Source organism: Nocardioides sp. Z35_8 (assembly GCF_059621125.1).
The window spans coordinates 337915-395585 of sequence record NZ_JCAQIE010000002.1 but is presented as its reverse complement, the minus strand read 5'-3'; the positions used below and the strand labels follow the sequence as shown (position 1 = coordinate 395585).

Here is a 57671-nt window from a genome sequence, read left to right as displayed (position 1 = left end):
GCTCGTCGAGCGGATGCTGAAGTCGAGCGGGCGCCGCCTGGACATCTCCACCCCCTTCGTCGACGCGATGCTGCCCGAGGGCCACCGCCTCCACGTCGTGCTGGAGGGCATCGCGCGCGGGTTCACCTCGGTCAAGACGGCCAATGAAATACCCACTACTGTTTGACGGTGGCCCGCACCCGCATCCGCGCCGTTCCAGAGCGCCCTGCCTTTTACGCTCGGATCTCCCAGGATCGCACCGGTCTGTCCGCCGGAGTGAACGATCAAATCGCGCAAGGCAAGGAGCGCCTGACTGAAGCCGGCTGGGGTGAGCCGGTGATCTACGAGGATAACGACATCTCGGCAAGGTCAGGGAAGACGCGGCCCGGATTCGAGCGGATGCTCGCCGACATCGAGTCGGGCGCCGTGGATGGGTTGGCTGCGCGCCACCTCGATCGACTCTTGCGTCGGGTCACGGACTTGGAGCGTGTACTCGACGTGATCGAGTCGCAGCACAGGCCCATCCCCGTTCTGCTCGTCGAGAGTTCCGAGATCGACCTATCGTCCGCCTCCGGACGTCTACTCGCTCGAATCCTTGCTTCTGTGGCTGCAAATGAGTCGGAGATCAAGAGCGAGCGTGTGGTCGCGGCACGCTGGCGCGAGGCGCACGCAGGCAAAGCGCATGGCCATCTCGGGTATGGCTACGACGCCGATCAGTTCATCGTGACCAGGGAAGCGGAGATCGTCCAGGAAGTCGCGCGGCGCATCATCGACGGACAGTCGCTTCGATCCATTGCGATCGACCTGAACGCTCGTCGCGTGCCTACACCCGGTGCCGGTCGTTGGGACGCACGGCGAGTTCGGAAAGTCGTCGAGCGAGGTGAGCGCCGAGACCTCATTGACCTCGTCGAAGCTGCCCGCTCGTCGGAGGCCATGTCACCCGCCGACGTCGCGCGCGCCATCAATCGGGCAGGTGCTCCTACAAAATGGACCGCCACACGCGTGCGGGGTCATGGGTGGTCCGAACATCTGGAAGCCGAAGATCACGGTCTGGACGACGCGATGATTGCCGTACTGCTGCGTGAAGCCGGCGTTCCGGCTGACGACACGTTGTGGCGAGCAGCGAACCTCGGCCAGATGATCCAGCGCGGCAGCCTGTGCGGTTGGCGCGAGTTCTCGCCTGGTGGCCGTGGCGGGGGCGGAGAGTTGGTCGCCGAGGGTGACTGGTCGCCGATCCTGCCCAAAGAAACGATCGAGACGATCCGGAGCATCATGAACCGACCGGGGGTGCGGGGGCCGGAACCGAAGTACCTGCTGACCGGGGTCCTGCTCTGTGGGAAATGTGAGTCCCCGATGGGCGGGAGCCCGGATGGCCGCGGTGCGTGGCGGTATCAGTGCTCAAAGCAGCCGGGCCTGCGAGGACGGTGCGGCGGCCTGACAGTTGCGGGACACCCCGTGGACGTGGTGGTGACGCAGCTGGTCGTGGACACGCTCGCCGACGCGGACATTCGCGCGGGCGTGAAGCGCAAGACGCAGGCGACCGGAGATATCGCTTGGGCCGAGGAAGAACTTGGCAAGGTGAGGAGGTTGCGGGACGAGTACGCCGAGGAGGCGGGCGACGGAGCCATCACACGTGAGCAACTTCGGTCCATCAGCAAGCGCCTACTGGAACGGCAGCGGGCCGCCGAGAAGATCCTCGGCGCATGGTCACCGTCTGCCTCGCTCGTGCTTCGCAATGTGCCGACTCGAAGATCAGAGCTCGAAGCATGGTGGGGCGAGGTCGGCCTGGCTGAGCGTCGCAGAACCGTTCAAGCCCTGATCGAAAGCATCACCGTGTCGCCGTCGACGAGCGGGCGCGGCGGAAGGTTCGACGAATCGCGCTTGGGTGAACCAGTCTGGAAATTGTGACGGCTCAGGCCGCGGTGTTCGCGTTGCGGTGGGCCTGAGATCGTTCAGTGGCGGATGCCATCAGGGCGGCGAGCAGGTTACGAGACGCCGGGTCGGAGATGACCTCGGGGAGGCCCTGCTTGACGCGGGCCTTGCGTGCGCGCACGGAGAAGTCGTTCTTCATGTCGTCCAGTGTGCGTTTGGGGACCGACAGAGGGGAGGGGTTCCTGGTCATGGTCCGTCCCTGTGCCAGGGGCTTTATAGGCAGCGGCAGCCTCTGCCCCGTCAGCTCGCTCGGGACCGGTTCTTGAAGGCCGAGAACGCTACGACGGGACATTCCGCAACTGCCAAAGCATCCGGCAGTCCAGACGGTTGTTGGCTCGAGTCCAACCGGAGGAGCCAACGAAACCCCCTCTGGCCTGCAGAACAGGCTGGAGGGGCTTCTTCTTTCGCTGGGGAGTGGCGTTGGGTACGAACTGGGGCACTAGTGCGTGTGGCGGTGGCGGAGTGTCGACCAACCCGCTGGTGGGTCGTTGGCGGCGTCGCCCTGGTCGAGAAGTCTCCTTGGCGAGCGCTTGCGGCGTCGATGACGGCGGGGCGACATCCATTGGCCACGAGGCGCAGCGCCCGAGATGCGGCGCCAGTCTCGCGCTGTGGGAGCGCGCGCCGGTCAGCCTCACGGCGGCGGCGTCTGCCGCGAGTCAGCAGCGCGCTCGACATCTCGGAATGTCACTTTCCTGATACGTCGCCTGTGTAAAGTTCCTGATACACGTACAGCTGGATCGAGGAATGGGCGGGCATGGCAGAACCGACGGCAGGGACCACGACCGCCACGACGGCACGCATCGTCTGGGACACGGCAGACAAGTTCCTGCGCAATGTGGTGGACGAGGAAGACTACGGCGACTTCATCCTTCCGTTCACGGTCCTTCGTCGCCTGGAGTGCATGCTCGCCGGCACCAAGGACGAGGTCACCAAGTTCGTCGCCTCGCTGGGTGACCTGCCTCCGCACCTGATCGACATTGCGGTCAAGGACAAGTTCAAGCTCAGCTTTTACAACGTCTCGTCGCTCGACCTCAAGACCATCGCCTCGGTCGACGACAACGTCGAGAAGTCCCTGAAGGCTTACATTGACGGGTTCTCGAACAACATCGCGGACATTTGGATCGCGTTCGACTTCACCCGGCGCGCGAAGATCCTCGCCGACACCAACCGCCTGCATGCCGTGGTCAAACACTTCTCGGTGCTGGACCTGTCGCCCGGCAGCCTCGCCAACACCGCCATGGGCGACGTCTTCGAGGACGTCATGTACCGCGCCTTCAACAAGAAGGGCAAGGCGGCCGGCAACTTCTACACTCCACGCGACGCGATCAAGCTGATGGTCGACATCCTGATCACCAACGATGACGAGACCCTCGCGGGAGACAGTGCGCTGCGTTCGATCTACGACCCCACGGCGGGATCCGGTGGCATGCTGCTCGTCGCACAAGAAGCCCTGCGGCGGACGAACGAGAAGATCGATGTCACGCTCTACGGCCAGGAGCTCATGCCCTCGGCGTTCGGCCTCGGGAAGGCGGACTTGCTTATCCAGGGCGGACGGCCGGACGCCATCAAGCAAGGCAACACCCTTGACGAGGACCTCTACGAGGGCCAGACGTTCGACTACGTCCTGTCCAATCCGCCGTTTGGCACCGACTGGTCGGCAGACGAGAAGTCAGTGCGTGAACAGGCCAAAGCGCCGGATTCGCGCTTCAGTCACGGACTCCCGAGCACCGCTGACGGTCAGATGCTCTTTCTGGCGCACTGCGCCTCGAAGCTCACCCCCGCATCCAGGAACGGCCAGGGCGGCCGCGCGGCGGTTGTCTCCAACGCCTCGCCGCTCTTCGCTGCTGACAAGGGTCCCAGCTCGATCCGCCAATGGTTGCTCGAAGAGGATGTCATCGACGCGATCGTCGCCTTGCCTGCTGACATGTTTTATGGCACCGGCATCGCGACGTACGTCTGGTTCCTAGACACGAACAAGGACCGTGAGCGCAAGGGCAAGATTCAGCTCATCGACGGCTCTGGCCAGTGGGCGCTGCTTCGCAGGCCCATGGGTGAAAAGCGTCGGGAAATGCATCAGCAGCACCGCGAGACCTTGGTTAAGGCGTACGAGGCCTTCGAGCACGCTGACCCTGCGATCTCACGGGTCCTGACCCCTGAGGACTTCATGTTCCGCGATGTGCCAGTCTTCAAGCAGGCGCGACTCGCAACTAGCTTCAGCGAAGAGGCCGTCGACATTCTTCTGAGCCGCAAGGACTTCGTCGAGGGTCACGTGGCAGTGCTGAAGTCGCTCGATGGCACCCCGTGGAACGACCTGCCGAAGACCCTCCCCGCAGCAGCCAAGGCGGCGGGCCTAAAGGCCCCGATGGGCCTGATCGACGCCGTCATGGCTGCGATGGCTGCACCCGATGAATCAGCGCCTCCGGCGGTCGATCGCCGTGGAAGGCCGGTCGTCGCCGATGGTTGGAAGCTAACCGAACGGGTCCCGATGACCGAGGACGTTGCAGAGCACATGGAGCGCGAGGTGCTGCCGTTCGCTCCGGACGTCCGCTGGGACGCGACCAAGGCCAAGCAAGGCAACGAGATCCCGTTCAAGCGGTTCTTTTACACGGCCAAGGAGCCACGCGCACTTACCGAGATCGACGCAGACGTTTCGCGGATCATGGGCGAGCTCGCTGCCATGTTTGCGGAGGTACACGAGTCGTGAGCTCGGTAGCGGGTTGGAGATCGGTGCCCTTCTGGTCCCTCTATCGGCGCGACAAGAAGACGGGCTTCCCAGCCGAGGAGCTCTTGTCGGTGTACCGCGATTACGGCGTCATCAGAAAATCGGACCGGAGTGACAACTGGAACCGCGCGGGCGAGGACATGTCTGCCTATCAGCTCGTCGAACCTGGGGATCTGGTTCTGAACAAAATGAAGACGTGGCAGGGATCGCTGGGCGTCTCCTCCCTCCGGGGGATCGTCTCTCCGGCGTACTTCGTCTACAAGCCGCGAACCGACGACGATCCGCGCTTCCTGCACTACACGTTGCGGTCGATGCACCACGTCGGCTTTTACGCCAGCATCTCGAAGGGCATTCGGCCGAATCAGTGGGATCTGCAGCCCGAGATGCTCGACTCCATGCGCGTCTTCCTGCCCGACGTCGACACCCAGCGCGAGATCGCGAACAGCCTGGAGAAGGTCGACAGCATGATCGCGAGCCTCGATGAGCTGGCTGACGTTCTTCGGCAGCGGACCACGGACACCGCGGCAGTCTTCGGGCTGACCGCCGAGCACTCCAGCCACCTCGAGGACGCGCGCTCGCCGCTGAATGGGATCCCGGAGCACTGGGGGCGCACCAAGTTCGGTTACGACTTTTTCGAGAGCACGGAGCGGAACGGTGACGACCCGCCCGGTCCACTGCTCTCGATCTCGGAGTACCGAGGCGTCGAGCTGAACACCCGCACCGACGGACAGCAGGCTTCGTCGGACGTCGCGCATTACCGGGTGGTTCGACCGAGCCAGCTGGCCGCCAACATGATGTGGCTCAACCACGGTGGGCTTGGGGTGTCGTCCCTGACCGGCTACATCAGCCCGGACTACAAGGCTTTCCGGATTTCCCCGCGGTTCTATCCCCGCTACGTCCATCACCTGTTGCGCAGCCCACGCTACGTCGACTACTTCGAGACGATCGGCACCGGCGTCCGGCCGAACGCGCAGCGGGTCACGAAGACAGCGCTCGACATGACGCCAGTGCCCATGCCGCCGATGGAGGAGCAAAGGCGGATCGGAGATCACCTCGACGGGGTGTCAGCCAAAGTCAATCGCATGCAGGAGAAGTTGTTGACGCTTCGCAGGCTGCTGATCGAACGGCGAGGAGCGCTGATTACAAACATTCTGACTGACCAAGGGATAGCCGCATGAGCCACGCGCAGTTGCTGGAACTCGAGTTCGAAACGAATCTTTGCGAAGAGCTGTCTGGGCGCGGCTGGCTGTACGAAGGCGACGGCAGGCCGATCGGCTGGGACGTAAACCTGGCTCTGGTCCCGGCTGACGTCCTTCACTGGCTGAGTACCCAGTACCCCGACGAGTACGAGAAGGCGGTGCCGGCGGACCTGATCAACGGCCAGAGGACCGACGCCGAGAAGAAGTTGCTCATGCACGTGACCAAGGAGCTCGCCAAGGCCACCAAGATGGACGCCACCACAGGGCATCCCGTCGGCGGGCTGCTTGGCGTGCTGCGGAAGGGATTCAACTACGCCCAGGTGGGCCGCCCCGCAGCGAGGTTCGGCCCGATGATGGAGTTCCCGCCTGCGAACCCCAACCTCACTGAGGTGCTAGAAGCAGCCGAATCCGTGCGGCTGCGCATCATGCGCCAAGTGCGATTTGACTCCACGAGCGGCGAGACCCTCGACGTCGTGCTGACCGCCAACGGCATCCCCGTGGTGACAATGGAGTTGAAGACCGACAACACCCAGACGGTGAATCACGCAATCCGCCAGTACAAGGAAGATCGGAAGCCCGGGAAGAACCGCCCGCTGCTCGCACCGGGCCGTGCACTGGTCCACTTTGCGGTCTCGAACGACCTGGTCTACATGACGACGAAGCTCGAGGGCGGGGACTCCGTGTTCCTGCCCTTCAACCAGGGCAACGACGGCCACGAGGGCAACCCGCCGTCGGCAACAGGATCGTCAACTGACTATCTGTGGCGGGAGATCCTCGCTCGCCCCATGTTCATGCGCATCCTTAAGGATTTCGCGCTGTTCGAGCCAAGCAAGTCCGGTAGGAAGGACGAAGGCCGGCTGGTTTTTCCCCGCTTCCACCAGCTGCGGGCCGTCGAGCGCGTCGTGGCGGATATTGAGGCCAATGGCACGGGCGAGCGCTATCTGATCTGGCACTCAGCCGGCTCGGGCAAAACCAAGACAATCGCCTGGCTCAGCCACCGGCTGATTCGCCACATGAGCGCCGACTCGAAATCAACGTTCGACTCCGTCATCGTCGTCACTGACCGCACGGTCCTTGACGAGAACATCCGCGACGACATGAACCTCGTTCAGTCCAGCAAGGGGCTGGTCTTCACCGTCGGCGAGAAATCCGGGGCGAAGTCGCCACAGCTGAAGAAGGCGCTGATCGAGGGCGACCACATCATCACCTGCACCCTTCAGACCTTCCCTGAGGTGATGAAGTTGATCGAGGACACCCAGGAGTTGCGCGGGCGGTCCTGGGCCGTGGTTGCTGACGAGGCGCACTCGTCGCAGTCCGGATCCGCCGCGCGGCAGCTCAAGGAGCTACTGGCGGACGTCGAGTTCGATGAGGACGAGGACGACGTCAGCGCCGATGATCTGCTCCAGGCGAAGGACTCTGCCATCGCGGCGTCCAGCAACATCACGTTCGTGGCGTTGACGGCGACCCCGAAGGGGAAGACGATCCGGCTGTTCGGCACCGAGAATGACGGCCGTTGGGAGGCCTTCGACACCTACACGATGGCCCAGGCGATCGAGGAGGGCTTCATCCTCGACGTGCTCACCAACTATTCGACCTACGACATGTTCCTGCGCGTGAAGAACGCGATCGAGGCCGACGACGACGGTACCGAGATTCAGGTCAACACCGGTGAAGCCGTCTCCAAAATCGTCCGGTATGCGCGCCTGCACCCAACGGCGATCGCGCAGAAAGTCCGGGTTGTCGTCGAACACTTCCGCCGGAATGTTATGCACACGCTTGGCGGTGAGGCGAAGGCGATGGTCGTCACCAGCTCCCGTATGGAGGCGCTCAACTGGTCGAAGAAGATGGACGATTACATCGCTTCGCAGGGCTACGACGACATGAGCACGCTCGTCGCGTTCTCCGGCTCCCTTACCGACGAGACCGGTGACAGCGTCACCGAGGTCTCACACAACGGTCGCAGTGACGTCGCCACGGCGTTCCGCGAAGAGGGCGTTTACAAGGTCCTCATCGTCGCCAACAAGTTCCAGACTGGATTCGATGAACCGCGCCTTGTGGCGATGTACGTCGACAAGAAGCTCACTGGCGTTGCCACCGTCCAGACCCTTTCAAGGCTGAATCGGATCTATCCGGGCAAGACTGCGCCGATGGTCGTCGACTTCCGCAACACGCCGGCGGGCGTACAGAAGGACTTCAAGCTCTACTACTCGGACGCGCACGTGGACGGAGACGTTGACCCGAACGCGTTGTACACCCTGGGCGAGCGGTTGGACACGGCAGGGCTCTACACGCAGGACCAGATGGACGCGGTGGCTGACGCCTTCCTAGCCGATGCCGGGGGAGAGGCGATCGCCAAGGCCCTCGCCCCCATCAAGAACAGCTGGACCGGCCAGTGGAGGCAGGCGAGGCTGTCGAAGGACAAGGCCCAGCGTGAAGCTCTGAGGCAGTTCCGTGCCGACGTGCTGGGCTACCGAAACGCCTGGCAGTTCCTGAGCCAGATCGTCGACTACCAGGACGCCGAACTGCATCGCCGCGCGATCCTCACGACGCTGCTTGCTCGCAACCTTCGCGTCGACGGCAACGACTACGACGACAGCTACCTTGAGGGGGTCCAACTCTCGGGCGTGAAACTGGTGCCGTCGGCCATCAACGAGGACCACTCGCTCAGCGAAGGGAGCAGCGCCGGGATCGACCTCCCTGAGTTCGAGGGTGAACGCCGTTCGGGGGCCACTCCCGCGCGCGGCCCGCTGGACGAGGCCATCGACCGCGTCAACGAGATGTTCAAGGCCAAGGGCATCGACGTGAACCCTGGCAGTGTGTCCGGCTTCATCACGACCTTCTGGGGCTTCCTCGACGCGAACGACGAAGCCGTGGCCATGGCGAAGAACAACACCGTCGCCCAACTCAAGGCGTCCGAGGGATTCAGTAGCGCGGTGGGACTGGCTGTCCTGAAGACCTGTCAGGAGTCGCAGGAGATCCAGTCATACATGACCGACCCTGCCTTCATCGCCGAGATCTCGAACATCGCTGCGGACGCGTTGCATTCCCGGCACAGCGGGGCCTCAACGGAGGCGTCGGGCTCATGAGCGCGGAGGATCCTGGGCGTCCGTTATTCGGCGAGATCATCCGCGAAGCCCGCAAGAAGCGGGGGTGGTCGCAGGAGGAGCTCGGTCAGAAGTCGGGATTGTCTCGCCCGACGATCGCGCGGGTCGAAGCGGACAGCGACGTCACGACCGCGACTATCGGTAAGGTGGCCCGAGCACTGGGCCTTACACTCAAACTTACCGAGCCCGGTTAGGCACCTGCTCGTCACCTCAGCCTTCGCATCACCGCCGTGGTCGTCTGGTTCGGGCATCTTCCCGGTCAGGCATCTGCGCATCGTCCGCGCCGGGCCTCTTGGGCGACTCGTCCTCCCTGATGTCGCAACGGAGGCAGGGTGCACACCGGGAAGTTGCCTTTTCTGCCCGCGATGCCCCCAGCTACGTGGTCTGATCACTTCGCGTTGATCTCATATGCATCGTTCAGTCAAGCATCGAAGGCGACAGGCACCCAGGGAGTGATCAGTGACGGTTTTTGATATCCACGACGAAGGTGGATTCGGCTCCGCCGAGGCATTCCTGTCGGGATGGCTGCCGTGTGCGCTTCTGGAGATGGAAGGGATCCTTGGTCTGCCGGCGTTGCCGGAGCTAGTTCATGTTTTCCTATCCAATCGGACAGCCCATGAGAAGCGTTTCCCACCAAGTGAAGATGAGGGGGCACTGAACGCGGGCGGAGAGAGCGGCTCCGAGCGTGAGGGGGCAAGGTCCGAAACTTATGCGCATGGGGTTGCCACGTTGACCGACGCGAGGTTGAACCTGCCGGCTCAAGTTGCCGATGGCGAGCCCGCGATCTTTCTCGACTGCGAGACTATCGAAGAGCTGGCCCGGGATGTCGGCTTGGAATCCGAGTCCCTTCTTGGCCGAACTGCTATCCACGAGCTTTCCCACGTGGTCCGCGGGCACGCGACCGCTGATGGCGCCCGCACACATGGTTTTGCTCGTGAGGGTGATGCGCAGCGTGACGCCTGGGCCGTTCTGGGAGCTATGCTCCCCAACCCGTCCCGGCGAACGCAGGCACGTGCCGGTCGTGCAGCTCAGGTCAGACTGGCGGCAACACAGCCGCGCGCGTATGCGATGTTCGGTCACGACTCCGCGGATCGGCACCACTGGCTGCATGCAAGCCCGGAAAGCGGCCTCCACCTCGTGCGCACTCCACGCAACATCCTCGCCATAGTCAAGGAACCCATCGTCGAAGTTCCGGTCCGACCTGTGATGAGCCCGTTGCCGCAAGTGGGTGACTTGGTCTGCCTGGCCGAGCAACGTGAAGATGGCGACTTCTTTGTCGCGGGGCCGTGGGTCGTTTTGAACCGAACCGACCACGCGGCCGCGTTGACCCGGAAGGACCGTGACGCAGTCGCCAAGGTTGCCCGCGACAGCACTTCGGCACGGGGCACGCGAAGCACTCTGGAGTATCTCGTCTTGCGCCGATCTCTCGACATGCGAGCAGCCCGCGCGGTCGGGCCTAGTGATCTCCCGCCAATCGGGATCCCGTTCGTGGTTGGCGACTTTGAAGATGGCTTCGCGCGCCTCAAACACCCTGCCGAGATGGTCTTCGAGCAGGTCCGGAGTGAACGTCGGGCTAGCTACGATAGGTGGATCCGAGGTCTCGTTGCAGACTTCCCTGGCCTTGAACCCCCCGACGACGCGTTTGACCCCGACGCGGAGTGATGAACCGCGGCGACCAGCGCCACGTGCTAGCGCCTAGCAGCGACGTCAGGCTGCCTGAAGGACCACGGAGGCGTGTGGATCGCGTGACCTCGTTCGGACTTGGAGGCGTGGCATCACGGCCGTCTGTCAAGGAAGCTGCGGCTGCTTGTTATCCCCAAGGCGATCTCGACCTCGGCCGACGCGGCAAGTGCATGCTTGTTGGGGACGCCGAAGATTTCCCTAAGCACGCGCACGACTGTGCCCGCTACCTCGCCTGAGCGGTCCTGCCAGTCATGCAGGTACCAGTTCCCGTTGGGTTCCAGTTGCCAGTTCATGCGCCGCATCACGAAGTCGTTCCCCTCATCCATCCAGAACTCTTCTGCCATGTGCGCGTTACTGGAGATCTCTGCCCTGATCCAACCCGGGCCGAATTCTGCAAACTGCACATACGGCGACCTAAGTTGGAGCAGAGCATCCTCCACTGCCACCTCAAACCTCGTTGTCGAGCCCGGCGCCAATCGCAGCAGGTGGTTTTCGAGCCGACGTGCGAAAGTCTTCCAGCCAATGTCGGCTCGTCGCTCCGGAGACATGGGCGTTGCCTCCCCTTCAAAGGGATCGTACGAATCACTCTCGTCGTCCACCTACTCCTACCTTCCCGTCCTCGCCAACAGTGGTCTGGTTAGCCAGTCCACTGGCGCCCTAAAGCCCAGGTCAGGCGCGACACTAAGCCCAGTGGGTCGACAGCTCGTAACGCTCGGCCAACCCTCATCGGGCCGCACGCGACAGCGATCAACCAGGAGAGAAGGACGACGTGGGGCAGCTGGCGGGTGATATGCCGTCATCCAGTGACGGAATCGGCCGCGAGGGCCGCGAGGCGCCGACGCACCGTGGCCTCCGGGATCCCCATGAGCCGACCAATCTCTCGGAGCGGCTTGCCGCCATCTCGCAGCTCTTTGGCGAACGAGATCTGGTCAGCGTTCATGACGCGGGGTCTCCCGCCGACGCGACCGCGCGCACGAGCCGCTGCCAGGCCGGAGACGACTCGCTCCTTCAAGAGGCTGTGCTCGAGTTCGGCCATCGCAGCCATCATGGTCAGGACGAGTTGCCCAGCCGGAGTCCGAGTGTCGATTCCGAGGGTGAGGATCTTCAGTCCGATGTCGCGGCGATGCAGGTCCTCAACAAAGCCGAGGAGCTCAGTGGTGCGGCGCCCGAGTCGGTCGAGTTCGCGGACCACCAGGATGTCGCTTGGCCTCAGGTAGGCCAGCGCCTCTTCGAGCGCGGGACGATGCTTGACGGAGGAGACGCCGTGGTCGGTGAAGATCTTGACGCAGCCGGCTTCGGTCAGCGCATCCGACTGGCGCTCATCGTTCTGCTGCTCTGTGCTGACGCGCATGTAGCCAATGAGTGCGCCAGAAACCGGGGCTAGGCCCACTTGGTTTCGCCGCGGCGTTTTGACGCGGGCCGTTCCCGTGGTGACGGCGGGTGCGTCATGAGGTGCGGCAATATCAGTCGTATTCGGCATGGGCGCAGTGTGCCGTCCAGCACCGACGGCGCGTGTGCGGATTGTGGACGACACCATCGACTATCCGTCTCCACTGCTGCTCGGCAGGGACAAGAACTCCGAGTACCGCTTCCAGGCCCGCCGTTCAATCACACGTAGCACGAGGGCGCCTTCGAGCTCACCCGGAATCCGTTCATCACTCAGGCGGCAGTTATCTACCAGGCCCAGCGCAACGTGGCCTCGTGAACGCCCGGATCGAGCTAATGCAGGATCGCGATGTTCGGCGGCTCGCCAGGTCGTCAACTCCACGCGCGTCGGGGCATGGTTGAGACCAATCGGATCTGTGAGCGGTGTAGATCCATCGCGCCTCTCGCCAGTCTGCCGAGACGGTGCCTCTGGTTTCAGACGGTGTAGCCGCAGGCCAGCGGGAGATCGGGTCGCTCGCCGGGTGTCGACAACTCACCAGGTGTGAGGACTAGGACTCGGCTTCGTCGGGGCGGGCTCAACGACAGCAGAAGGCCGGGGTGGGGTGTCCAAGTGAGTTGGGCCGGCCGCACCTCCGCCTACGTTGGCGACGGTTCGTGCTGGCGACGGGCGCGGTGCCCATAGCGATGGTTGTTCACGCGATCCTTCGTGAGGCCGTGCTCCGGATCGTGTTCGTCCAGAACTGCGACGATCGCTCCGGCAGGAGGCCCGCCTACCACGAGGGCCAGGCTCAGCGCCTTGGCCTCGGTGCGGCTTAGCGTCTCGAGGTAGGCGCAGACACTGCACAACCCTCCGCGTCCGACGTGTCGCCGCGTACGACGGAGCGCCGCGGCAAGCGACGACTTGTCCGGCAGGTGGGCCGCGGGTTCGGTCATCACGAGGCCGTCGTCAGGCGCGCCATTCGAAGAGGCTCGCTGTCGCTCGCCTTCAGTGGCGCCGGGGATTTCAGCGCTGCGTAGCGGGATGCTCGTCGCGGTTCCGGTGTGGTCCTGCATGTCGTGCTCCTCGTACTCGGGTGGTGAGGACTCGTTACTGCCTTCCTGTGCCATGTGATCGCAGGCAGCGGCTACACCACCCCTGACGGACAAATCTGTTCTCATGTTGCTCTCCGCGCCGTCTCGGCCACTGATCGGCCGAAGGCCGAAGCTACCGGGCATCAATAGGGGGTCAGACTGGGGGTTTTCTTGGTCGTTCTCGTTCAGAAAACTGGGCCCCATTTCGTCCAGAAAACCCACCCCTGCCGCACACCAATCGACCATGACCACCGCCACGTGCCCCGCATGCTCGCGCCCTGGCCAGTCCGTCGCTGTGCACGTCCTCGACACCGACCGAACCCCTATTGCTTGGCGTTGTTCTCAGTGTGAAACCGTCTGGCCGCGCTACCTCGGCGCGCATCCGCTCGCAGCCGTGAGTGCCTGGTGCGCTGCCGAGTCGCCGGTCACGCGGAGGGCCTGATCGTGGACGGCCTCACCATCCCGAGCGGCATCCACGTCGTCAGGCCAAAGTGGGTCGACGTCGAGCGCTGCTTCGAGCCCGAGGGCGACCAGGTGCTGGTCGTCATCCGTGGTTCGCAGCGTGCTGTTCACCTTGACCCGCGCCTTCATGTCGCCCGTCTTTTCGGCTGGCGAGGAGGCACTGAGTGGATTGGCAAGCCGGGCAGCAAGATCGACGGCGTCGAGGTCCCTCTCAACGGTTGCTCATGGCCGGAGGTGGGGATGCCCTGGACCGCACAACGCGGCTTCGGGCCGGAGCGAAGAGTGCTGCGCATCCCCCTCGTGCGTGAGCTCGTAGTGGTGACGTTCACGACCGGGTGCTCGTCATGATTGGACTGGTACTGTCCCGCGCCGTGGTGCGAGCGGTTGCCGTCGTTCTTTGCGGTGTACTCGGCTTCACGGTCGTCACCCCCTTGGTGTCGGGGCACCTCGGTGGCGAATTGAAGAGCGCCAACGAAGCGACAGAGGTGGGCCTGCGTCTGCCGTCGCGACTCGACCGGCTCATGGAGCGCTACCGGTACAGCCGCGGGGGCTACGGGCCAGACGGTCCCGAGCCGCTGCAAGCCATTGTCGACCGCTCGCCGGGTAGCTGCGCGTCGTCTCGTTCGAGCGCGGGTGGCAGATCTACGTCGACGGTGGCCCGGGCACGCTTGTCGCCGTCTGTGTTCGTTGTTTCCGTCTACCTCGCCGCGTGCAAACGCCGTTCTCCTCCGTCCCCTACGTGGGTGTTCGGGCCGCGGTGTTATGGAAGCGGCGCACCGCGCCCTACCACCCCTGAAGCAAGGGAATCTTTGTAGGGACGTAGGGCAAGGCCGTGCAAACAGCTCTGACCTGCGGAAACGTCCCCCTACGTGTCCTCTACCCCAGGTCGTTCCCCTACGTAGGGGTTTGGGTTTCCGGACAGGACTCGACCCCCGCTGGGCGTTCGACGGGGGTCGGGTCGTTCCCCTACGTGGTGTGGAGGATGAGTTAATCGCTCTGGACGTGCATCTTCGCGATGTTGAACCAGTCGTTCTCGGACTGGAACCGGATGCCTTGACGGACCCGCTTACCCTTCATCCGCATGGTTTGGTTCCACTTGCTGTGCCTGCAGGTGACGTCGGTCGGGTTGCCCGTCCCGAACCCCAGCGCGTTGAGGTAGGAGACGAACCTGGGCTCCGGCAACGGCTTGCGTCCGTAGAGATGACAGGTGGCGTTGTAGTAGGTAAGCCAGGCGGCCGTGTCCGCCTTACCCCTCTGCCCGTGAGCGGCCTGCAACTCGGCCTCGGTGCCGATGTGGGCGCGGTCCTCCAGCCAAGCGCTGAGCGGATTCGCGTTGGCGCCGTAGGTGGCCCTGATCTGGTCCATGTTGGCGGGGAGGCTGAGCGCGTCGCGCGCCGGATCCTTGATGGCCTCGTCCCTCTTCTCGCGGTACTCCGCGTACCAGTCGGACGCGGCGCGCAGGCACATGGCGAGCATCGAGACCCTGTTCTCCCGGTCCTTCTTGAGGCGATGCTTCAGGTGCTCATCCTTCTTGTCGGCCGGGACGGGCGTCGTGTAGTCCACAGGGATCAGTCGGAGAAGGAAGGCGAGGTCGTCGGCGGGGAACTCGAAGCCGCCGTTAGCAGCGGTGACGATCTTCAGGCGGGACTCCCATGTCCGGTTCTTGCCACCCTTCGAGGAGGTCGTCTCGAAGCCTCCCGCGCTGATGTTCTTCATCTTCTCGGTATCGAGGTAGTACCCCTGCGCCTCGTCGAGGAAGACCCAAGTGCGCTCGCTCAGACGGTCGAGCGCGTCGCTGTGGCCGGACCCGTTGCGGGTAGCCCTCTTCTCGAAGGCAGCGGGAGAGATCATCGCCCCGTAGGCGCTGGACGCGGTGCCACCGCTGGCGGCGAACAGGCACTCCCACCGGGTGCTCTTCGAGGAGCGGCTCGGGCCGGTGATGGTGAGGATGGAGGCCGCGTCGGTGATGCCGGTGAGGCACATGCCGGAGTAGCGGTTCATCATCTCGGAGACGGGCGGGCTCACCAGCTCGCCGGTCTCCACGTCCATCTGTCCCTGCCGGTTCTCGTGGTCCAGCATCCTCTGAACGTCCGGCGTGATGGGCGCGTTGATGTCGATGTCCACGGCGGTGATCCGGGTGATGTAGTCCTCGGGACGGTGCTCGCGCAGGACGCGCTTGCCGACGTGGTAGGTGCCGTTGGGCGCGTTGACGAGAAGCGTGTGGTGGTCCCAGACGTCGGGATTCTTGATGGTCTTCGTCTTCAGGTAGGCGAGCGCCTTGGTCATGTGGTCGGACCGGTCCTCGCAGCGCTGCGCGAAGTCCTCGGCCTCACGGCGGGCGGCCGCCTTCGCGGCCTTCAGCGCGGCCTCGTACTCCTTCGTGCTCAGGCCTCCGTCCCGCGCGACCTTCAACTTCCGCTGAGCCTCGATAACCGCCTCGCTCGTGGCCTCGACATATCCGACCTCGTGGCGTCCGGTGCTGCGGCAGACCTGGAACAAGAGCGCGTTCACGTGGACGCCCTCGTGGTCGATGATCCAGTGGGTGCCGGTGAAGACCCTCCAAGCCTTCAACTCGGGGTCCCAGGCAACGAGGTGGCCGATGTGCCGCACGGCCCTCTCGCCGAGCCCCAACGCGCTGTGGGCGTACATTGCGGTCTCCTTGCAGACTTCCGGATCAGGGACGTCCGCCACGTTGCCGAAAGGGAAGGTGAACCGAGCGCCCCTATCGGCCTTGGCGGCCCTCTTCGCCTTGGCGGCCTTCTTGTCGGCAGGCTTGCGGCCGGCGGTCTTCGGAGCCGTCTTGAGGAGCGCGTCGAAGGCGTCGCGGGCGCAGTTGTTCGGGTCAGTGGTCGGGGTGTTGTCGTTCACGGGATCTCCTGTGAGGTAGAGGGGATCCGTCTGTCCGGATGAATCGGCCGGGCACCGAAGAGGGGGTTCCTCGCGACGGGGACGGGGAGCTCCGTCGTCTGGCAATAGTCCACTCTCAACCCCGAGTGGCGGGGGCCGCGGTTTCGCACCGGGAGCCTGCTGGCCGTTCTGTACTTCTCACCCTGCGCCGAATGCACAAGTGCTGACCGCCTACTCGCCGGGGTCCCCGTACTGGCGAGAGAGCCAGTCGTCGAGCCCCAATTTGTCATCGTCGTAGGCGCCGCCCGTCTTCATCGCGGTCGGCAATGGCGGGTGCACAACCCTGCCGAACCCTTCGGCGACGAACACCTTCTGGAGCCGGTCGGAGGCGAGCCAGACGCTGGGGTTGGTGCGGCTGTCGGCGTCCATCACGATGGCGGCCGTGATCGCACCCGCTTCGCGCGCCGTACGGGCGACCGCGAGGAACTCGCGCGTCGCCACCTTGTCGGCGCTCCACCCCCAGCACCCAGCCCCGCCCATCACGAGGGTGCCCGGCTTGTCCCGGTAGAGCGTGACGGCGGCGAGGTGCTGCTTCGTTCCTTCGACCCAGATGATGGTGTCGAGGTTCCCGGCGGCGAGTCGCTCGGCCATCAGCGGATGGAGCATCGGCTTCTGCTCGTGGACGCTGGCAAGGTACTTCCAGCCTGCGTCTCGGAGCGTTTTGTCGTCGGTGGCGTACTGCGACCAGGCAGCCTGCCCCTTGATGTCGCCGTGGGTGTAGAGAATGCCCGGGACAAGATTCTTCTTGCAGCCGTGCTCCTTGCGGATGAGGTCGGGGAGGTCGTCGAGGCTGGTGATCGTCCGGGCGACGATCGTGTCGCCGATCGGGTACCGGGCAATGCTCGGCGCGATGTAGGAGTTCGCGCGCAGCCGGTCGGCGTGCTCACTGGTGAGGGAGGCGTCGCGTGTGGCCGCCCTCTGAGCCAAAAGGGATCCTCCCCAACGGATGAACTCGGGTGACCGCCAGCGCCGATATCGGGGATCGACGGCGGCTCGGATGGTGAGGACCTCTTCGAGGATCGTGAGCATGATGGCCGCCACCGTGGCGTCCAGGTGCGAGTGGGCCACCGGACCGTGGGAAGCAAGACGGGCCCGGAACGCGGCGTGATGCTGCTCGGCCACCATGAGCGCGGCCCGGAAGTCCTCGCCTTCTGCGTGGGACGCGAGTGATACGGCGGAGGGGGCTGCGGGAAAGCCGCCTTGGCAGGTGACCGCGTCGAGAAGGACGTGGAGGATCTCCCATTCGAGAGTGGTCAGGGTGGCCCACGGGTCTCCGGCGCTGGCGAACACTGAAAGACAGGCCTCCGCGACGTCGTCGGTCCATGCGACCTCGCCCTGCTCGAATTCTGAGTGACTCTGGGTGTTCATCGAGACGCCTCCCCGCGGAGATAGACGGCATCGTCATAGACGGCGTTCTTAGCGGTCGCAGCCGCCTTGCGCATCTCGGTGAGCAGTCGATGGGTCTCGTCGCTCACGCTGTCAGCGAAGTGCCATCGAGTGATCACTTCCCGCAGGGCTCGATAGGCCTCGGCATCGGCGATCATCTGAACGGTGGGGGTTCTGTGCATGTCGTTCGTTTCCTCCGGTCATGGGGACCTGTCGGGTGCTTTTGCGTGTGTTCGTTCCCTCCCTGTGCCAGACCTCCGGAGGCAGGGGCAGGTTGTGCCGAGAGGGCTATGGCAGACGCAGATGCCCTGCTGTCAGCTTGGGTGAGGGCGCTGGCGCGCCGGCGCCGCTGACTGTCTTCTTTGCCCGGCTGTTCGCGCAGGTGGCTCCAGCGGCGAACGCGGCGGTTGCGCTCATCATCGGACCGATTCCGTCGGGACGCTGCAGCAGTGGGACAGCCTTGCGAGCCGACGTCTCGAGGAGCGCGACCGTGGACGCGGACTCGAGATGCCGAGAGGCAGTCGGCAGCCATGCCGATCTGACCTTTCTCGTCGTAGCCGTTCTGCCCTCTCCTCCTGTCCGCGTCTGATTGACGAGCCTCGGCGGCACGTCCGACACTTCTGCGCCAGTGGGATGTAGAAGAGAGCATGGCGACCGAGAGACAGGCACGGGGCACGCGCGGGGAACGGTTGATCGCGCAGGTCGTGGCCTGTCCCGGCTGCAAGGACGGACGCTTGCGAGCCCTTCCGCCAAACTTCAAGTGCGCCGACGTCATCTGCGACTTCTGCGGCTACCTGGCCCAGGTGAAGGCGAAGAAGGTCTCTTCGATCCCAGCAGCCTGCCCGCGAACCTTCACAGGTGCTGCTTGGGGGCCGCAACGTGAGCGGATGGCCGCGGGCATCTACTTCTCGCTCTTCTTCGTGCTCGAGACCCCGAATCACGACGCCGCGATCTTCTTCCTTCCTCGCGACCTTCAGACATCGGAGATGTTCGTCGAACGGCCCCCGTTGAGTGCGACTGCGCGACGGGCCGGATGGACCGGCTTCATGATCGACCTCTCGAAGGCGATGTCCCTGCCCAGCCGCGTCACCGTGGGTGGGCAGGACATCTACAAGACCAAGGGTCGATAGCGACTGGCGGTCCGAAGGTCAGACGGCGTGAGCAGGCGGCCACACTGCAGGGGACGTAGGCGGCAGGGACGCGGGTGACCTCGGTGGTAGGTGACGGGGGACGTAGGTGGTTCGCATCTGTGTCGCCAGCAACGACGACAGCTCGAGTTGATGAAGCATCCTCATCGCGCTAGCAGGTTCGATCTGGTCTACGCGCTGTTGAGGTGGGCCTCGTACCGAACGTCGACAAGCTTTAGGGACGTGTCGTCGAACACGAGCAGTGCACCCCGTCGCAACCCCCAATCCTGGAGTTTCTCGCGAAGCGTGGCCTGGAGGTCGCTCATCCTCGTCGCGGCATCCCGCGGCACAGCGGCATGCGGGAGGGTGCCCCACATGAACACCCAGCCCTCGGCGGGGTCGGCTGTCTGAGCCAGCGGTAGGGCAACCCATCGGTCGGTGGTGGGCGAGTCGAGCAAGCCTTGCAGTTGTGATGCCAGTTCGAGCTGGCTCGGCGCCGGTTCGCCGAGCAGGGTCGCCGCCATGGCGATCCATCCGAACGGCTTGAGGCCTGCGAGGTCGTCGACCAGCGCATCCACCGGCGTATGGATCATCTGCGGCTTCGGTGCGGCATGTCCGGCCGGGTCCCTCCTGGAGTCGTGCCACCTGTCGAGCGCATCAGTCTGGATGTCCACCACGACGGCGCCTTGCGCGTCGAACGCGCGTCGCTCGTCTCCGGAGGGGACCGATCGAAAGCGGAATGCGGATGCCATCTCGTCTGGGTCCGGGTCGGCGCGTAACCCGCCCGTAAGCATCAGCATGAAGAGATCGAGCTCGTCGACGGCCGCGAAGCGGGAGTTGGTGAGGGAGTCGCGCCGCCGCCGGAGATACAGCAGGAACTCAGGCGGACGCGTCACCAACTCCGCGATTAGCTCCAGGTCGTGCAGCGACACCGTCCACGGCATGCTGTCGCCGCGCACCAGTCCTGCCTGCACGAGCTCGACGCTCGCAGTGGAGACGTGCCACAGGTCGTCGAGGCTCACCACCACCGTGTGGATTTCCCTTATCTGCGACACGTCGACCAAGCCTTCGTCGTGAATTCGTATGGCGCCATCACGTGCGATCAGGTCCTTCACGCGAGTTGCCTGGCTAGCGGCCTCCGCGATGATCTTGGTGAGGTCTGTGCGTAGCCGTGCGCTCTTTCCGCCTTTCGCCAACCCACTCAAGGCGACTGCCTTCGCTTCCACGACGAGCATGACGTCGTCGGCGATGACCAGATGGTCTCCCTCGACCCTCTTCGTGTACCGCAAAGGGTCAGCCGCCGCTTCTTCTGCAAAGTCGGCCGGCAGGTAGTACTCGAAGGAACTCCGGATGTGTGCGCTCGGCAACAACCCGGCCACTACCGCACCCACGCGTTCCTCCACGTGGGCTGCCCGGTGCTGCTGGTAGGTCTCGAACACCGGGGTCCCTTTCAGGCGCTCCTCGAGGTTCTCCTTGATCGCACCCGTCGACAGCGCGTCGTGTGCAAGCGCCACAGAACCGTCCTTCATCGCCATCAACGGCGTGCGACGCAGCGGGTTGCTGCCTCCGACGAACGCCGATACGACCTCGGCCGGGGTCTGCGCGGACAGGTCGACGGTGAACGCGTTAAGGACGGCGCGGACGGTGGCTTGGGGCAGCGAGGTGTCAGCAACGATGTCCGCCACCTGCACGCCTGCCGGGGATGCTGCGCCAGTCTGTGCGCCTGCCGATTCGAGCATCCAGTCCAAGATGCGCCGGAACTCGCGCTGGTCGTTCGATGCCTCTGCCGGGGGCGTCTGCGACTCGCGCCGCCGCAGTGCCCCAGAGGTGACTGCCTGTTGGAACGGTGCAGCAAACGGTGACGTCGTGATGATGTGGCGCTGGTGCTGCAGCGCGTGGACGGATGTTAGGACCGCAGCCGCGTCGTGGGCGTCGAAACCGAGTGACTGCTTGAGATGCGCGCGGACCTGCTTGTTCCCGTCGAGGATTTGCAGCACCGTCAGTTCGAGCATGTCCTGGTAGGACGAGTTGCGGATGAGGGCTTGCGTGGCGCGGACCATTGCGTTGATCTGCGACATCTTGTCGGTAGCCTCCGCGCTCAGCATCGAGCTCGCTTGAGCGAGGAGTAGCAACCGATCGACACGTTCGAGGGCGCCGACGACAACGGCGTCGAGGCCCTTCTGCGGAGACGAACCGGTCGCGCCTCCGACCGGGGCGCTCGGCTCGGGTGCCGACGCATTTCCCTCCTGCTCGTGGGCCGCCGACAGCGCGACCAGTGCGAGCAGCTCGACGGCTGCGGCGTGGGACCCGTGACCGGGCTCTGACTGGCCAACGCCCACACGGGACAGAGCGCGTCGTTGTGCGGCGTCGATGACGTCGAATGGTTCGAAGGGCCTTAGGTCGACGACCAACTCGGCCAAGACGGCGTCAAGCTCGCCGGACACGGACTCGAGGGTGGCGTCCTCGCCTTCGGTCGATCTGAACATCCCGAGAAGGGTCTCGGTGGTGGACCCGCCGTATGGATTGCGTTCGGCGCTGACGGCGGGCGCTTGCTGTCGACGCACGTGCTCACTGCGAGCCTTTCGGTCCTTCTGGTTCTTCTGGGTCCGGCGCTTGCCGCCCGCTGAAGTCGCCCTCCTCGCCCTGCGATTCTTCGTCACACCGAGACACCATCACGGGGTGCACGCGAGGGACAAGGTTGGGGTGGTGGCGCGAAGTCATCGCGTCGTGCGCCAATCGTCGGACGATGGAGCGCGTTAATCTCCCCCTCAACAACTCGGTTGGGTCTTCCGGGGTGTCGGCTCTACGGGGGCGTCGATAGTTCGTATGTCTACAGTTCGATGTTGGTTGTCAACGGATGCGGATCCCGACCCAGGTGCTGTAGAACGAAGTTCGGCGGAATTCCTGGCGGCGATGCCGATGCGGTACGTATCCCAGCATGGTGCCGATCACGCCGCGCGGATGTCCTAGGCGCCGGTTTCGATGCCGCGTCAGCGTTTCCCTGACATCTAGGCCGCTATCGAGTTACTGTCGCGCTTCGACCCCGGCCCGGTCTCGAAGAGAGCAGCGACTGTTGTGAAGGTTCTTCGCCAGGTTCAGCCCACCCCGGAACAGTTGACGGTTATCGGCCTGCCGCAGGCTGGCCCGGTAGTCATCCGCGGCTCTGCTGGCAGCGGAAAGACCACCACGGCCTTGTACCGCCTGAAAGAGACCGTGCGCTTCTGGCAGCGCCGAATCCGCGATGGGCACGTGCAGGGGCCTGTTCGAGTCCTCGTTCTGACCTACAACCGGACGCTTCGCGGGTATATCGAGGAGCTCGCCCGAACCGACATCGCCGGCCCCGACGTTGAGCTCACCATCGACACGTTCGGCCGCTGGGCCTGGTACGCGATGGGGGGCCCAGACGTCGTGGGCAACGACGACGCCCACCACAAGGTCGCGCACTTCGGGCGAAATCTGCCACTTCAGGCGTCGTTCCTCGTCGACGAGGTCAGCTATCTCACCGGTCGCTTCCTACCGCATGACCTCGCTGAGTATGTGAAGTGCGAACGGACCGGCCGCGGCATCACCCCGCGCGTCACCGGTGCCACCCGCCAGCGAATTCTCGACGACGTCGTCGCCCCATATGGCGCTTGGAAGGCCAAGGACGAAGTCCTCGACTGGAACGACGTCGCGGTTGGTATGGCCACTACCCGCCCGCTCGATCCTTACCACGTTGTAGTCGTAGACGAGACGCAAGACTTCTCCGCCAACCAGATGCGGGGAGTGGTCGCCCACCTTGCCACTCAGCACTCCGCCAGCTTCATCCTCGACGGCGCTCAACGGATATACCCCCAGCGGTTTCAGTGGTCAGAGGTCGGCGTTAGCGTCGGACCCGCCAACAGTCGCCACCTGGGCAGCAACTTCCGCAACACTGTAGAGATCGCCGCGTTCGCCGCTCCGCTGCTCAACGCAGTGGAAATCACCGACGATGGCTCTATCCCAGACCTGTCCGCATGCACCAAGCACGGTCCGAAGCCGACCCTGGTCCGGGGGAAGTTCAACGCCCAGATGGACGAGGTCATCAGGTACATCAAGTCGCTCGACCCCAATGATGGAGACTCGATCGCCATCCTGCACGCCAAGGGCTGGTTCCAGATCGCCCGCAACAAGCTCCACGCCGCCGGCCTCGCCTCAGTGACCATAACCCGCAAATCGGATTGGCCGACTGGGCCGGAGTCCATCGCGCTTTCCACGATGCACTCGGTCAAGGGGCTGGAGTTCGACCACGTCATAATCATCGGCCTCAACAGCCAAACCATGCCGCACGGAGCCGAGGACGGCGACAGCGAACGCGATGCACACCTGCGGCTGCTCGCGATGGCCATCGGCCGCGCCCGGAAGAGCGTCCTGGTCACATACAAGCCGTCGGAAGCTTCAGACCTAATCGAGTGCCTCGACCCCGCCACCTACGAGGCGATCGACGTATGAAGTCCCGCATCCATCGCAAGGGGTCGGACGGTCAGCCGGTAGGCGAGGGCGAATCGCAGGCGATCGCCCGAAGCGTCCACGACCGCCAAATAGAGGAAGTTGTTCACTTCACGACCAGCCGGGGCCTCATCGGCATACTCGCCCAACGAGCCCTTCAGGCACGCAGTCACCTGTCTGAGGAAAAGTACCTCGAGCACATCTACGTGCCCAACACTGCAGTGCGCCGGGAAGCGCCGGAGTACTTGCGATACGTCAATATGTCCGTCAGCCGCCCGAACGTGCGGCTGTTCGAGTTCAGCAAGGGATGGCGCAAGGCTGACCCAACCATCCACTGGGTCGTCCTGAGTTTCGACGCTGAGATCATCAGCCACCCCGGCGTCCTCTTCGCGACCAGTAACATGATGTATGACGGCGTCGATGCACGCCCTGGCTCAGCAGCGTTCGCTGCCTTGTTCGCGAACCCTAGTCACGACGGCTACGGACGCAACGGCTACCGCTCGAATTCGCTCGCGGACCGCTTCACCACGAACCGGCAGGCGGAACTTCTCTATCCTGACCGTGTGTCGACCGAGTACCTCCGGCGGATCTACGTCGCTGATGACGACGACGCGGCGCACGTCAGTGGCATTGTCGGTGTGTTAGACCATGATCGGGTCCACGTCGAGGTCAACCTCGAGATGTTCGGCCCGTAGGCTGGCTGGCTACCACTGTGCAGACCCGCACCGTCCGAGCACCGAGCGAACACCCGCAATTAACGATCCCGGAGGACGACACCTGTGACGGACCGTCTCGCCGCAGTGCGTGGTTCCGCCGCCTGGGCAGCGTGGGGCGACGCGCTCGGCTTCATCACCGAACTCACCGATGAGGGCGGGCTAAAGCACCGCACCGGAGACTCGGGCCAAGTCGACCGACTGGTTCCGTGGCGCCGCAAGGTCGGTGGACGGATGGGCGTCACAGCGAAGTTCCCTGCCGGGACCTACTCCGACGACACCCAGCTTCGGCTCGCTGTCAGCCGCTGCATCCGTGATGACGGCGCCTTCGACGTCGAAGTTTTCGCGAAGGTCGAAGTCGCGACTTGGCTCAACTACGCACTTGGAGCTGGCCGAGGCAGCAAAGCCGCGGCCGCATCGCTAACGCGCGCCGACGCGCACTGGAACCAAAACATCTTCGTCAACAAAGATTCCGACTACACGAATATCGGCGGCAATGGAGCCGCCATGCGCATCCAGCCACACGTGTGGTCCGCCCCAAATCTCGACGATCTAAACTCGTTGCTCAACCGGATCGTCCGCGACTCGGTTTGCACGCACGGCAGCCCCGTCGGCATCCTTGGAGCAGCTATCCACGCCCTCAGCCTTACCTGGACGCTCCGTTTCGGTGAGCTGCCCACCCCCCAGTCGATGCTCGTATTAGCCGAGCGGCTGAAGCTACTTCCGGAGGTCATTGCCGCCGACGAGGAACTCGGCGGCATATGGCTTTACGGTTGGGAACAGGCCTCGAAACGCTCGTTTCTACAGGAGCTCGAGAAGTCCACGTCCGAGGCCGTCAGCATGGGCATTCGACTTTCAAAGTCGCTCGAAGCATCCAAAGGTGCATTCGCGGACGATTACCCTCGGGTACTCAAGGAGATCGGCGGGTTCGACGACGCCACACGTGGCTCCGGCGTCGTCACAGCATGGATGGCGATCGCCGCGTGCTACATCGACAAGGACCCAGCGCGGTCACTGATCGCCGTCGCAAACACGCTTGGCAGTGACACCGACACCATCGCCACAATGGCTGGCGCGCTCATCGGCGCCGTCCATGCCTCGATGTCCCCACAACCGGTACTCGACTGGGACGTCATCGAGTTCGAGGCCAAACGAATGGCTGCAATTGCCGGGGGCGAGCGGACCACTTCGCGCTCCTATCCAGACCTCATGACCTGGAACTTGCGACGCCCAGTAGTGGACTACGTGGGCACCGCACCGAACGGCGAGCTTGCGCTTGCCGGCCACGGCCCGCTCACGGACGTTGATGAGCCAGAGTCGGCCGGTCGGCGTGATGCCCCAACCTTATACCGGTGGGCGCGCACACCTTCCGGGCAGCACGTGTACGTGCGCCACCGCGCCAATCCTGCGCCCTTGCCGACCGACCTCCTACCTCCGGATCGGCCGGCGACGCCGGACTCGCCAGCAAAGGCGGCGACCCCGCTCTCCCGTCCCGGGGACCCGAACGCCACACGGGAAGCACAGGACACGCCAACGCTGTTCGACTTGGCAGCGAACGACAAGTCCGCCAAGGTGAGTTACCCACCTGCGCTCACGATTGACGATGCCCTTCGCTGGGCGATCGAGTCCGACCTCCGAGCCGACGTCATTGGGGCTCTTTTGTTGCGGCTGGGGCAAGCGCCCAATGATGGTCTCGACCGCGCTGCCGTTTTCGCCACCCTCATCGTGCATGAGGCTAGACAGCGGCCGCGCTAAACCCCGACCCGACTATTGTCTCGCTGCCGGCAGCAAGACCTGCACGCTGAGCCGGGCTCAAGCGCCGTTGTCGACCCCCTTTGCGAACGGGTCCGCTGCGCGTTGCGGTCATCCTTGAATGGAGCCGAGAGCGACGTTCGCACAGGCTTGCGGCTCGTGTTGGCGGCCAAGGGGTTGTCCATCCGTCTCCGTGCTGTAGTTCCAACGCTGTCGTCTACACCGGTCGAACGCCTCGCGACCGGTCGTAATCGTGGTGCGGCTTACAACGTCCGCTAATTCGTTCTCACCTACGGTCCAACGTCTTGACGTCAGCCGAAGCGGACCTTGACCGAGGTGCTGTAGGGCGAGGTGTCGATGGCATCGCGTGCGGCGATGCGGATGCGGTACTTGCCCCAGCGAGGCCAGCTGCTACGAACCAGATTCTGCGGGATCGTCCGTGCTGGTTCGCCAACATCTGTCGGTCTCGGCTGGGATCGTAGGACGCATGCGATCCACCTGCTGTCTTTATGTCGACGCTGGATACCTTCTCGCGGCTGCGGCGACTCGTGTTGCTGGAACGTCACTTCGCAGCAGCATTCACGTCGAATACGGGGCTCTGGTTGAGTCCCTAGTCGCTGAGGCTGAAGAGCGCTCCGGACTGCCCTTGCTACGGGTCTACTGGTACGACTCGGCGCGGGACGCGGTTCCTGATCCACAACAGGTTCGAATTGGTGAACTTCGAAAGGTGAAGTTGAGGCGGACGGTTCGGCCGCGAAGGCGAGCAGAAGGGGGTTGACCTCCGAATCGGCCTCGACCTGGTGACCCACGCTCGCAACGGCGCGGCTGATGTCTTCTTCCTCGTCTCGGGCGACGACGACCTCACCGAGGCAGTCGAAGAAGCCCAAGGCCACGGCGTGGAGGTCATGGTCCTCGCGGTCCCAGATGGCGACGACAAGCCTCACGGCGTTAGTCGACACCTGCTGCGCGCCGCTGACGACCTAGACCTGCTGGCCGGTTCTCTCATCGACAAGACCGTGATCCGCGTCGAAGTGCCGCCGAAGGCGGAGCCCGCCCCAGTAGCCCCAGTGTCCGCCCCGGCGTCCCGGCCGGTGTCACCGCTCGAGGGAAGCGGGTCACCTCGGCCGACGCCCAGCGACTTTGCCGCAGCGGCGCGTCGGGTCCCGGCACCGTCTGCCCCGACTCTGGCCTATCAGGGCTCCACCGGTGGGCCGTCTCGGGTAATGCCCGGTTACGACGATCCAGCCGACTACGACGGCCAGATCGACGCAGTGGTTGCCAAGGTTCTATCCGCCTTCAAGCAGAGCGCGACTGCCGGGGAGTGGGCGGCGCTGCTGAGGAGTAAGCCGTCGGTCCCGCGCGACCTCGACCGGGCGCTGCTCGTCGACTTGTCTGACGCGCTCGACGTGTACGACTTGACCGATCAGATCCGCTACCGGCTTCGTGAGCGCTTCTGGTTGCAGTGCGGGTGAATGCGGCACCGGATTACGCACCGCCGATAAGTGAGGGGGTGGCTTGCAGCGCCGTGGAAGGCTGAGTAGTGGTGAAGGGACGCCTTGCGCTCATGACAGGTTCTACTGGTCGAGATCACCCTGTTGAACGAGTCGCTAGGTGCGCAATCGCTCTACTCGTCGCGCCAGGGAAGCGCGAATCAAGCGTCGGGAGCGACAGCTGAAATCTTGCAGGTATCAAGGCAAGGGGCCTCGACCAATCCGTAGCGACTGATCGGCTCAGGGCTCAGTCCTTCCCCGCCGAGACCGAGACCGGCCCATGCGGAACCCACCGCCGCCGGCATCGGACTCTGTGGCACTCCTGCCGCGGGTTGCGGACTGCCCAAGCCTCTGGATTGCGGTCGGAGCGCGGCTTCTACCATCTGGCACATGACGGTGTCTGGCTCCAGATCGCGCACGCACGTACCGCACAAGTGGGGGTTCGGCATGGCGCCGCCCCGCCCCCACCACCTGGAGCGGTGGAACGCGGCTGTGACGCTTGTGCTGCGATACCTCAGCGACGAGCGGGAGGCCTTGGGGCGCCGCGACGAGGTGGCCGCGGCTCTCTCCGAGACCAAGGGCCTGTTCTCGCGCTGCTGGAAGAACGACCAGTGGGACTGGTTCGTCGTGTACACACGACTCGGTTCGCCCACCAACAGGCTCTCACGCGGGTGCTCGCACGCCCTTGGGTCAATGGCGGGTGGCCTGCGGGCCGCTGATGAGGAGATGGTCGACCACGGCCGGGCGGAGTTCGCTAGGTGGGGTGGGCGTCACTGGTTGCACAGGTGGGTTGGCGAAGTGCGCCCCATCGACGAGGGTTGGGGGTTCGTCTACGTTCTGTCGACACGAGACGAGCCCGACATGCTGAAGGTCGGATTCACCACACGTCCGGTCGAGCAACGCGTCGCCGAGATCAACGCTGCGACCGGGGTGGCAGTGCCCTACGGGGCCCGACGGGCTTGGCGGGTGCGTGATGCCCGCAGCGTCGAGGCGCTGGTGCACGAGGCGCTCGGCGGGTTTCGGGTGCGACCCGACCGAGAGTTCTTCATGCTCGACCACCGCGACGCGATCAAAGTGATCGACCAAGTCGTCGCCCACCATCGCCTCGAAACCTGAGTGGTACGGCTAATTGCTAACCATGCGGGCTTTCGAGTAGGGGTTTTCTGAGCGGCCGTCAACGTCAGCCAGTTCGTTGTCCCTGCAGGTCGAACGCTTGTCGTCAGCGGATGCGGATCTTGAACCAAGTGCTGAACGGCGAAGTGCCGATCGCGTTGCGGGCGGCGATGCGAATGCGGTACTTGCCGGGCTTAAGCCGCTTGAACACGACCTTGCGGGCACCAGCCGTGGCGGTCGCGTCCTTGCCGTTGCTGATGTCGATGAGGTAGCGGGTGATGGGACTGCCGTTGGGGACGGCGGTCTTCCACTTCACAACGGCCTTGCGTCCGCGGACAACGACCTTTGGTGCGCTCATCTTGCTGGGGGCGGTTGCGATCGGCGCCGCCGTCGGTGTGAGCACGGATGTTGGCGCCGCCGTCGGCACGGGTGTTGGTGCCGGCGTGGGGTCTGCGGGGGGTGGGGGCGTCACGATCGCCGTTACCGGGGTGACCTCGTTGGAGGGTTCGGAGGCGGGGGAGTCGCCGATGTTGTTGGTGGCGATCACGGTGAAGGTGTAGTCGGTGCCGTTGGTCAGACCGGACACTGTGCAGGTGATGGCGCCGGTGGTGGTGCAGGTGTTCCCCCCGGGGAAAGCTGTGACGGTGTAGCCGCTGACGGGGGAGCCGTTGCCGTCCGTGGCCTTCCAGGTCACGGACGCCTGACCGTCGAAGGCGGTGGCGGTGGGTGCCGTGGGCTTGGCGGGGCGTCCGGCCGGAGTCACCGCCGCCGATGGCTCGGAGGGCTGGCTGTCGCCCTTCGCATTCGCCGCCACGACGGTGAATACGTAGGGCGTGCCGTTTGTCAGGCCCGTGACTGTAGCCGAGGTCTCGTCGGCGGAGACGGTCGTCGTGATCCCTCCGGGTGATGCTGTGACTGTGTAAGTGGTAACTGGCGATCGTGGCGCTGGCGGCGCTGTCCATGAAACGACGGCCGAGTTGCTGCGTGGCTGCGCTTGAATGAAGGTGGGCGGCTGCGGCGAGGGCTGGCTGTAAGCGCCAATGGCGAGGGTGAAGGTGTTGTTGGGGCCGGGGACGGCGTTGCTGAGGTCGGCGGTGTAGATGGCGCCGCTCGGCTCGTGGACGGTGACGGGGGCGGAGGGGAGGAGCCCGTCGACCATCGCTGGGTAGCGCAGGGACACCTGTCCGCTGGCGTTGGTGTTCTTGTTCGCAAGATAGGCGGCGAAGTTGACGGACAGGGTCGGGGTGAGCTGATGGCCCTTGTCGAGCCAGGTGTCGCCGAGCATGTTCGAGCAGCATCCGCCGACGTTGGCCTCAGAGATCGGTGTTCCGTCGGCGTCGAGGACGGTGAGAGTGCCCGTGCGGAGCGTTGGAAGTGTGAGGGTGCCGAGGTCGACGTCTTGCGTGACGGGGAACTCGGGGGTCATCAGTTGGAGGTGCCCGCTGCCGTCGAGGGATCCCGGCGCGAAGAGTGCCAGGCGGACGTTCCCAGGAGGAACTGGGAAGGAGAACCTGCCCTGAGCGTCGCTCATGTCGGTTGAGGCCGACTGCTGCGTCTGGACCTTCACACCTGGTACTGGAGCCCCTTGCGCATCGACCACGACGCCGGAGATTTCCGGTGGCTTTGGCATCGTGAGGGTGAAGGTGTTGTTGGGGCCGGGGACGGCGTTGCTGAGGTCGGCGGTGTAGATGGCGCCGCTCGGCTCGTGGACGGTGACGGGGGCGGAGGGGAGGAGCCCGTCGACCATCGCTGGGTAGCGCAGGGACACCTGTCCGCTGGCGTTGGTGTTCTTGTTCGCAAGATAGGCGGCGAAGTTGACGGACAGGGTCGGGGTGAGCTGATGGCCCTTGTCGAGCCAGGTGTCGCCGAGCATGTTCGAGCAGCATCCGCCGACGTTGGCCTCAGAGATCGGTGTTCCGTCGGCGTCGAGGACGGTGAGAGTGCCCGTGCGGAGCGTTGGAAGTGTGAGGGTGCCGAGGTCGACGTCTTGCGTGACGGGGAACTCGGGGGTCATCAGTTGGAGGTGCCCGCTGCCGTCGAGGGATCCCGGCGCGAAGAGTGCCAGGCGGACGTTCCCAGGAGGAACTGGGAAGGAGAACCTGCCCTGAGCGTCGCTCATGTCGGTTGAGGCCGACTGCTGCGTCTGGACCTTCACACCTGGTACTGGAGCCCCTTGCGCATCGACCACGACGCCGGAGACGAGCACGTCCACGGACGCACCCGCTGGTGTGGTGGCACCAAGCACCAGGCAGAGGGACGCGAACACGAGGATGGGCAGGCGGACGAGCCGCTCCAGAGTTTCCCGAGGCATATGACTCCTTCAAGTCAGAAGGGATCGTAATCCGGGGAGCGAGCAGCAGGCGGGCGAACGAGCAGAGTCGGGCGGTCGCAGTACGAGGCCGACGATTCGAGTGAGGCACGCAAGCCGGAGCAAAAACAGGTGCCTCTACTGGCCCCGGACAGCCATCGGGCATCTTGCACGGATGATGCCAGGTCGGGACAGCACATTGCGACTGCAGGGGTTGCATCCGAGCGAGGGTTTGGCCTACCTCCGTGGAGCGAACCGTCCGAGCTTCGCGCTGGACTAGGCTCGTGTGTAGTGGTTAACAGATTGGCCGTCAACATCCGCAAGTTCCTGCTGCGCGCCCACCGGCTCTCCGACCTCGTGGCGCTCGGCAGCCTCACCCCGCAGGCCGCCCGCTTCCTCGAGGCGTCGGTGCGTGCGGGGATGAACATCCTCGTCGCCGGCGGCACCCAGGCCGGCAAGACGACCATGCTCAACTGCCTGGCCGCAGCCGTGCCCGGCGGCGAGCGGGTCGTCAGCGCGGAGGAGGTCTTCGAGCTGCGCTTCAGCCACCCCGACTGGGTCGCGATGCAGACCCGGCAGGCAGGGCTCGAGCAGACGGGCGAGATCGTGCTGCGCGACCTGGTCAAGGAGGCGCTGCGGATGCGCCCGAGCCGGATCCTGGTCGGCGAGGTGCGCGCGGCCGAGTGCCTCGACCTGCTCCTCGCGCTCAACTCGGGATTGCCCGGCATGTGCACCCTCCACGCCAACAGCGCCCGTGAGGCGTTGGTCAAGATGTGCACCCTGCCGCTGCTCGCGGGCGACAACATCTCGGCCCGCTTCGTGGTGCCGACGGTGGCGAGCAGCGTCGACATCGTGGTGCACCTCGGCCTGGGCGCCGACGGCGTACGCCGGGTCAACGAGGTCGTGTCGGTGCCGGGCCGGGTGGAGGCCGACATCATCGAGGTCGAGCCGATCTTCGTGCGGCACGGCGGCGAGCTGCGCCGCACCGGCGGAGTGCCGGCCCGGGTCGAGCGCTACGAACGGGTGGGCATCGACGTCCACCAGGTGCTCGCGTCCGAGGAGGTCGGTCGCTGATGGGCGCGCTCGTCGGGCTGGGGGTGGGCGTCGGCCTGCTCCTGATCTGGTCGGCGTTCGTCCTGCCGCGGCGGCCGAGGTCCGGGGCGCCGACCTCGACGGCGCTCGGCCGGCTCCTCGGTCGTGCCGGGCTCTCCGACGTCACCCCGGCGAGCGTCCTGACGCTCTGTGCGGTGCTCCTCGCGGTCGCCTTCGCGCTCGTGCAGGCCGTCTCGCGCACCCCACCGGTCGCATTCACCTTCGCCCTCATGGCCGCCTACCTGCCCATCGCCGTCCTCCGCCAGCGCGCGACCCGGCGGCTGCGCGAGTTCGCCGAGGTGTGGCCCGAGGCGGTCGACAACCTCGCCAGCGCCGTGCGGGCCGGCCTCTCCCTGCCCGATGCCGTCGCCGCCCTCGGCACCAACGGGCCGGAGGCGCTGCGCGCCGACTTCTCCCGGTTCGCCCTCGACTACCAGGTCACCGGGCGGTTCGGCGAGTGCCTCGACCGCCTCAAGGACAGGCTCGCCGACCCCGTCGGCGACCGGGTGGTCGAGGGCCTGCGGCTTGCCCGCGAGGTCGGCGGCGGAGACCTCGGCCGCCTCCTGCGCAACCTCTCGGGGTTCCTGCGCGACGACGCTCGCACCCGCTCCGAGCTCGAGTCGCGGCAGGCCTGGACGGTCAACGGCGCCCGGCTGGCCGTGTCCGCGCCGTGGATCGTGCTGCTCCTGATGTCGTTCCAGACGACCGCCATCCGGCAGTACGCCTCACCCGGCGGCGTGCTGGTGCTCGGCATCGGCTTCGGCGTGTGCGTGCTCGCCTACGCCGCGATGATGCGGATCGGCCGGCTGCCCATCGAGAAGCGGATCCTGTCGTGAGCACCGCGGTGTGGGGCGCGTTCCTCGGCGGCACCGCCGGGGCCGGGCTGTTGCTCGTCCTGACGCGGGTCGCGGTGCTGCGGCGCCCGCTGCTCTCGGTGCGGGTGCTGCCCTACCTGCGCGACGTGCCACGCCTCGACGAGACCGCCGTCCTGCGGCCCGTGGTGTCGACGCCGACCTCGGCGGCCGCGCGGATCTTCGGGCCATCACTGCGCCGGGCGGCCGACGTGGTCGAGCGGGTGCTCGGCGGGAGCGCGTCGGTGCGCCGCCGGCTCCAGCGCGCCGGGCTCGACCGGACCGTCCAGGACTTCCGCGCCGAGCAGGTCGTGTGGGGCCTCGTCGGCTTCGCGGCCGCCGCCGCGGTCGTCCTGCTGCGCGCGCTCGGCGGGGTGGGCGGCGTCGCGTCCGGCCTGGTCTTCTGCCTGCTCGGCTTCGCGGGCGGCGTCTTCCTGCGCGACAACCGGCTCAGCACGCAGGTGAAGGAGCGCGAGCGCCAGATCCTCGTCGAGTTCCCCACGGTCGCCGAGCTGCTGGCCCTGTCCGTGGCGGCCGGGGAGAGTCCCGTGGCGGCGCTCGACCGGGTCGTGCGCCGCAGCAACGGTGCCCTGTCCGACGACCTTGCCCAGGTGCTCGCCCGGATCCGGACCGGCGAGCCCGTCGGCGCCGCGTTCGAGTCGTTCGCGCGCTCCACCGGCCTGCCCATCGTGGCCCGGTTCGCGACGGGCATCACCGTGGCGATGGAGCGTGGCACCCCGCTGGCCGACGTGCTGCACGCCCAGGCCGCCGACGTACGCGAGGCGGGCCGGCGCCTGCTCATCGAGACGGCGGCGCGCAAGGAGATCGCGATGATGGCTCCGGTCGTGTTCTTCGTGCTGCCGGTGACCATCCTGTTCGCCTTCTACCCGGGCGTGCTCGGCCTGCGCCTCACCACCCCCTGATGCCTCCAACGAAAGGACACGTCATGCCTCCACCCCTCTCGAGACCCCTGCTCCACCTCCACCTCGTGCACCTCGACCTCGCAGGCCGCCGCCGCGACGACCGGGGCGACGTGCCGGGATGGGTGATGGTCACGCTGATGACCGCCATCGTCGTGGCAGCGCTCACGCCCTTCGTCAGCGACGAGCTGCGCTCCCTGCTGTCGCGGGCGTTCTCGATGGTCAGCGGCTAGGCCGGACGTGCTCCGCGGCACCCGCCCCGGCGAGCGAGGGGCAGCGGTCGTCGACTTCGTCCTCGTCCTGCTGGTCCTGCTGCCGCTGGTCATCGGCATCCTCCAGCTCGCGCTGGTGCTGCACGTCCGCAACACCCTCGCCTCGGCCGCGGCCGAGGGCGCCCGGCACGCCGCGGTCGCCGGGTCGTCCGCACCGGCCGGCCAGGCGAAGGTGCACGAGCTCGTGGACGGCGCGCTCTCGCGCGACTTCGTCCACACCGTCACCGTCCGACCCGCGCTCGTCGGGGGCGCGCCCGGCTACGTGGCCGTCGTCGAGGCCGACGTCGGCCTGCTGGGGCTCGGTCACACCGGGGTCCCGATCCGCGTCACCGGCCATGCCGTGGCGGAGGTGCCGACCCCGTGAGCCTGCCAGTGGTCCGGCGCCGCGACGAGCAGGGCTCGGCGCTGGTCGAGCTCAGCTGGCTGGCGATCATCCTGCTGGTGCCCCTGGTGTGGATCGTGATCTCGGTCTTCGAGGTCCAGCAGGGTGCGTTCGCCACCAGCGCCGCCGCGCGTGCGGCCGGTCGGGCCTACGCACTCGCTCCCGACGACGCGACCGGTGAGCGCCGAGCCGAGGCCGTGGTCAGCCAGGTCCTCGCCGACCAGGGCGCGCCGGGCCAGCGCGCCCGGGTGACGGTCACGTGCGACGCGCCGGCGGGCGACTGCCACGTCGGCACCTCGGTCATCACCGTGCGCGTCGCCTCGGGTGTCCGGCTGCCGTTCTTCCCCGCGATCCTCGGCAGGGGGTCGGCGAGCTTCTCCCTCGACGCGACGCACACCGTCCCGATCGGCCAGTACGTCGAGTCCGTGCCGGACGAGCCCGATGAATGAGCGCGACGAGCAGGGCCAGGTCACCCTGCTGATCATCGGCTTCGCGAGCATCCTGCTCATGGCGATCGTGGTGGTCATCGACGCGTCGGCCGCCTACCTCCAGCGCCAGGGCCTCGACAACCTCGCCGACGGCGCCGCCCTCTACGGCGCCGACCTCGGCTCGGCCGGCATCTACGAGCAGGGCCTCGACGGCGAGCGGCTCACCCAGCAGGAGGCCGCGGTCGAGGCCGGGGTCCGCGACTACCTCGCCCGCGCCGGCGCAGGCGCGAAGTACCCCGGCATCCGGGTCGGCGTACGCGTCGACCCCGTCGGGCGCTCGGTGACCGTCCGCCTCAGCGCGCCGCTCGACCTCCCGCTGACGATCCCGGGATCGCCGGCCAGCCCGCTCGTCGGCGCGAGCAGCACCGCTGCCGTGACCGTGGTGCCGGGCGGGTGACGGCAGGCTCGCGCACTCGGTCGGCGCAGGTCAGGAGCCCGGTCCCTGCAGGTAGGCGAGCACGGCCATCACGCGACGGTTGTGGTCGTCGTCGGGCGGCAGGTCGAGCTTCATGAGGATGTTGCCGACGTGCTTCACCACGGCGAACTCGCTGACGAAGAGGCGCGAGGCGATGGCCTGGTTGGAGAGCCCCTCGGCGAGGAGGGCGAGGACCTCGCGCTCCCGCGGGGTCAGGCGGGTCAGCGGATGGGTGGTGGTCCGGAGCAGCTGGGTGACGACCAGCGGGTCCAGCGCGGTGCCGCCCGCGTGCACGCGGTGGATGGTCGCGAGGAACTCGGCCACCTGGGTGACCCGATCCTTCAGCAGGTAGCCGAAGCCCGCACCCGACGCGGAGTCGAGCAGGTCGGTGACATAGCTGCGCTCGACGTACTGGCTCAGCACGATCACCGGCAGGTCGGGACGACGTTCGCGGAGCCGGGTGGCGGCGCGCAGGCCGTCGGCCCCGAGGTGCGGCGGCATGCGTACGTCGGTGATCAGGATGTCGGGCCGGTGCCGCTCGGCCGAGGCGGTGAGCGCGTCCGCGTCGGCGACGGTGTCGACGACGTCGAGCTCACCCATGCTCAGGATCGCCTTGAGCCCTTCGCGGAGCAGGGCGTTGTCCTCGGCGAGCACGACGCGCAGGGTCATGGCCGGTCCCCGATCGGTGCGGTGATCCTCGCGCGGGTCGGACCGCCGCCGGGGGAGTGGAGCTCGAGGCGGGCGTCGATGGCCGCCAGCCTGTCGCTGACCCCGGTGAGTCCCGCGCCGGTCGGGTCGGCGCCTCCGCGGCCGTCGTCGGAGACGGTGATCACCACGCTGCCGTCCTGCCTGACGACGCTGATCCCGACGCGGCCGGCGTCGGCGTGCTTCGTGACGTTGCTGAGGAGCTCGGCGGTGGCGAAGTAGAGGGACGCCTCGAGGTGCGGGGGCAGGCGCCCGCCGAGCCTGTCGTCGATGGTGACGGGCATGGGTGCCCCGCTCGCGAGCTCTCCCAGGGCAGCGGTCAGGCCGTGGTCGTCGAGCACCTGGGGATGGATGCCGCGCACGAAGCGGCGCAGGGTCTCGAGCACCGACAGTGACTCGCGTTGCGCCTGCGCCACGAGGGGCCGGGCGGAGTCGTCCTCGGGGATGACGGCCAGGGCGAGGCCCAGGGTCATGGACACGCGCAGCAGCTCGGGCTGCACGCCGTCGTGGAGGTCGCGCTCGATGCGTCGGCGCTCGACGTCGAAGGCATCGAGGATCCGGGCCCGGGACGTGGTCGCGGCGGCGAGGTCCTGCTCCAGCCGCTCCTCGCGGCCGAGGAGCACGGCGTGCGCCAGGCGGGAGTCGAGCGCCGCGAGCCGCGGCGCACCCACCAGGAGTGCGGTCAGGCAGCCGAGACCGATGAGGGCGACGACGATCGCCGGGCCCTGGTGGTCGATCCGCCAGGGGCCGAAGTCGACCCGGTCACCGCGCGAGACCAGCAACGGCGCGAGCGCCGCCACCGCGGAGACGAGCGTGACGACGAGGACGAGTGCCGTGACCGCGGACCTGACGGTGAGCGTGGTGGCGAGCCAGGCGAGGGACGGACCGTCCAGCCAACCCCTCGGTCGAGCCGGCGCCCTCGTCCGGAGACGACGCCGCGACCGGGCGGCCAGGGGACGGGCCGTCGCGAGGGCCAGCAGGCCGGAGAGCACCAGTGCGGCCAGCAGGAGGGACGCACCGGCGACGCGATCCGGGCCGAGGAAGGCCTGCTGCGCCCCGAGGACGCCGGGGATGAGGCCCAGCGTCATGACGAACCACACCGCCAGGACCTCCAGCGCGCTCGCGGCGAGACGCAGCACGGCGAGCACGGCACCTGGTCGACCGGGCATGGCGGCCATCCTAGGAGGAACAGGACGCCCGGACGGTATGGCTGGCCCTACCCTCGACGCGGCAGCTGGCGCCAGTGAGCACGGACCGGATCCGCGGTGGACTGGAGCCATGAACACCTCAGACGTCCTCACGATCCGCGACGTGCGCCGTCGCTTCGGCACACGTGACAACGTCGTGCACGCGCTGCGGGGTGTCTCACTCGCCTGCGCCCCAGGCACGTGGACCACGGTCATGGGGCCGTCGGGATCGGGCAAGTCCACGCTCCTGCAGTGTGCGGCGGGACTCGACCGCCCCACCGAGGGACAGGTGGCCCTCGCCGGGCACGACCTGTCGGCGCTGGACGACGACGAGCTGACCCAGCTGCGGCGTACGACGATCGGGTTCATCTTCCAGGGCTTCAACCTCATCCCCGCGCTCACGGCCGAGCAGAACGTCACGCTGCCGATGCGCCTCGCCGGGCGCCGGGTGGACACGGGTGCCGTCCGCCGCGTGCTCGCCGACCTGGGGCTCGGCGAACGTGCCACCCACCGTCCGCGGGAGCTCTCCGGCGGCCAGCAGCAACGGGTGGCGATCGCCCGCGCGGTCATCACCCGGCCGGCCGTGCTGTTCGCCGACGAGCCGACCGGAGCACTCGACACCGCCTCGGCCGCCACCGTCCTCGACCTCGTGCGCGCCCTGGTCGACAGGCACGACCAGACGGTCCTCATGGTCACCCACGATCCGACGGTGGCCGCCCGTTCGGACCGCGTGGTGTTCATGCGCGACGGACTGGTGGTCGACCAGGCGAGCGGTGAGACGTCGGCGCAGATCGCGGCCCGTCTCGGCGGGCTGGAGCAGGTGCGATGATCGTCCTCACCGTGCGGGTGCTCCGCGACCGCTGGCACCTCCTGCTGGGCACCTTCTGCGCCATCGCGATCGGCGTCGCGCTCGTCCATGCCGGGCTGGGCATCGCCAGCACCGTCGCGTCCGCGTCGCCACCGGCCGGCCTGTCCGCCGCGGAGCAGGGCGCCTACGAGGCGCGGCTCAGCGGCGCCAACACCCTCAACGGCCTGGCGAGCATCCTCGGCGTCTTCCTGACGATCTTCGTGGTGCGCTCCACCGTCGACTTCGCGATCACCGAACGACGACGAGAGCTCGCGCTGCTGCGGCTCGCCGGGCTCAAGCGGCGCCAGCTCCGGCTGCTGCTCCTCGGGGAGGCCGCCCTGCTCGGGGCCGCGGGTGCCCTGGCGGGGGCGGTCCTCGGCGTGGTCGTCGCTGCGGTCCAGGTCAGGATCTTCGTGGGCATGGGGGTCCTGCCCGACGACGTGCACGTGGAGTGGAGCACCGCCCACCTGGTCGCCGACGCGGCGGTCGGCATCGGAGTCGCGGTCGCGGGTGCGCGCGCGGCGAGCAGACGGGCCACCCGGATCACGCCGCTCGAGGCGCTGCACCGTCGCGGCGCCGAGGGCTCGGCGATGACGCGGTCCCGCTGGATCTGGGGCACGCTCGGCGCCCTCGTCACCCTCGCCCAGATGGCCGCGGCGGTGGCCGTGGGGGGCATCCTCGGCCCCCTCCTGCTCGCGCTGGGGATCATCATCACCGGCTCGATCGCCATGAGTCAGCTCAGCCCGCTGCTGGTCCCGCTCCTCGCCTGGGCCATCGGCCCGGCGGTCCGTGACCCGCTCGGCCGGCTCGCCCTCGCGAAGATCCGTGGCGACGCCCGCCGTGCCGCCCAGGTCGCCGCGCCCCTGATCGTCCTCGTCGGGCTCGTCGTGGGCCTCCAGGGCCTGCTCGACACCCAGACGAAGGCCGGCGAGCTCGAGATCACCACGCTCACCCGCGCAGACCTCCTCGTGCGCACCCACGGCGACCCGTCGCGGCGGGTCGCGGCCGTGGACGGCGTCGCCAGCGCCGACACGGAGGTCCAGGTCCCGGCGCGGGTCGAGATCACCCGGGGTGACGCCGTCCGCGCGCTCCGGGGGACGGTCCTGGCCGTCGAGCCCTCCCGGTTCGGCGTCGTCCATCCCCACCCTCCGCGCAGCGGCAGCACCGCTGCGCTCGATGCCGGTCACATCGTCTTCGGGCCGGGTGTGGAGGATGCCCGGATCGCCGGCCGCATCCGACGCATCACGCTCACCGTGGGCGGCCGGACCCGGGTCCTGCGGGAGGCCGCCCGCACGGGCGAGGGCCTGGCGGCCGCCGACTGCTGCTACGTCGCGCGACAGGCGGTCCCGGACCGGATCCTCGCCGGCTCGCCCTCGACCGTGCTCGTGACCCTCGAGCGCGGAGCTGCCCCCGACGAGGTCCGCAGCGCCATCGAGGCGCTCGCCCTGGGCGAGGTGACCAGCCAGGAGGAGGAGGTCGCGGAGCTCACGGCGGCGAAGGCCGACGACAACCGGGCGGTGATGACGGCCCTCGTCGGTGTTGGCAGCGTCTATGCGCTCATCAGCCTGTTGAGCACCCTCGCGATCGCCATCACCCAGCGTCGCTCCGAGCTCGCCGTGGACCGCCTCGCCGGCATCACCCGCCGGCAGGTCGTCCGGGTGGTCCTCACCGAGACGGCGGCCATCCTGCTCATCGGCCTCGTCCTCGGGACCGTGGTCTCCGTCGCCGCCCTGGTCGGGCTGTGGGTCGGGACGTGGCGCCACCTCGGGTCGCCGGCCGTCGCCGTTCCCTGGCAGCTGCTCGGCGGCATGAGCGTCACCGTCGCCCTGCTGGCCGCGGGGACGGCGACGGTGGCCGCACTCGTCGCGACCCGGCGCCCTCCCGTCCATGACATCGCCACCCAGGAGTGACCCGGGAGTGACCCGGGAGTGACCCGGGGAGCCGCAGCAGGGCCGCCACCGCTGTCGTCGTCGCGCCGCCCACCGGGGGAGCCCCGGCTGGGACACGCGTCACCCTCGACGGGACGGCCCCACCCCATCGAATGGGTCGGGGGAGGGACTAGCGGCGCGTCGCCGGTACGTTCGTCGCATGATCGAGACCTGGCCCGGCACTGCCTATCCCCTGGGAGCCACGTTCGACGGCACCGGCACCAACTTCGCGCTCTTCAGCGAGGTCGCCGAGCGCGTCGAGCTGTGCCTGTTCGACCCCGACCCGGACGCCCCCGGCGGCTTCGTCGAGACCCGGCTCGAGGTCACCGAGGTCGACGCCTACGTGTGGCACTGCTACATCCCGACGGTGCAGCCCGGCCAGCGCTACGGCTACCGCGTGCACGGGCCGTGGGACCCGTCCCGCGGGCTGCGCTGCAACCCCAACAAGCTGCTGCTCGACCCGTACGCCAAGGCGACCGCGGGCGAGATCGACTGGGACCAGTCGCTGTTCGCCTACAACTTCGGCGACGAGGACTCGCGCAACGACGACGACTCGGCCGCGCACATGACCCACGGCGTGGTGATCAACCCGTTCTTCGACTGGGAGGGCGACCGGCGCCTGGACATCCCCTACAACGAGTCGTTCATCTACGAGGCGCACGTCAAGGGCCTCACCCAGCTGCACCCCGACGTCCCGGAGGAGCAGCGCGGCACGTACGCCGGGCTGGCGCACCCGTCGATCACCGCCCACCTGCAGAAGCTCGGCGTCACCGCGATCGAGCTGATGCCGGTGCACCAGTTCGTGCAGGACTCCACCCTGCTCGAGAAGGGCCTGCGCAACTACTGGGGCTACAACACCCTGGCCTTCCTGGCCCCGCACGCCGACTACGCGTCGAGCAAGCAGGGCCAGCAGGTGCAGGAGTTCAAGGCGATGGTCAAGGCGATGCACGCCGCCGGCATCGAGGTCATCCTCGACGTCGTCTACAACCACACCGCCGAGGGCAACCACCTCGGCCCGACGCTGAGCTTCAAGGGCATCGACAACGCGGCCTACTACCGCCTCGTCGACGACGACCAGCGTTACTACATGGACTACACCGGCACCGGCAACACCCTCAACGTGCGCCACCCGCACTCGGTGCAGCTGATCATGGACTCGCTGCGCTACTGGGTCACCGAGATGCACGTCGACGGCTTCCGCTTCGACCTCGCCGCGACCCTGGCCCGCGAGTTCTACGACGTCGACAAGCTGGCGACGTTCTTCGAGATGGTGCAGCAGGACCCGGTCGTCAGCCAGGTCAAGCTCATCGCCGAGCCGTGGGACATCGGGCCCGGCGGCTACCAGGTCGGCGGCTTCCCGCCGCAGTGGACGGAGTGGAACGGCGCCTACCGCGACACCGTGCGCGACTTCTGGCGCGGTGAGCCGTCGCTGGGCGAGTTCGCCTCGCGACTCGCCGGCTCCTCCGACCTCTACGAGCACTCCGGCCGGCGGCCCTTCGCCAGCATCAACTTCGTCACCGCCCACGACGGCTTCACGCTGCGCGACCTCGTGTCCTACAACGAGAAGCACAACGAGGCCAACGGCGAGGACAACAACGACGGCGAGAGCCACAACCGCTCGTGGAACCACGGTGTGGAGGGACCGACCGACGACCCGGAGATCCTGCAGGCGCGAGCGCGCGAGCAGCGCAACTTCATCGCGACCCTGCTGCTGAGCCAGGGCGTGCCGATGCTGCTGCACGGCGACGAGCTGAGCCGCACCCAGCACGGCAACAACAACACCTACGCCCAGGACAGCGAGATCAGCTGGGTGCACTGGGACGAGGCCGACCGGCCGCTGATCGAGTTCACCGCGGCGGTGGCCGGGCTGCGCGCCGACCACCCGACGTTCCACCGCAAGCGCTTCTTCACCGGCAACACCGTGCGCACCGGCGACGGCGAGCGCCTCAACGACATCGTGTGGCTCGACCTCGACGGCGCCCCGATGGAGGACGACGACTGGGAGGGCGGCAAGGCCATCGGGATGTACCTCAACGGCAACGGCATCGCCGGCAAGGACGCCCGGGGCGCCACGATCACCGACGACCACTTCCTGCTCTACTTCAACGCCGACGGCCCGGCGCAGGTCACCCTGCCGCCGGAGGAGTACGCCGCCGCGTGGGACGTGGTGATTGACACCAGTGGCGACGCCGACGCCGGCCCGACGCTGAAGGCGGGCGGCACGTTCGACCTCGACACGCACTGCGTCGTGGTGCTCCGCGAGCACTCCGACGAGGAGAGCAGCTCCGACCACTCGGTGGCGGCATCACTGGCGGCCCGCTCGGGTACAGACGCCTCGTGACCGACGCCCCCACCCCCAGCCGGCCCGAGCGGCGTACGCCGCACAGCACCTACCGCCTCCAGATCAGCCCCGACTTCACGCTGCACGACGCGGCCCGGGTGCTGCCCTACCTCCACGACCTCGGTGTCGACTGGGTCTACCTGTCGCCGCTGCTGGCCTCCGAGCCCGGCAGCACGCACGGCTACGACGTCGTCGCCTTCGACCACGTCGACCCCGAGCGCGGCGGCGCCGAGGGCCTGGCCGCGCTGTCGGCCGAGGCCCGGCGCCTCGGCATGGGCGTGCTGGTCGACATCGTGCCCAACCACGTGGGGGTCGCCACCCCGGCGGAGGGCCCGTGGTGGTGGGACGTGCTCAGGCTGGGGCGCGGGTCCGAGTACGCGTCGGCGTTCGACGTCGACTGGGCCGCCGGCGACGGCCGCATCCTGATCCCCGTGGTCGGCGACGACGACGAGGGCGCGATCCACCTCGCGGTGTCGGAGGCGGGGGAGGGCGAGGTGCGCTACCACGACCACCGCTTCCCGCTCGCCCCCGGCACGTCCACGCTGGAGGAGCAGCACTACGAGCTGGTCAGCTGGCGCGCGGCCGACGACGACCTCAACTACCGCCGGTTCTTCGCCGTCAACACCCTCGCCGCGGTGCGGGTGGAGGACCCCGAGGTCTTCGCCGAGACCCACGCCGAGGTGAAGCGGTGGTTCGACGAGGGCCTGGTCGACGGCCTGCGGGTCGACCACCCCGACGGCCTCCGCGACCCCAAGCGCTACCTCGACGACCTCGCCGCCCTCACCGGCGGCGCCTACGTGCTGGTGGAGAAGATCCTCGAGCCCGGCGAGCACCTGCCCGCCGACTGGGCGACCGCCGGCACCACCGGCTACGACGCGCTCGCGCTGATCGACCGCCTGCTGACCGACCCGGCCGGCGAGGCGCCGCTGACCGGGTTGGAGGACCGGCTGCGCGGCACCAGCGTCGACTGGGCGCAGATGGTCCACGACAACAAGCGCGCCGTCGCCGACGGGATCCTGCGCGCGGAGGTCCTGCGGATCACCCGCGAGGTCGGGCGCGTGCTGGAGTCGCGCGAGGAGCAGGCCGGGCCTGGTGCCGACTCCGACTCGGTGGCCGACGCGGTCGCCGAGCTGCTCGCCTGCTTCCCGGTCTACCGCTCCTACCTCCCCGAGGGCCGCGAGCACCTCGACCAGGCGTTCGCCGCCGCGCGTGCGCACCGCCCCGACCTCGCGGCGACGTACGACGTGCTGGAGCCGCTGCTCAACGACGAGTGGGGCCAGCCGGCACGCCGCTTCCAGCAGACCTCGGGCATGGTGATGGCCAAGGGTGTGGAGGACTGCTCGTTCTACCGGTGGTCGCGGCTGACGTCGCTCAACGAGGTCGGCGGCGACCCGTCGATCTTCTCCGTCGGCGTCGAGGAGTGGCACGACGCGATGGCCGCCCGCCAGCGCGACTGGCCCGACGCGATGGTCACGCTCTCGACCCACGACACCAAGCGCGGCGAGGACGTCCGCGCCCGCATCACCGTGCTCGCCGAGGAGCCCGGCCACTGGGAGCGGGCGCTCGACGAGCTGCTGCGGCTCGCGCCGGTCCCCGACCCGGGCTTCGGCTCACTGCTGTGGCAGGCGGTGCTCGGCGCAGCCTGGACCTGGGAGACGCCCGACCACCTGCCCGACCTGCGCGAGCGGCTCCACGGCTACGCCGAGAAGGCGATGCGGGAGGCCGGCGACCGCACCACCTGGACCGAGCCCGACGAGGCGTACGAGAAGCAGGTGCACGCGGCGGTCGATGCGATCTTCGACTCCGAGGAGGTGCGCGCGGTGCTCCTCGACCTCGCCGCGCGGATCGACGCACCCGCCCAGGCCAACTCTCTGTCGGCCAAGCTGCTCGCGATCACGATGCCGGGCGTGCCCGACGTCTACCAGGGCAGCGAGCTGTGGGAGACGTCGCTGGTCGACCCCGACAACCGCCGCCCGGTCGACTTCGACCACCGGGTCGCGGTGCTGGCCGGCACCGCCGAGGACGACGCGGCGACCAAGCTGCACGTCACCTGCACCGCCCTGACGCTGCGCCGCGACCGTCCCGAGCTGTTCACCGGCTACGCCCCGGTGGGCGCGACCGGCGCCGCGGCCGACCACGTCGTCGCCTACGACCGCGGCGGCGCGATCGCCGTCGCCACCCGGCTGCCCGTCGGGCTCGCCGCCGCCGGCGGCTGGGGCGACACCGTGCTGGAGCTCCCCGACGGCCGGTGGCACGACGTGCTCACCGGTCTCGACACCGACGGCCGGCTCGCCGACCTGCTCGCCGTCCACCCCGTCGCCCTCCTCGTGAAGGTGGGCTGACGTGCGCGGCCCGTTCGACGTCTGGGCGCCGAGGCCCGGTCGCGTGCGCCTGCACGTCGCCGGCGAGGTGGTGGAGATGACCCGCGCCGACGACGGCTGGTGGAGTCCCACCGGGCCGGTGCCGCCGGTGGGTGACGCCGTCGACTACGGCTACCTCCTCGACGACGACCCCGACCCGCGGCCCGACCCGCGCTCGCGTCGCCAGCCCGACGGGGTGCACGGCCTGTCGCGGCGCGACGTCGACACCCACGAGTGGCAGGACTCGGCGTGGACCGGCCGCCAGCTCGCGGGGGCGGTGATCTACGAGCTGCACGTGGGCACGTTCACCCCGGAGGGCACGTTCGCCGCGGCTGCCGGGCGACTCGACCACCTGGTCGACCTCGGCGTCGACTTCGTCGAGCTGATGCCGGTCAACGCCTTCAACGGCACCCACAACTGGGGCTACGACGGCGTCGGCTGGTTCGCCGTGCACGAGGGGTACGGCGGCCCCGACGGCTACCGCCGCCTCGTCGACGCCTGCCACGCCAAGGGCCTCGGCGTCGTGCAGGACGTCGTCCACAACCACCTCGGCCCCTCGGGCAACTACCTGCCGCTGTTCGGGCCCTACCTCAAGGACGGCCGCAACACCTGGGGCGACCTGGTCAACCTCGACGGCGAGGGGTCGGCCGAGGTGCGCCGCTACATCCTCGACAACGTGCGGATGTGGTTCGAGGACTACCACGTCGACGCGCTGCGCCTCGACGCCGTGCACGCGCTCAGCGACACCTCCGAGGTGCACCTGCTCGAGGAGATGGCGATCGAGACCGCCGCCTGGTCCGCCCACGTGCGCCGCCCGCTGACGCTGATCGCCGAGTCCGACCTCAACGACACGCTGCTCGTGCGCCCGCGCGAGGCAGGCGGCTACGGGCTCGACGCCCAGTGGAGCGACGACTTCCACCACGCCGTGCACGTCGCGCTGAGCGGCGAGACCACCGGCTACTACGCCGACTTCGCGCCGCTCGAGGCGCTGGCCAAGGTGTGCGAGCGGGGCTTCTTCCACGACGGCACGTTCTCGTCGTTCCGCGAGCGCGACCACGGGGCGCCCGTCGACACCGCGCACATGCCGACCTGGCGCCTGGTCGTCGCCAACCAGAACCACGACCAGGTCGGCAACCGTGCCCGCGGCGACCGGCTCGCCGAGCACCTCGACGACGACCAGCTCGCCTGCGCGGCGCTGCTGACGCTGGCCGGGCCCTTCACCCCGATGCTCTTCATGGGCGAGGAGTGGGCCGCCTCGACGCCGTTCGCGTTCTTCACCTCCCACCCCGAGCCCGAGCTCGGCACGGCGACCGCCGAGGGCCGGATCGCCGAGTTCGAGAGGATGGGCTGGGACCGCGACGAGGTGCTCGACCCGCAGGACGTCGCCACCTTCCACGGCTCCCGGCTCGACTGGGACGAGCGGACCGAGGGGCGGCACGCGGTGCTGCTCGACTGCTACCAGCGCCTCGGCCGGCTGCGGCGCGACCTGCCCCAGCTCACCGACCCGTCGTTCGGCTCGGTCTCGTGCATGGTCGAGGGCCTGGTGTTCACCATGGCCCGCGGCGACCTGCTCGTCGTGGTCAACACCGGCGACGAGCCCGCCCGGGTCGAGGTGGGGGAGCGCGACGTGCTCTTCGAGACACCGGCGGGCGTCGACCTGGGCGACGGCACGTTGAGCGTGCCGGGCCACGCCGGGGCGCTGCTCGGTCCGGCCACAACTTTCGCCGGACCCGCCGCGTCTCCCTGAGTGAACGGCCCGTCATCCGGGCCCACACACGACGGGGAACGAACCATGAACCGCATCACCGCACTCGCCGCCACCGTGGCCCTCGCCGCGGGCTCGCTGGCGCTCTCCGCGCCGGCGCAGGCCGCGCCCGCCGCGGCCTACAAGGTCACCGCCAAGGCCAACATCGAGGTCGCCGTCGCCAAGGAGGACACGGTCAAGGTCCGCGGCCGCGTGACGCCGAAGGCCGCCGGCCAGAAGGTCGTGCTCCAGCAGCGCGTGGGCAAGAAGAAGACGTGGAAGGTGACCGGCAACGTCAAGGTCAAGAACAACGGCACCTACCTCCTCAAGGACACGCCCTCGACCCCGGGCCCTCGCGAGTACCGCGTGCTCAAGCCCGCCTCGAACGGGATCGCGAAGGGCTTCAGCAAGCCCGTCGCCGTCGAGGTCTACAAGTGGGAGAAGCTCGCCTATCGCACCAGTGGCCCCCGCGTGAACCTCGACGCGACCGGCGTCCTCATCGGCGCCGACTACTTCGGCCAGAGCCTGGCGACCACGACCTCCGGTGAGCCGGCGTCGGTGGAGTACACCCTCGGCCGCAAGTGCACCGCCCTGCGCGCGACGTACGCCCTCACCGACAGCTCGGCCACCGGCTCGAGCGGCGCGGTGACCGTGAGCGCCGACGGCGCCGTCCTGGCCACGCACCCGCTGGCGGTCGGCACGGTCGTGGCCGACGAGGTCCTCGACCTCTCCGGCGTCTTCCGCCTCAAGATCGACCTGTCCACCACCGCGACGCCCGTCGCGGTCGCCGCGGTGGCGACGCCCGAGGTGCTCTGCACGCGCTGACGCGCACCCGATCCGGCAGCGGCGCGCACGACCGGGGTCACAGGCCCGGGAGTGCGCGCCGCTGCTGCGCGTCCGGAGCCGCGATCAGGCCCCGACTGGCGTTTGGCCGTAGGGTTGGCTCTCGTGGCAGGCATCGACTACGACGCAGAGATCAAGCAGCTCCGGGCGACCATGAAGACCATCGGTCAGGTCCTCGACCTCGACAAGATGCGCGGCGAGATCGCCGACCTGGGCGAGCAGGTCGCCGCCCCCGACCTCTGGGACGACGTGGCGAGCGCCACCCGCATCACCGGCCGGCTCTCCGCCCTGCAGGGGGAGCTCGACCGCTTCACCGGCCTCGAGGCACGCATCGAGGACCTCGCGCTCATGGTCGAGATGGCGCAGGAGGAGGGCGACGCCGACTCGCTCGCCGACTCGGAGGCCGAGCTCGCCCGCATCAAGAAGTCGGTCGAGTCGCTCGAGATCCGCACCCTGCTGTCGGGGGAGTACGACGAGCGGGAGGCGATCGTCACGATCCGCTCGGGCGCCGGCGGCGTCGACGCGGCCGACTTCGCCGAGATGCTCATGCGGATGTACACGCGCTGGGCCGAGCAGCACAAGTACGGCGTCGAGGTCTACGACGTGTCCTACGCCGAGGAGGCGGGCATCAAGTCCGCCGAGTTCGCCATCCACGCGCCCTACGCCTACGGCACCCTGTCGGTCGAGGCCGGCACCCACCGCCTCGTGCGGATCAGCCCGTTCGACAACCAGGGCCGCCGGCAGACGTCGTTCGCCGCCGTCGAGGTGGTGCCGGTCCTCGAGCAGACCGACGAGATCGAGGTCGACGAGAACGACATCCGCACCGACGTCTTCCGCTCGGGCGGCCCGGGCGGCCAGTCGGTCAACACCACCGACTCCGCGGTCCGCCTGACCCACATCCCCACCGGCATCGTCGTGTCCTGCCAGAACGAGAAGTCGCAGCTGCAGAACAAGGCCTCCGCCATGGTGGTCCTCAAGGCCAAGCTGCTGGCGAAGAAGAAGGCCGAGGAGGCCGCGCTCAAGAAGGACCTCAAGGGCGACGTCGCCGCCAGCTGGGGCGACCAGATGCGCAACTACGTGCTCAACCCCTACCAGATCGTCAAGGACCTGCGCACCGGCCACGAGTCGGGCAACCCCAGCGCCGTCTTCGACGGTGACCTCGACGACTTCATGGAGGCCGGCATCCGCTGGCGCCGCGGGGCCGAGAAGGTCGACGCCTGAGGCCACGATGGGACTCTTCAGCAGGCCCGAGGTGATCGGCCCGGGCGTTGGGAGCGATGCGGACCGCACCCGGATCGCGGAGCTCGAGCGACGCGTCGCCTCGCTCGAGGCACAGCTGGCCCAGCTGGCCCGTGCCGCGTCGCCCGCAGGCGTGGCCCCGCTGACGGCGTCCGCGACCGAGCCCTGGCTGGCCGAGGTGCAGGCGCTCCGCCGCGCCGGCAAGACGATCCACGCCATCAAGGTCTATCGCGAGCACACCGGCGCCAGCCTCACGCAGGCCAAGGACGCCGTCGAGGCGCTGCCGGTCTGAGTGCCCACTCCGCGGCGGCACCGGAGGCGCTGGTGACCCACCCCACAGGCCCCGCCGCGTCGACCTGGGGCCCTGCGGCGCGCGTTTGCCGGACCTGCGTACCCCTCACGTAGCCTCGATGCCGTGATTCGCTTCGAGAAGGTCACCAAGAGCTATCCCGGCCACCCCCACCCCGCGCTCGACAACGTGTCCGTCGACGTCGAGAAGGGGGAGTTCGTCTTCCTGGTGGGCTCCTCCGGCTCGGGCAAGTCGACCTTCCTGCGCCTGGTGCTGCGCGAGTACCGACCCACCTCCGGCCGGGTCTACGTCGCCGGCAAGGAGATCAACCGGCTGGCCAGCTGGAAGGTGCCGCGGCTGCGCCGCGACATCGGCACCGTCTTCCAGGACTTCCGGCTGCTGCCCAACAAGACGGTGACGGAGAACGTCGCCTTCGCCCTCCAGGTGATCGGCAAGTCCCGCAAGGAGATCAAGGACGTCGTGCCGGAGACGCTCGAGCTGGTCGGGCTGAGCGGCAAGGGCGACCGGATGCCCGACGAGCTCTCGGGCGGCGAGCAGCAGCGCGTCGCGGTCGCGCGGGCGTTCGTCAACCGCCCGATGATCCTCATCGCCGACGAGCCCACCGGCAACCTCGACCCGACGACCTCCGTGGGCATCATGAAGCTCCTCGATCGCATCAACCGCACCGGCACGACCGTGGTGATGGCCACCCACGACGCCGGCATCGTCGACCAGATGCGCAAGCGCGTCATCGAGCTCGAGAACGGCCACGTCGTGCGCGACCAGGCGCAGGGCGTCTACGGCCACCAGAACTAGAGCGGCGCCCCCGCCCGATCCGCACCCCCCGAACGAATCGAGATCCTTCCTCCATGCAGCTGCGCTACGTCTTCTCCGAGCTCGGCCAGGGCCTGCGACGCAACCTGACGATGCACCTCGCGGTGATCCTCACCCTCGTCGTGTCGCTGACGCTCGTCGGCATCGGCCTGCTGTTCCAGCAGCAGGCGACGCGGGCGGCCGAGCACTTCGGCAACCAGCTCCAGATCACCGTCTACCTGTGCCGGCTCAACGACTCCAACCCGGTGTGCCCCAACCCGGTGACCGAGGCACAGAAGGCCGAGATCGAGGCGGTCGTGGAGGCCAACCCCGAGGTCGCGAGCCATCGCTTCGAGTCCGGCGAGGTGGCCCTGGAGAAGGCCAAGGAGCTCTACGGCGAGGAGCTGTTCTCCGGCGACAACCCGGCGCTGACCGCCGAGGACATGCCGGAGACGATCTGGATCACCCTCGAGGATCCGCAGGAGTACGAGGGCATCATCAGCGCGGTGCAGGGCCTCGACGGGGTGTCGCGCGTGCGTGACCTGCGCGAGCAGGTGGGCCCGATCCTCACCACGATCACCAAGATGCGCACGTACGCCCTCGGCACCGCCGGCCTGCTGGTGCTGGCCGCTCTGCTGCTCGTCGCCAACACGATCCGCCTCGCCGCCTTCGCGCGCCGCAAGGAGATCGGCATCATGCGCCTGGTCGGGGCCTCGACGCTCTACATCGCGCTGCCGTTCCTCCTCGAGGCGCTGGTGACGGCCCTGATCAGCGTCGCACTCGCCGGGGGAGCGCTGGCGGCGTTCCTGCACTTCGCGATCGGCGACCTCGCCGCCAACCTGAGGTTCGTGCCGTGGATCGGGTGGAGCGAGTACTGGGTGGCCGCCGGAGCCATCGGGATCCTCGGCCCGGTGCTCACCCTGCTCCCGACACTCGTGTTGACGCGCAAATACCTCAAAGTCTGAGTCGCGGGGGTTAGCGTCTAGGCGTCTCGCCCGGCGCCAGTCGGGAGTGGCACCCTTCCCCGCTTCCCCGACGCAAAGGCTTCCCCGGTGCGTACCTTCCCCCGTGCCGCTCAACGACGCCTGGCCGCAGCACTTGTCGCGGTCATGGCCCTGAGCGTGTCCGCGGCCCATGCCGACGACCTCAAGGACAAGAAGAACAAGGTCGAGCGCGAGCTCAAGGGCGCCCACCAGGACCTCGACGCGTCCAGCGCCCAGCTGCGCAAGGCCACGGTCCGTCTCGAGGCGGCCCAGCGGCAGCTCCGGGTCGCCAAGACCCGGCTCGCCACCGCGCGCGGCAAGGTGGAGGTGGCCCACGAGCGCGACGCGCGGATGCAGGCCGCGCTCGAGGTCGCGGAGGCCGAGCTGGCCGCCGCCGAGGCGGCCCTGGCCCAGGGCCGGGTCGACCGCGACACCCAGCGGCAGAAGGTCGCGAGCACGGTCGCCGACATGTACTCCGAGGGCGACCCCGAGCTCCTCGCGTTCTCGTCGCTGCTCGGCGCCGAGTCGACCGAGGAGCTCACCCGCCGCGACGGGGTGCGCGACGTCGTCGTCGGCCAGGAGGCGCGCGAGTACGACGAGCTCAAGGCCTCCGAGGTGCTGCTCGAGGTGCGCGAGGACCAGGTCGCCGAGGCCCGTGACGACGTGGCCGTCAAGCGCGAGGCGGCCGCCGAGCACCTCGAGGTGATGCAGGCCCTCGAGGCGGAGGAGCGGGCCGCCAAGGACGCGGTGGTCGAGCTCGTCGTCGAGCGCCGCGACGCCCGCGTCGGCGCGCGCCAGGCCCGCGCGAAGGACCTCGCCAAGCTCCGCAAGCTCGAGAAGGAGCAGCAGCGGATCGAGGAGATGCTCCGCAAGCGCGCGCTCGCCGCGCTCCGCCGCCAGCGGGCCCAGGCCCGCTCCCAGGCGGCGCCCAGCCCGGGCTCGGGGATCCTCGCCTCCCCCGTCGACGGCTACGTCACCTCGCCGTTCGGCTACCGCTCGCACCCGATCTACCACTACTGGGGCCTGCACGACGGCGTCGACTTCGCCGGCGGCTGCGGCACGCCGCTGCGCGCCGCGGCGCCGGGCCGGGTGGTGTCGTCCTACTACAGCGGGGTCTACGGCAACCGCCTCGTGATCGACCACGGCGTGCTCGGCGGACGTGGCATCGCCACGATCTACAACCACGCCAGCGGCTACAACGTCGGCGTGGGCGACCGGGTCGAGGTGGGGCAGGTGATCGGGTTCGAGGGCAGCACGGGCTGGTCGACCGGGTGCCACCTGCACTTCACCGTGATGGCCAACGGCCAGGCCGTGGACCCGATGAACTGGTTGTAACGCGCTGGACAGGCGTTGGTGGCGCTCTGGGAGGATGGACCCATGGCGAAGGAGCAGGGCCAGAAGATGGTCGCGCAGAACAAGAAGGCGCGCCACGACTACCACATCGAGGACACGTGGGAGGCCGGCCTGGTCCTCATGGGCACCGAGGTGAAGTCGCTGCGGCAGGGCCGGGCCTCGCTGGTCGACGGGTTCGCGGAGATCGACAACGGCGAGGCGTGGCTGCTGGGGGTGCACATCCCGGAGTACAGCCAGGGCACCTGGACCAACCACTCCGCGCGGCGGCGCCGCAAGCTGCTGCTCAACCGCTCGGAGATCGACAAGATCGAGCGCAAGATCACCGACAAGGGCTACACGATCGTCCCGCTCGCCCTCTACTTCAAGGACGGCCGCGCCAAGGTCGAGATCGCGCTCGCCAAGGGCAAGAAGGCCTACGACAAGCGCCACACCCTCGCCGAGCGACAGGCCAACCGCGAGAAGGTCGACGCGGTGCAGCGCCGGCTCAAGGGCCACCGGGACTGAGCCCCCGGGTGACCGATCCCGTCGCGTTCGCCCGTGCGCTCGGACTGCCCGGCCTGCAGGACCTGCACACCCACTTCCTCCCGCCGCGGGTGATGGCCAAGGTCCGTGCGCAGTTCGACGCGGCCGGTCCGCTCATCGGCCGGCCGTGGCCGCTCCACTACCGCGACACCGACGACGCCCTCGTCGAGACGCTGCGCTCGTTCGGAGTGCGTCATTTCACTGCGCTGCCCTACGCCCACCGGGTCGGCATGGCGGAGTTCCTCAACGACTGGGCCGCCGGGTTCGCGCGGCGCGTGCCGGAGGCGGCGGTCTGCGGCACGTTCTTCCCCGAGCCCGGCGTCGCGGCGTACGTCGCCGCCCGGTCCGCGGCCCCCGAGCCGGTCGAGGTCTGGAAGGTGCACGTGCAGGTCGGCGCCTTCGACGTCACCGACCCCCTCCTCGACGAGGCGTGGGGCGTGGTCTCCGAGACCGGCGCCCCCGTCGTCCTCCACGCCGGCAGCGGTCCCGTCGCGACCGAGCACACCGGCCCGGCCCCGGTCGCCGCGCTGCTCGCCCGCCACCCGCGGCTGCGGCTGGTGATCGCGCACGCCGGCGCCCCGGAGTACGCCGACTTCCTCGGGCTCGCCGAGCGGCACGAGCGGGTGGCCCTCGACACGACGATGGCGTTCACGCCGTTCTTCGAGGAGATGGGCGGCGCCTACCCCGACGACCTGCTGCCCCGGCTGCGCGACCTCGGCCTCGCCGGCCGGGTGCACCTCGGCAGCGACTTCCCCCACATCCCCTACCCCTACGGCGTGCAGCTCGAGTCGCTCGAGCGGCTCGGGCTCGGTGACGAGTGGCTGCGCGCCGTCTGCTGGGACAGCACGGCCACCCTGCTGGGCTGAGCGCCGCCTACAGGTGCGAGCCCCAGTAGTAGCCGCCGAACGCCAGGGCGACGCTGAGCACCAGCACCCCGACGCCGTAGGCCGCCGCCAGGCCGTAGCGCTTCTCGCGCACCAGCTGGACGGTCTCGTAGCTGGCGGTGCTGAAGGTCGTGTAGCCGCCCAGGAACCCGGTGCCCACGATGGCGCTCACGTCGGTCGAGGCGAGGTGGCTGGCGACCAGGCCGGTGAGGAACCCGAGCGCCGGCGAGCCGGTGAGGTTGATGATCGCCGTCGACCACGGGAAGGCCGACCCCTTCGTCCGGGCCTTGATCCAGGCGTCCACGAGGTAGCGCACGCTGGCGCCCACCCCGCCGGCGACGACGAGGAGTGCGAAGAGTCCCGGCGTCATCGGCTGGCTCCTTCGCCGCGGGGGGACTGCGTGTGCCGGCTCGCCGCGAGGGCGATGCCCGCCAGGGTGGCCAGGCCGCCGACGACGAGCGTGCCGAGGGCGTAGACCGCAGCCACGCCCACGCGGGAGTCGTCGAGCAGCACGGCCGTGTCGGTCGCCAGCGAGCTGTAGGTGGTGAGACCCCCGCAGAACCCGGTGCCGATGAGCAGCTTGAGCCGCGACGTGAGCTGGGGCGGCGTCTCGTCGCGGGTGAGTGCCTCGTAGAGGAACCCCAGGACGAACGCCCCGAGCACGTTGACGACCGGCACCACGATGGGGATGCCGTCGGCGTTGGGCACGGCGAGCATGAATCCCTCACGCGCCCCGACGCCCACGATGCCCCCGGCCAGGACCAGCAGGACCGAGGTGAGTCGCGAGTCGTGCTGCGTCGGCGCGCTCATCGGCGCGTCCGATCCGGGGGCACGGTGATGCGTCCCCCGCGTGTGGCCCCTCCGGGACCAGTGCCCATGTCGTCCACTGTGTGCCTCCTCATGCAGTCGTCGGTTCAGCGGCGGGCTCGGCGGCGCCGACCGCCCCGGGGGAGACGGCCTCGAGGAGGGCCAGCAGGGTCTGGTTGACCAGGCTGACCTCCAGGAGGACCGCGTCGATGGTGCGTTGGGGCGCGTCCACGTCCGCCCCGTCGCCGACCGAGTCGTCGATGGCGCCCGGCAGCCGGCCGGACAGCGCCGTCGTGAGCGCAGCGACGTTCTCGCTGGTGGCCCGGCTCAGGGCGCCCCAGTCCAGGCTCGGGTCGACGCCCGGGTCGACGCCCTCGGTGATCGCCCCCTCGACCGCCCCCACCAGCTGCCGGGTGTGGAAGACCAGGGACCAGGCCGCCGTCAGCTGGCTCTCCACGCCCCCGGGCTCGAGGGCCCCGGCCGAGCGGCGCAGCGGGTCCGCGGCGGTCGCGATGGAGCGCACGTGCCGGTCGGCGTCGAGGAGGCGTTGGCGCACCGCCGTCTGCGAGATCGCGTGGTCACCGGCCAGTCGCGACAGGCTCGCGGTGACGATCACGTCGACGTCCTCGACCAGCGCGGCGAGGTTGGCGTGGTAGTGGGTGCGGGTGTGGCGCGGCAGCACCAGCGCGGCGACGGCGAGCGCCACCAGCGCGCCGAAGACCGTCTCCAGCACCCGCTCCTCCAGCGCGAGGCTGGTCAGCCGCCCGAGGTACTCGTAGAGCATCGCGAAGATCATCGTCGTCCACAGCGCGGAGACGGCCGGCGACACCTGGCGGTAGTAGGCGGAGGCGAAGACCGCCACGGCGAGGACCGGCAGCACCACCGCGGGGTCCGACCCGCTCTCCAGTGCGATCGCGAAGCCGATCGCCGCGCCCCCGACGGTGCCGGCGAGGCGTTGGGCGCCCTTGACCAGGGTCTCGCCGTCGGTCCCGCCCAACACCTGGTAGGCCGCGAGCACCGCCCAGTACTGGTGGCTCGAGGACACCAGCTCCCCGACCGCCAGCGCGAGGCCGGTCGCGACCGCGGCCTGGATCGCCTGGCGCGTCGACGGCGCGAGGGAACGCCCCGCCGGGGGAGCGTCCTCGGCGGCCTGGCGCGCGCCGGGCGCCACCAGCGCGTCGGCCCCCACCTCGCCCTGCTCGGCCAGGGGCACGGTGTAGGCGACCTCCGGGTCAAGAGCCGCGTCGACCGCGTCCCGCAGCTTCTCCGAGACGCGTTGCAGCTCGTCGATCGCCGCGTGCAGCGCACGCGCCTGGCGGGGCCAGTCCCGCGGCGGCTCCTCCTCCGTCCAGGGCGGCAGTGCCGCGAGGTCGGGACGCAGGTGGGCATCGGGCGTCGCCAACGCGGTCGTGCGGGCGAGATGGACCTGGAGCAGCTCGAGCCGACCGGCCAGCCGCGCCCGCAGCTCCAGCGACAAGGTGGTGCCGGTGACGTCGCGTGCGGCGGAGGCGAGGTTCTTGACGGCGAGCTCGGTGTCGAACAACCGCAGGCGCAGCGCCGCCGCGCGCTCGGGGGAGACGCCGATCGTCTCCTCGTCGCCGGTCATGCATCCTCCGATGAATGCACCGGCCCGGCGCAGCTGGCGCAGCTCGAGGTCGGCCCGCTTGCGCACGTCGCCGCTCCAGCGGGCCCACGAGATGGCGTCGACCAGGGTGTCCATCGCCGAGACCAGCTGGGCAGTGAATCCCTCGATGCCCTCGCGCAGCTCCTTGCGCGGGCGGGCGGGCAGCAGCACGTAGCACACGAGCAGCGCCCACAGCACGCCCACCGCGGCCGCGCCGAGGAACCACGGAGCGTCGCTGGGCTGCAGCCGGAGGATCAGCGCGAAGTAGTAGGCCATGAACGACACCCGGCCGATGGCGGCCCAGCGGGCGCCGAAGTGGCCCACCCACGTGCCGACCAGGGCCACGACGGCCAGCAGGACACCGGTGAGCGGTGTCGAGTCCGACACCAGCGCGCCGAGGAACACCACGACACCGATCGGCACGAGCTGCAGCACGCTGGTGAGCACCTGCCCGCGCTGCGACCTCTCGACGGCGACGCCCGTGCTCGTCATCGCGACGAAGCCGCCGAAGACGGCCGGCTGGATCGCGGCGCGGTCGGTGGCCGCATCGAGGAGGACGTAGAGCGAGGCCACGGCGAGGACGGCCGCGACGACGGAGCGCATCGCGGTGCGCAGCCGCGCGTAGCCGGGGTCGACCTGCGCGAGGTCGCGCTGCGCGAACCTCCGCCAGCGCGGCAGAGGGGTGAGGGTGGACCGGACGCCGGCGGCCGTCGGGTCGCCCACCGGCGGCGGCTGCCCGCGCAGCACCATCTGCGCGGCGACGGTGGTGGTGTCGTCGAGGGCCGCGACGGGCCGGTCGCCGACGATCACGGGCTGGTAGTCGAGGTCGTCGCTGACCCCGAGCGTCAGCTGCTCGCTCCGGTAGGCGAAGGGCAGCCACCGGCTGTAGCGGGTGTAGGAGTCGTGCAGGTCGGCGAGCGGCTCCGTGCCGACCAGCCTCGCCATCGCGGTCTCGAGCTGCACGAAGCGCGGGACCCACTGGTCGGCGGGCGCCTGCTCGCCCAGGGCCTGGGCCCGGAACGTCTCGAAGCCGACCACCTCGGGGACGGGGCGCTCACCGAGGTGCACCGACTGCTCGAGCTGCTCGCCGAACTCGAGGAACTGGAATGTGAGGGGCACCAGGCCCGGGAGGGTCGAGGCGGGGTGGCCCGACGGCAGGCCCCAGCGCAGGGCGCCGATCGTCCCACCGAGCATCCGCACCGCGTAGGGGAGGGCGAAGTGGTCGCGACCGCTCTGGAAGTAGTAGGCGGCGTGGTGCAGCCGCAGGCCGTCGGTGTAGGACGCGAACGACTCGGCGATGCCGTCGAGGTGGCCGTCGAGCCCGGACTGCTGGCCCCCCTGGAAGAACGGGGCGAGGCTGTCGACGGGGGAGCCCGCCCCGCGCTCCGCGGTGAAGAAGTGGCGGCAGAGCGCGTTGAGGTCGCTGATCACCGAGTAGACGCCGAGCAGGAAGGTGAGGATCAGCGAGATCAGCACGACGCCGCTCAGCGTCTCGGTGATGCTGAGGAAGCGCAGCACGTCGGTCTCGGCGGTGAGCGCCGAGCCACCGACCGTCGAGAGCTGGGCGGCGCTGAAGTACATGGCGTCGAAGAAGTCCAGGCTCGACCCCCGCCCGGAGACGGAGAACGACGTCGGGGTCATCAGCCCGCGGTAGATCAGCCCGAATCCGAGGATGACCCCGAAGACCCACACCAGGATCCCGATCACGACCTGCAGACCGGTCACCTGGCGCAGGGCGTACGGGCGCCACCGGCGAGGGAGCCGGCGGGTGACGCGGCGCAGCAGGTGCCACTGCCCGCGAGCGACCGGTCCGGAGAGGAATCCGGCCTCGTCGTAGTTGAGGACCGTGAGGAAGACGTCGGCGAGGGTCGCGGCGAGAACCGCGGCGCCGAGGACTAACCAGACGGTCTCCACCTCTGCAGGCTAACCGCATTTCCGGGCCGCAAAGCCAGGCCCGGCAAGGCTCATACCGATGGCACGG

Annotated in this window: 47 protein-coding genes and 1 pseudogene (1 of these 48 running past the window's edge); 34 read left to right on the top strand and 14 right to left on the bottom strand. The window is 68.2% G+C overall.

Annotation, left to right across the window (positions count from 1 at the left end; all coding sequences use genetic code 11):
• Window positions 1-166, top strand: partial view of a hypothetical protein gene (locus tag AC54T2_RS13645; protein ID WP_496666442.1) — the final stretch only. The gene continues 371 nt to the left of window position 1, outside the view; the window shows 166 of its 537 coding nt (coding positions 372-537); the start codon falls outside the window, past its left edge; its stop codon occupies window positions 164-166.
• A 2-nt stretch (window positions 167-168) separates the two neighbouring features.
• Window positions 169-1887, top strand: coding sequence for a recombinase family protein (locus AC54T2_RS13640; RefSeq protein WP_496666441.1), 1719 nt, complete (start codon window positions 169-171; stop codon window positions 1885-1887).
• Window positions 1888-1891: 4 nt separating this feature from the next.
• Here AC54T2_RS13640 and AC54T2_RS13635 read toward each other — a convergent pair whose 3' ends face one another.
• Window positions 1892-2050 carry a hypothetical protein gene (locus AC54T2_RS13635; RefSeq protein ID WP_496666440.1) on the bottom strand — a complete coding sequence of 53 codons (159 nt, stop codon included), beginning with the start codon at window positions 2048-2050 and terminating at the stop codon, window positions 1892-1894.
• Between the two features lie 615 nt (window positions 2051-2665).
• Here AC54T2_RS13635 and AC54T2_RS13630 point away from each other — a divergent pair.
• The 5 genes from AC54T2_RS13630 (at window position 2666) to AC54T2_RS13610 (ending at window position 10598) form a co-directional block, all read left to right on the top strand.
• Window positions 2666-4615, top strand: a complete 1950-nt coding sequence (locus tag AC54T2_RS13630; RefSeq protein WP_496666439.1) for a type I restriction-modification system subunit M — start codon at window positions 2666-2668, stop codon at window positions 4613-4615.
• A gap of 23 nt (window positions 4616-4638) precedes the next feature.
• Window positions 4639-5811, top strand: coding sequence for a restriction endonuclease subunit S (locus tag AC54T2_RS13625; RefSeq protein ID WP_496666438.1), 1173 nt, complete (start codon window positions 4639-4641; stop codon window positions 5809-5811).
• Window positions 5808-8918, top strand: a complete 3111-nt coding sequence (locus AC54T2_RS13620) for a type I restriction endonuclease subunit R (RefSeq protein ID WP_496666437.1) — start codon at window positions 5808-5810, stop codon at window positions 8916-8918. Before AC54T2_RS13625 ends, AC54T2_RS13620 begins: the two co-directional genes overlap by 4 nt.
• Complete coding sequence (locus tag AC54T2_RS13615) at window positions 8915-9130, top strand: helix-turn-helix domain-containing protein (RefSeq protein ID WP_496666436.1); 216 nt, start codon at window positions 8915-8917, stop codon at window positions 9128-9130. Before AC54T2_RS13620 ends, AC54T2_RS13615 begins: the two co-directional genes overlap by 4 nt.
• Before the next feature lie 265 nt (window positions 9131-9395).
• Window positions 9396-10598: a hypothetical protein gene (locus tag AC54T2_RS13610; RefSeq protein ID WP_496666435.1), complete on the top strand. Its 1203-nt coding sequence runs from the start codon at window positions 9396-9398 to the stop codon at window positions 10596-10598.
• A gap of 113 nt (window positions 10599-10711) precedes the next feature.
• Here the strand turns inward: AC54T2_RS13610 and AC54T2_RS13605 are convergent, their stop codons facing one another.
• The 3 genes from AC54T2_RS13605 to AC54T2_RS13595 all read right to left on the bottom strand — a co-directional run bounded on the left by AC54T2_RS13605 (window position 10712) and on the right by AC54T2_RS13595 (window position 13058).
• The gene (locus tag AC54T2_RS13605; RefSeq protein ID WP_496666434.1) at window positions 10712-11218 is read right to left on the bottom strand and encodes a TY-Chap domain-containing protein; all 507 of its coding nucleotides are present in this window, start codon (window positions 11216-11218) and stop codon (window positions 10712-10714) included.
• Between the two features lie 197 nt (window positions 11219-11415).
• Complete coding sequence (locus AC54T2_RS13600) at window positions 11416-12099, bottom strand: recombinase family protein (protein WP_496666433.1); 684 nt, start codon at window positions 12097-12099, stop codon at window positions 11416-11418.
• A gap of 542 nt (window positions 12100-12641) precedes the next feature.
• Window positions 12642-13058 carry a hypothetical protein gene (locus tag AC54T2_RS13595; protein WP_496666432.1) on the bottom strand — a complete coding sequence of 139 codons (417 nt, stop codon included), beginning with the start codon at window positions 13056-13058 and terminating at the stop codon, window positions 12642-12644.
• A 462-nt stretch (window positions 13059-13520) separates the two neighbouring features.
• On the opposite strand from AC54T2_RS13595, the gene AC54T2_RS13590 reads away from it, so the two are divergent.
• Window positions 13521-13886, top strand: a complete 366-nt coding sequence (locus tag AC54T2_RS13590) for a hypothetical protein (RefSeq protein ID WP_496666431.1) — start codon at window positions 13521-13523, stop codon at window positions 13884-13886.
• 639 nt (window positions 13887-14525) lie between these two features.
• On the opposite strand, the gene AC54T2_RS13585 is transcribed toward AC54T2_RS13590, so the two are convergent.
• The 3 genes from AC54T2_RS13585 to AC54T2_RS13575 form a co-directional block, all read right to left on the bottom strand.
• Window positions 14526-16406 (bottom strand): hypothetical protein, encoded by a 1881-nt coding sequence (locus AC54T2_RS13585; protein ID WP_496666430.1) that lies wholly within the window; start codon window positions 16404-16406, stop codon window positions 14526-14528.
• Window positions 16407-16616: 210 nt separating this feature from the next.
• Window positions 16617-17813, bottom strand: coding sequence for a hypothetical protein (locus AC54T2_RS13580; protein WP_496666429.1), 1197 nt, complete (start codon window positions 17811-17813; stop codon window positions 16617-16619).
• Window positions 17810-17989, bottom strand: a complete 180-nt coding sequence (locus tag AC54T2_RS13575; protein WP_496666428.1) for a hypothetical protein — start codon at window positions 17987-17989, stop codon at window positions 17810-17812. Before AC54T2_RS13575 ends, AC54T2_RS13580 begins: the two co-directional genes overlap by 4 nt.
• Window positions 17990-18478: 489 nt before the next feature.
• Here AC54T2_RS13575 and AC54T2_RS13570 point away from each other — a divergent pair, with 489 nt between their 5' ends.
• A complete protein-coding gene (locus AC54T2_RS13570) occupies window positions 18479-18961 on the top strand; it encodes a DpnI domain-containing protein (protein WP_496666427.1) in 483 nt (160 codons plus the stop codon).
• A 188-nt stretch (window positions 18962-19149) separates the two neighbouring features.
• On the opposite strand, the gene AC54T2_RS13565 is transcribed toward AC54T2_RS13570, so the two are convergent.
• Entirely contained in the window at window positions 19150-21618 is a 2469-nt protein-coding gene (locus tag AC54T2_RS13565) for a hypothetical protein (protein ID WP_496666426.1), read from the bottom strand.
• 415 nt (window positions 21619-22033) lie between these two features.
• Between AC54T2_RS13565 and AC54T2_RS13560 the strand changes: the two genes are divergently transcribed.
• The 5 genes and pseudogenes from AC54T2_RS13560 (at window position 22034) to AC54T2_RS13540 (ending at window position 28496) form a co-directional block, all read left to right on the top strand.
• Window positions 22034-23428, top strand: coding sequence for a 3'-5' exonuclease (locus AC54T2_RS13560; RefSeq protein WP_496666425.1), 1395 nt, complete (start codon window positions 22034-22036; stop codon window positions 23426-23428).
• On the top strand, window positions 23425-24120 hold the full coding sequence (locus tag AC54T2_RS13555; RefSeq protein ID WP_496666424.1) for a DarT ssDNA thymidine ADP-ribosyltransferase family protein: 696 nt from the start codon (window positions 23425-23427) through the stop codon (window positions 24118-24120). The genes AC54T2_RS13560 and AC54T2_RS13555 overlap by 4 nt, the downstream gene beginning before the upstream one ends.
• 84 nt (window positions 24121-24204) lie before the next feature.
• The gene (locus AC54T2_RS13550; RefSeq protein ID WP_496666423.1) at window positions 24205-25893 is read left to right on the top strand and encodes an ADP-ribosylglycohydrolase family protein; all 1689 of its coding nucleotides are present in this window, start codon (window positions 24205-24207) and stop codon (window positions 25891-25893) included.
• Window positions 25894-26660: 767 nt separating this feature from the next.
• A pseudogene (locus tag AC54T2_RS13545) lies at window positions 26661-27362 on the top strand (NYN domain-containing protein); the annotation flags it as partial.
• Between the two features lie 408 nt (window positions 27363-27770).
• Complete coding sequence (locus AC54T2_RS13540) at window positions 27771-28496, top strand: GIY-YIG nuclease family protein (RefSeq protein ID WP_496666422.1); 726 nt, start codon at window positions 27771-27773, stop codon at window positions 28494-28496.
• A 103-nt stretch (window positions 28497-28599) separates the two neighbouring features.
• Here AC54T2_RS13540 and AC54T2_RS13535 read toward each other — a convergent pair whose 3' ends face one another.
• The gene (locus tag AC54T2_RS13535; RefSeq protein ID WP_496666421.1) at window positions 28600-30705 is read right to left on the bottom strand and encodes a fibronectin type III domain-containing protein; all 2106 of its coding nucleotides are present in this window, start codon (window positions 30703-30705) and stop codon (window positions 28600-28602) included.
• A 387-nt stretch (window positions 30706-31092) separates the two neighbouring features.
• Here AC54T2_RS13535 and AC54T2_RS13530 point away from each other — a divergent pair, with 387 nt between their 5' ends.
• The 7 genes from AC54T2_RS13530 to AC54T2_RS13500 are packed head-to-tail and all read left to right on the top strand — an operon-like array spanning window position 31093 to window position 35203.
• A complete protein-coding gene (locus tag AC54T2_RS13530; protein WP_496666420.1) occupies window positions 31093-31875 on the top strand; it encodes a TadA family conjugal transfer-associated ATPase in 783 nt (260 codons plus the stop codon).
• Complete coding sequence (locus AC54T2_RS13525; RefSeq protein ID WP_496666419.1) at window positions 31875-32729, top strand: type II secretion system F family protein; 855 nt, start codon at window positions 31875-31877, stop codon at window positions 32727-32729. Before AC54T2_RS13530 ends, AC54T2_RS13525 begins: the two co-directional genes overlap by 1 nt.
• Window positions 32726-33667 carry a type II secretion system F family protein gene (locus AC54T2_RS13520; protein WP_496666418.1) on the top strand — a complete coding sequence of 314 codons (942 nt, stop codon included), beginning with the start codon at window positions 32726-32728 and terminating at the stop codon, window positions 33665-33667. The genes AC54T2_RS13525 and AC54T2_RS13520 overlap by 4 nt, the downstream gene beginning before the upstream one ends.
• A 23-nt stretch (window positions 33668-33690) precedes the next feature.
• Window positions 33691-33897: a hypothetical protein gene (locus AC54T2_RS13515; RefSeq protein ID WP_489974917.1), complete on the top strand. Its 207-nt coding sequence runs from the start codon at window positions 33691-33693 to the stop codon at window positions 33895-33897.
• A 7-nt stretch (window positions 33898-33904) separates the two neighbouring features.
• Window positions 33905-34300: a TadE/TadG family type IV pilus assembly protein gene (locus tag AC54T2_RS13510; protein ID WP_489974916.1), complete on the top strand. Its 396-nt coding sequence runs from the start codon at window positions 33905-33907 to the stop codon at window positions 34298-34300.
• A complete protein-coding gene (locus tag AC54T2_RS13505) occupies window positions 34297-34767 on the top strand; it encodes a hypothetical protein (RefSeq protein ID WP_496666417.1) in 471 nt (156 codons plus the stop codon). Before AC54T2_RS13510 ends, AC54T2_RS13505 begins: the two co-directional genes overlap by 4 nt.
• A complete protein-coding gene (locus tag AC54T2_RS13500) occupies window positions 34760-35203 on the top strand; it encodes a Tad domain-containing protein (protein WP_496666416.1) in 444 nt (147 codons plus the stop codon). The genes AC54T2_RS13505 and AC54T2_RS13500 overlap by 8 nt, the downstream gene beginning before the upstream one ends.
• Window positions 35204-35233: 30 nt before the next feature.
• Here AC54T2_RS13500 and AC54T2_RS13495 read toward each other — a convergent pair whose 3' ends face one another.
• Window positions 35234-35890 (bottom strand): response regulator transcription factor, encoded by a 657-nt coding sequence (locus AC54T2_RS13495; protein ID WP_186340656.1) that lies wholly within the window; start codon window positions 35888-35890, stop codon window positions 35234-35236.
• Window positions 35887-37095 carry a sensor histidine kinase gene (locus tag AC54T2_RS13490; RefSeq protein WP_496666415.1) on the bottom strand — a complete coding sequence of 403 codons (1209 nt, stop codon included), beginning with the start codon at window positions 37093-37095 and terminating at the stop codon, window positions 35887-35889. Before AC54T2_RS13490 ends, AC54T2_RS13495 begins: the two co-directional genes overlap by 4 nt.
• 109 nt (window positions 37096-37204) lie before the next feature.
• On the opposite strand from AC54T2_RS13490, the gene AC54T2_RS13485 reads away from it, so the two are divergent.
• From AC54T2_RS13485 to AC54T2_RS13425, 13 genes are all read left to right on the top strand, one after another.
• The gene (locus AC54T2_RS13485) at window positions 37205-37942 is read left to right on the top strand and encodes an ABC transporter ATP-binding protein (RefSeq protein ID WP_496666414.1); all 738 of its coding nucleotides are present in this window, start codon (window positions 37205-37207) and stop codon (window positions 37940-37942) included.
• Window positions 37939-39870 (top strand): ABC transporter permease, encoded by a 1932-nt coding sequence (locus AC54T2_RS13480; RefSeq protein WP_496666413.1) that lies wholly within the window; start codon window positions 37939-37941, stop codon window positions 39868-39870. The genes AC54T2_RS13485 and AC54T2_RS13480 overlap by 4 nt, the downstream gene beginning before the upstream one ends.
• Before the next feature lie 178 nt (window positions 39871-40048).
• Entirely contained in the window at window positions 40049-42229 is a 2181-nt protein-coding gene (glgX, locus tag AC54T2_RS13475; protein WP_222129517.1) for a glycogen debranching protein GlgX, read from the top strand.
• Window positions 42226-44571: a malto-oligosyltrehalose synthase gene (treY, locus tag AC54T2_RS13470; protein WP_496666412.1), complete on the top strand. Its 2346-nt coding sequence runs from the start codon at window positions 42226-42228 to the stop codon at window positions 44569-44571. Before glgX ends, treY begins: the two co-directional genes overlap by 4 nt.
• Before the next feature lies 1 nt (window position 44572).
• Entirely contained in the window at window positions 44573-46336 is a 1764-nt protein-coding gene (gene treZ, locus AC54T2_RS13465; protein ID WP_186340661.1) for a malto-oligosyltrehalose trehalohydrolase, read from the top strand.
• Window positions 46337-46381: 45 nt separating this feature from the next.
• Window positions 46382-47158: a hypothetical protein gene (locus tag AC54T2_RS13460; protein WP_186340662.1), complete on the top strand. Its 777-nt coding sequence runs from the start codon at window positions 46382-46384 to the stop codon at window positions 47156-47158.
• A gap of 123 nt (window positions 47159-47281) precedes the next feature.
• Window positions 47282-48397, top strand: coding sequence for a peptide chain release factor 2 (prfB, locus tag AC54T2_RS13455; RefSeq protein WP_186340663.1), 1116 nt, complete (start codon window positions 47282-47284; stop codon window positions 48395-48397).
• A 7-nt stretch (window positions 48398-48404) separates the two neighbouring features.
• Window positions 48405-48707 (top strand): hypothetical protein, encoded by a 303-nt coding sequence (locus tag AC54T2_RS13450; RefSeq protein WP_489974905.1) that lies wholly within the window; start codon window positions 48405-48407, stop codon window positions 48705-48707.
• Window positions 48708-48830: 123 nt separating this feature from the next.
• A complete protein-coding gene (ftsE, locus tag AC54T2_RS13445) occupies window positions 48831-49520 on the top strand; it encodes a cell division ATP-binding protein FtsE (RefSeq protein ID WP_186340665.1) in 690 nt (229 codons plus the stop codon).
• 53 nt (window positions 49521-49573) lie between these two features.
• Entirely contained in the window at window positions 49574-50482 is a 909-nt protein-coding gene (ftsX, locus tag AC54T2_RS13440; RefSeq protein ID WP_186340666.1) for a permease-like cell division protein FtsX, read from the top strand.
• A gap of 87 nt (window positions 50483-50569) precedes the next feature.
• Complete coding sequence (locus AC54T2_RS13435) at window positions 50570-51835, top strand: peptidoglycan DD-metalloendopeptidase family protein (protein ID WP_496666411.1); 1266 nt, start codon at window positions 50570-50572, stop codon at window positions 51833-51835.
• A 42-nt stretch (window positions 51836-51877) separates the two neighbouring features.
• Window positions 51878-52357, top strand: coding sequence for an SsrA-binding protein SmpB (gene smpB, locus AC54T2_RS13430; protein ID WP_179617930.1), 480 nt, complete (start codon window positions 51878-51880; stop codon window positions 52355-52357).
• Between the two features lie 8 nt (window positions 52358-52365).
• The gene (locus AC54T2_RS13425; RefSeq protein WP_496666410.1) at window positions 52366-53241 is read left to right on the top strand and encodes an amidohydrolase family protein; all 876 of its coding nucleotides are present in this window, start codon (window positions 52366-52368) and stop codon (window positions 53239-53241) included.
• A 7-nt stretch (window positions 53242-53248) separates the two neighbouring features.
• On the opposite strand, the gene crcB is transcribed toward AC54T2_RS13425, so the two are convergent.
• The 3 genes from crcB to AC54T2_RS13410 form a co-directional block, all read right to left on the bottom strand.
• A complete protein-coding gene (gene crcB / locus AC54T2_RS13420) occupies window positions 53249-53629 on the bottom strand; it encodes a fluoride efflux transporter CrcB (protein ID WP_186340669.1) in 381 nt (126 codons plus the stop codon).
• On the bottom strand, window positions 53626-54069 hold the full coding sequence (locus AC54T2_RS13415) for a fluoride efflux transporter FluC (protein WP_496666409.1): 444 nt from the start codon (window positions 54067-54069) through the stop codon (window positions 53626-53628). The genes crcB and AC54T2_RS13415 overlap by 4 nt, the downstream gene beginning before the upstream one ends.
• Window positions 54070-54157: 88 nt before the next feature.
• Window positions 54158-57604, bottom strand: a complete 3447-nt coding sequence (locus tag AC54T2_RS13410) for an FUSC family protein (protein WP_496666408.1) — start codon at window positions 57602-57604, stop codon at window positions 54158-54160.
• Window positions 57605-57671: the final 67 nt, after the last annotated feature.

Coding starts and splice junctions, on each gene's coding strand:
- AC54T2_RS13635 (WP_496666440.1), bottom strand. CDS start 2,050: ATGAAGAACGACTTCTCCGTGCGCGCACGCAAGGCCCGCGTCAAGCAG.
- AC54T2_RS13630 (WP_496666439.1), top strand. CDS start 2,666: ATGGCAGAACCGACGGCAGGGACCACGACCGCCACGACGGCACGCATC.
- AC54T2_RS13620 (WP_496666437.1), top strand. CDS start 5,808: ATGAGCCACGCGCAGTTGCTGGAACTCGAGTTCGAAACGAATCTTTGC.
- AC54T2_RS13615 (WP_496666436.1), top strand. CDS start 8,915: ATGAGCGCGGAGGATCCTGGGCGTCCGTTATTCGGCGAGATCATCCGC.
- AC54T2_RS13600 (WP_496666433.1), bottom strand. CDS start 12,099: ATGCCGAATACGACTGATATTGCCGCACCTCATGACGCACCCGCCGTC.
- AC54T2_RS13595 (WP_496666432.1), bottom strand. CDS start 13,058: ATGCAGGACCACACCGGAACCGCGACGAGCATCCCGCTACGCAGCGCT.
- AC54T2_RS13580 (WP_496666429.1), bottom strand. CDS start 17,813: ATGAACACCCAGAGTCACTCAGAATTCGAGCAGGGCGAGGTCGCATGG.
- AC54T2_RS13575 (WP_496666428.1), bottom strand. CDS start 17,989: ATGATCGCCGATGCCGAGGCCTATCGAGCCCTGCGGGAAGTGATCACT.
- AC54T2_RS13570 (WP_496666427.1), top strand. CDS start 18,479: ATGGCGACCGAGAGACAGGCACGGGGCACGCGCGGGGAACGGTTGATC.
- AC54T2_RS13555 (WP_496666424.1), top strand. CDS start 23,425: ATGAAGTCCCGCATCCATCGCAAGGGGTCGGACGGTCAGCCGGTAGGC.
- AC54T2_RS13540 (WP_496666422.1), top strand. CDS start 27,771: ATGACGGTGTCTGGCTCCAGATCGCGCACGCACGTACCGCACAAGTGG.
- AC54T2_RS13525 (WP_496666419.1), top strand. CDS start 31,875: ATGGGCGCGCTCGTCGGGCTGGGGGTGGGCGTCGGCCTGCTCCTGATC.
- AC54T2_RS13515 (WP_489974917.1), top strand. CDS start 33,691: ATGCCTCCACCCCTCTCGAGACCCCTGCTCCACCTCCACCTCGTGCAC.
- AC54T2_RS13500 (WP_496666416.1), top strand. CDS start 34,760: ATGAATGAGCGCGACGAGCAGGGCCAGGTCACCCTGCTGATCATCGGC.
- AC54T2_RS13495 (WP_186340656.1), bottom strand. CDS start 35,890: ATGACCCTGCGCGTCGTGCTCGCCGAGGACAACGCCCTGCTCCGCGAA.
- AC54T2_RS13490 (WP_496666415.1), bottom strand. CDS start 37,095: ATGCCCGGTCGACCAGGTGCCGTGCTCGCCGTGCTGCGTCTCGCCGCG.
- AC54T2_RS13485 (WP_496666414.1), top strand. CDS start 37,205: ATGAACACCTCAGACGTCCTCACGATCCGCGACGTGCGCCGTCGCTTC.
- AC54T2_RS13480 (WP_496666413.1), top strand. CDS start 37,939: ATGATCGTCCTCACCGTGCGGGTGCTCCGCGACCGCTGGCACCTCCTG.
- glgX (WP_222129517.1), top strand. CDS start 40,049: ATGATCGAGACCTGGCCCGGCACTGCCTATCCCCTGGGAGCCACGTTC.
- AC54T2_RS13460 (WP_186340662.1), top strand. CDS start 46,382: ATGAACCGCATCACCGCACTCGCCGCCACCGTGGCCCTCGCCGCGGGC.
- AC54T2_RS13450 (WP_489974905.1), top strand. CDS start 48,405: ATGGGACTCTTCAGCAGGCCCGAGGTGATCGGCCCGGGCGTTGGGAGC.
- ftsX (WP_186340666.1), top strand. CDS start 49,574: ATGCAGCTGCGCTACGTCTTCTCCGAGCTCGGCCAGGGCCTGCGACGC.
- smpB (WP_179617930.1), top strand. CDS start 51,878: ATGGCGAAGGAGCAGGGCCAGAAGATGGTCGCGCAGAACAAGAAGGCG.
- crcB (WP_186340669.1), bottom strand. CDS start 53,629: ATGACGCCGGGACTCTTCGCACTCCTCGTCGTCGCCGGCGGGGTGGGC.
- AC54T2_RS13415 (WP_496666409.1), bottom strand. CDS start 54,069: ATGAGCGCGCCGACGCAGCACGACTCGCGACTCACCTCGGTCCTGCTG.